Source organism: Paludibacterium yongneupense DSM 18731, assembly GCF_000422925.1.
Classification (GTDB): Bacteria; Pseudomonadota; Gammaproteobacteria; order Burkholderiales; family Chromobacteriaceae; genus Paludibacterium; species Paludibacterium yongneupense.
The window spans coordinates 57,672-114,410 of sequence record NZ_AUGZ01000009.1 but is presented as its reverse complement, the minus strand read 5'-3'; the positions used below and the strand labels follow the sequence as shown (position 1 = coordinate 114,410).

The 56,739-nt window shown below is 63.0% G+C and carries 56 protein-coding genes (2 of these 56 running past the window's edge); 25 read left to right on the top strand and 31 right to left on the bottom strand.

What is annotated here, in order from left to right; genetic code table 11:
• Positions 1-1,328 carry the 5' portion of a SulP family inorganic anion transporter gene (locus G520_RS0105970; protein WP_028534852.1) on the bottom strand. The gene continues 334 nt to the left of window position 1, outside the view, so only the first 1,328 of its 1,662 coding nucleotides appear in the window; its start codon is at positions 1,326-1,328; its stop codon lies beyond the left edge, outside the window.
• A gap of 140 nt (positions 1,329-1,468) precedes the next feature.
• Here G520_RS0105970 and G520_RS0105965 point away from each other — a divergent pair, with 140 nt between their 5' ends.
• The 3 genes from G520_RS0105965 (at position 1,469) to G520_RS0105955 (ending at position 3,359) form a co-directional block, all read left to right on the top strand.
• A complete protein-coding gene (locus G520_RS0105965; RefSeq protein WP_028534851.1) occupies positions 1,469-2,032 on the top strand; it encodes a peptidylprolyl isomerase in 564 nt (187 codons plus the stop codon).
• 36 nt (positions 2,033-2,068) lie between these two features.
• Positions 2,069-2,560 (top strand): peptidylprolyl isomerase, encoded by a 492-nt coding sequence (locus G520_RS0105960; protein ID WP_028534850.1) that lies wholly within the window; start codon positions 2,069-2,071, stop codon positions 2,558-2,560.
• Positions 2,561-2,627: 67 nt separating this feature from the next.
• A complete protein-coding gene (locus G520_RS0105955) occupies positions 2,628-3,359 on the top strand; it encodes a UDP-2,3-diacylglucosamine diphosphatase (protein ID WP_028534849.1) in 732 nt (243 codons plus the stop codon).
• On the opposite strand, the gene G520_RS0105950 is transcribed toward G520_RS0105955, so the two are convergent.
• From G520_RS0105950 to G520_RS0105940, 3 genes are all read right to left on the bottom strand, one after another.
• Positions 3,343-4,806 carry a protein adenylyltransferase SelO gene (locus G520_RS0105950; RefSeq protein ID WP_028534848.1) on the bottom strand — a complete coding sequence of 488 codons (1,464 nt, stop codon included), beginning with the start codon at positions 4,804-4,806 and terminating at the stop codon, positions 3,343-3,345. The two genes, G520_RS0105955 and G520_RS0105950, sit on opposite strands and share 17 nt — an antisense overlap.
• A gap of 71 nt (positions 4,807-4,877) precedes the next feature.
• Positions 4,878-5,339, bottom strand: coding sequence for a hypothetical protein (locus G520_RS0105945; RefSeq protein ID WP_028534847.1), 462 nt, complete (start codon positions 5,337-5,339; stop codon positions 4,878-4,880).
• Between the two features lie 15 nt (positions 5,340-5,354).
• Positions 5,355-6,257 (bottom strand): LysR family transcriptional regulator, encoded by a 903-nt coding sequence (locus tag G520_RS0105940; protein ID WP_028534846.1) that lies wholly within the window; start codon positions 6,255-6,257, stop codon positions 5,355-5,357.
• Between the two features lie 277 nt (positions 6,258-6,534).
• Here G520_RS0105940 and G520_RS0105930 point away from each other — a divergent pair, with 277 nt between their 5' ends.
• The 3 genes from G520_RS0105930 to acs all read left to right on the top strand — a co-directional run bounded on the left by G520_RS0105930 (position 6,535) and on the right by acs (position 10,545).
• Positions 6,535-6,843 carry a DUF485 domain-containing protein gene (locus tag G520_RS0105930; protein WP_028534845.1) on the top strand — a complete coding sequence of 103 codons (309 nt, stop codon included), beginning with the start codon at positions 6,535-6,537 and terminating at the stop codon, positions 6,841-6,843.
• The gene (locus tag G520_RS0105925) at positions 6,843-8,516 is read left to right on the top strand and encodes a cation acetate symporter (RefSeq protein ID WP_028534844.1); all 1,674 of its coding nucleotides are present in this window, start codon (positions 6,843-6,845) and stop codon (positions 8,514-8,516) included. The genes G520_RS0105930 and G520_RS0105925 overlap by 1 nt, the downstream gene beginning before the upstream one ends.
• Positions 8,517-8,577: 61 nt before the next feature.
• Positions 8,578-10,545: an acetate--CoA ligase gene (acs, locus tag G520_RS0105920; RefSeq protein WP_028534843.1), complete on the top strand. Its 1,968-nt coding sequence runs from the start codon at positions 8,578-8,580 to the stop codon at positions 10,543-10,545.
• Positions 10,546-10,599: 54 nt separating this feature from the next.
• On the opposite strand, the gene G520_RS0105915 is transcribed toward acs, so the two are convergent.
• The 5 genes from G520_RS0105915 to G520_RS0105895 all read right to left on the bottom strand — a co-directional run bounded on the left by G520_RS0105915 (position 10,600) and on the right by G520_RS0105895 (position 15,967).
• Positions 10,600-11,583, bottom strand: coding sequence for a 2-hydroxyacid dehydrogenase (locus G520_RS0105915; RefSeq protein WP_028534842.1), 984 nt, complete (start codon positions 11,581-11,583; stop codon positions 10,600-10,602).
• A gap of 58 nt (positions 11,584-11,641) precedes the next feature.
• On the bottom strand, positions 11,642-12,904 hold the full coding sequence (locus G520_RS0105910; RefSeq protein ID WP_028534841.1) for an MFS transporter: 1,263 nt from the start codon (positions 12,902-12,904) through the stop codon (positions 11,642-11,644).
• A 75-nt stretch (positions 12,905-12,979) separates the two neighbouring features.
• Positions 12,980-13,924 carry a sugar kinase gene (locus G520_RS0105905; protein WP_028534840.1) on the bottom strand — a complete coding sequence of 315 codons (945 nt, stop codon included), beginning with the start codon at positions 13,922-13,924 and terminating at the stop codon, positions 12,980-12,982.
• Positions 13,917-14,681: a sugar phosphate isomerase/epimerase family protein gene (locus tag G520_RS0105900; RefSeq protein ID WP_028534839.1), complete on the bottom strand. Its 765-nt coding sequence runs from the start codon at positions 14,679-14,681 to the stop codon at positions 13,917-13,919. Before G520_RS0105900 ends, G520_RS0105905 begins: the two co-directional genes overlap by 8 nt.
• Positions 14,682-14,926: 245 nt before the next feature.
• On the bottom strand, positions 14,927-15,967 hold the full coding sequence (locus G520_RS0105895) for a LacI family DNA-binding transcriptional regulator (protein ID WP_028534838.1): 1,041 nt from the start codon (positions 15,965-15,967) through the stop codon (positions 14,927-14,929).
• Between the two features lie 270 nt (positions 15,968-16,237).
• Here G520_RS0105895 and rsxB point away from each other — a divergent pair, with 270 nt between their 5' ends.
• The 5 genes from rsxB (at position 16,238) to G520_RS21750 (ending at position 21,268) form a co-directional block, all read left to right on the top strand.
• Positions 16,238-17,089: an electron transport complex subunit RsxB gene (gene rsxB / locus G520_RS21760; RefSeq protein WP_246542665.1), complete on the top strand. Its 852-nt coding sequence runs from the start codon at positions 16,238-16,240 to the stop codon at positions 17,087-17,089.
• Between the two features lie 7 nt (positions 17,090-17,096).
• The gene (nth, locus tag G520_RS0105885; protein WP_028534837.1) at positions 17,097-17,729 is read left to right on the top strand and encodes an endonuclease III; all 633 of its coding nucleotides are present in this window, start codon (positions 17,097-17,099) and stop codon (positions 17,727-17,729) included.
• Between the two features lie 106 nt (positions 17,730-17,835).
• Positions 17,836-19,320, top strand: coding sequence for a DegQ family serine endoprotease (locus tag G520_RS0105880; RefSeq protein ID WP_051229107.1), 1,485 nt, complete (start codon positions 17,836-17,838; stop codon positions 19,318-19,320).
• Positions 19,321-19,382: 62 nt separating this feature from the next.
• Positions 19,383-19,844, top strand: a complete 462-nt coding sequence (locus tag G520_RS21755; RefSeq protein ID WP_051229106.1) for a cupredoxin domain-containing protein — start codon at positions 19,383-19,385, stop codon at positions 19,842-19,844.
• 107 nt (positions 19,845-19,951) lie between these two features.
• Positions 19,952-21,268: an HD-GYP domain-containing protein gene (locus G520_RS21750; protein WP_051229104.1), complete on the top strand. Its 1,317-nt coding sequence runs from the start codon at positions 19,952-19,954 to the stop codon at positions 21,266-21,268.
• Positions 21,269-21,274: 6 nt separating this feature from the next.
• Here the strand turns inward: G520_RS21750 and G520_RS0105865 are convergent, their stop codons facing one another.
• The 7 genes from G520_RS0105865 to pcnB form a co-directional block, all read right to left on the bottom strand.
• Positions 21,275-21,691: a GFA family protein gene (locus tag G520_RS0105865; RefSeq protein ID WP_028534835.1), complete on the bottom strand. Its 417-nt coding sequence runs from the start codon at positions 21,689-21,691 to the stop codon at positions 21,275-21,277.
• A 232-nt stretch (positions 21,692-21,923) separates the two neighbouring features.
• The gene (gene panD / locus G520_RS0105860; RefSeq protein ID WP_028534834.1) at positions 21,924-22,304 is read right to left on the bottom strand and encodes an aspartate 1-decarboxylase; all 381 of its coding nucleotides are present in this window, start codon (positions 22,302-22,304) and stop codon (positions 21,924-21,926) included.
• Positions 22,305-22,328: 24 nt separating this feature from the next.
• Positions 22,329-23,162, bottom strand: coding sequence for a pantoate--beta-alanine ligase (gene panC, locus G520_RS0105855; protein ID WP_028534833.1), 834 nt, complete (start codon positions 23,160-23,162; stop codon positions 22,329-22,331).
• A gap of 11 nt (positions 23,163-23,173) precedes the next feature.
• Complete coding sequence (gene panB / locus G520_RS0105850) at positions 23,174-23,965, bottom strand: 3-methyl-2-oxobutanoate hydroxymethyltransferase (protein ID WP_028534832.1); 792 nt, start codon at positions 23,963-23,965, stop codon at positions 23,174-23,176.
• Positions 23,966-24,011: 46 nt separating this feature from the next.
• Complete coding sequence (locus tag G520_RS0105845) at positions 24,012-24,647, bottom strand: deoxynucleoside kinase (RefSeq protein WP_028534831.1); 636 nt, start codon at positions 24,645-24,647, stop codon at positions 24,012-24,014.
• A gap of 16 nt (positions 24,648-24,663) precedes the next feature.
• Entirely contained in the window at positions 24,664-25,146 is a 483-nt protein-coding gene (folK, locus tag G520_RS0105840) for a 2-amino-4-hydroxy-6-hydroxymethyldihydropteridine diphosphokinase (RefSeq protein WP_028534830.1), read from the bottom strand.
• Positions 25,143-26,501: a polynucleotide adenylyltransferase PcnB gene (pcnB, locus tag G520_RS0105835; protein WP_028534829.1), complete on the bottom strand. Its 1,359-nt coding sequence runs from the start codon at positions 26,499-26,501 to the stop codon at positions 25,143-25,145. Before pcnB ends, folK begins: the two co-directional genes overlap by 4 nt.
• 225 nt (positions 26,502-26,726) lie before the next feature.
• Between pcnB and G520_RS21745 the strand changes: the two genes are divergently transcribed.
• From G520_RS21745 to G520_RS23910, 5 genes are all read left to right on the top strand, one after another.
• The gene (locus G520_RS21745) at positions 26,727-27,554 is read left to right on the top strand and encodes a 3'-5' exonuclease (RefSeq protein WP_051229102.1); all 828 of its coding nucleotides are present in this window, start codon (positions 26,727-26,729) and stop codon (positions 27,552-27,554) included.
• A 276-nt stretch (positions 27,555-27,830) separates the two neighbouring features.
• Positions 27,831-28,133 (top strand): hypothetical protein, encoded by a 303-nt coding sequence (locus tag G520_RS0105825; protein ID WP_028534828.1) that lies wholly within the window; start codon positions 27,831-27,833, stop codon positions 28,131-28,133.
• A 63-nt stretch (positions 28,134-28,196) separates the two neighbouring features.
• Positions 28,197-29,603: an MATE family efflux transporter gene (locus G520_RS0105820; protein WP_028534827.1), complete on the top strand. Its 1,407-nt coding sequence runs from the start codon at positions 28,197-28,199 to the stop codon at positions 29,601-29,603.
• A gap of 2 nt (positions 29,604-29,605) precedes the next feature.
• Positions 29,606-30,625, top strand: a complete 1,020-nt coding sequence (murB, locus tag G520_RS0105815) for a UDP-N-acetylmuramate dehydrogenase (protein ID WP_428829236.1) — start codon at positions 29,606-29,608, stop codon at positions 30,623-30,625.
• A gap of 15 nt (positions 30,626-30,640) precedes the next feature.
• Positions 30,641-31,249 (top strand): HAD family hydrolase, encoded by a 609-nt coding sequence (locus tag G520_RS23910; RefSeq protein WP_051229100.1) that lies wholly within the window; start codon positions 30,641-30,643, stop codon positions 31,247-31,249.
• 7 nt (positions 31,250-31,256) lie between these two features.
• Here the strand turns inward: G520_RS23910 and G520_RS0105805 are convergent, their stop codons facing one another.
• On the bottom strand, positions 31,257-31,913 hold the full coding sequence (locus tag G520_RS0105805) for an energy-coupling factor ABC transporter permease (RefSeq protein WP_028534825.1): 657 nt from the start codon (positions 31,911-31,913) through the stop codon (positions 31,257-31,259).
• A 76-nt stretch (positions 31,914-31,989) separates the two neighbouring features.
• On the opposite strand from G520_RS0105805, the gene nadC reads away from it, so the two are divergent.
• Positions 31,990-32,832, top strand: coding sequence for a carboxylating nicotinate-nucleotide diphosphorylase (nadC, locus tag G520_RS0105800; protein ID WP_028534824.1), 843 nt, complete (start codon positions 31,990-31,992; stop codon positions 32,830-32,832).
• On the opposite strand, the gene G520_RS0105795 is transcribed toward nadC, so the two are convergent.
• From G520_RS0105795 to trxA, 4 genes are all read right to left on the bottom strand, one after another.
• The gene (locus tag G520_RS0105795) at positions 32,829-33,440 is read right to left on the bottom strand and encodes a CoA pyrophosphatase (protein ID WP_051229098.1); all 612 of its coding nucleotides are present in this window, start codon (positions 33,438-33,440) and stop codon (positions 32,829-32,831) included. The two genes, nadC and G520_RS0105795, sit on opposite strands and share 4 nt — an antisense overlap.
• Positions 33,437-34,060 carry a trimeric intracellular cation channel family protein gene (locus tag G520_RS0105790; RefSeq protein ID WP_036665543.1) on the bottom strand — a complete coding sequence of 208 codons (624 nt, stop codon included), beginning with the start codon at positions 34,058-34,060 and terminating at the stop codon, positions 33,437-33,439. The genes G520_RS0105795 and G520_RS0105790 overlap by 4 nt, the downstream gene beginning before the upstream one ends.
• A 114-nt stretch (positions 34,061-34,174) precedes the next feature.
• The gene (rho, locus tag G520_RS0105785) at positions 34,175-35,431 is read right to left on the bottom strand and encodes a transcription termination factor Rho (protein ID WP_028534821.1); all 1,257 of its coding nucleotides are present in this window, start codon (positions 35,429-35,431) and stop codon (positions 34,175-34,177) included.
• A gap of 124 nt (positions 35,432-35,555) precedes the next feature.
• Positions 35,556-35,882, bottom strand: coding sequence for a thioredoxin TrxA (gene trxA / locus G520_RS0105780; RefSeq protein ID WP_028534820.1), 327 nt, complete (start codon positions 35,880-35,882; stop codon positions 35,556-35,558).
• A gap of 213 nt (positions 35,883-36,095) precedes the next feature.
• Here trxA and fabI point away from each other — a divergent pair, with 213 nt between their 5' ends.
• From fabI to G520_RS21730, 5 genes are all read left to right on the top strand, one after another.
• On the top strand, positions 36,096-36,887 hold the full coding sequence (gene fabI, locus G520_RS0105775; RefSeq protein WP_028534819.1) for an enoyl-ACP reductase FabI: 792 nt from the start codon (positions 36,096-36,098) through the stop codon (positions 36,885-36,887).
• A 312-nt stretch (positions 36,888-37,199) separates the two neighbouring features.
• Positions 37,200-38,309: a response regulator gene (locus G520_RS0105770; RefSeq protein WP_028534818.1), complete on the top strand. Its 1,110-nt coding sequence runs from the start codon at positions 37,200-37,202 to the stop codon at positions 38,307-38,309.
• Between the two features lie 133 nt (positions 38,310-38,442).
• Positions 38,443-41,523: an ATP-binding protein gene (locus G520_RS23905; protein ID WP_051229096.1), complete on the top strand. Its 3,081-nt coding sequence runs from the start codon at positions 38,443-38,445 to the stop codon at positions 41,521-41,523.
• Positions 41,520-41,960 carry a response regulator gene (locus tag G520_RS0105760; RefSeq protein ID WP_028534817.1) on the top strand — a complete coding sequence of 147 codons (441 nt, stop codon included), beginning with the start codon at positions 41,520-41,522 and terminating at the stop codon, positions 41,958-41,960. Before G520_RS23905 ends, G520_RS0105760 begins: the two co-directional genes overlap by 4 nt.
• A 7-nt stretch (positions 41,961-41,967) precedes the next feature.
• The gene (locus tag G520_RS21730; RefSeq protein ID WP_036665488.1) at positions 41,968-45,375 is read left to right on the top strand and encodes a PAS domain S-box protein; all 3,408 of its coding nucleotides are present in this window, start codon (positions 41,968-41,970) and stop codon (positions 45,373-45,375) included.
• Positions 45,376-45,411: 36 nt separating this feature from the next.
• Here G520_RS21730 and G520_RS21725 read toward each other — a convergent pair whose 3' ends face one another.
• Complete coding sequence (locus G520_RS21725; RefSeq protein ID WP_051229094.1) at positions 45,412-45,813, bottom strand: hypothetical protein; 402 nt, start codon at positions 45,811-45,813, stop codon at positions 45,412-45,414.
• A 183-nt stretch (positions 45,814-45,996) separates the two neighbouring features.
• On the opposite strand from G520_RS21725, the gene G520_RS0105745 reads away from it, so the two are divergent.
• A complete protein-coding gene (locus G520_RS0105745) occupies positions 45,997-47,127 on the top strand; it encodes a succinylglutamate desuccinylase/aspartoacylase family protein (RefSeq protein ID WP_028534816.1) in 1,131 nt (376 codons plus the stop codon).
• A 64-nt stretch (positions 47,128-47,191) separates the two neighbouring features.
• On the opposite strand, the gene G520_RS25665 is transcribed toward G520_RS0105745, so the two are convergent.
• From G520_RS25665 to G520_RS0105715, 6 genes are all read right to left on the bottom strand, one after another.
• Positions 47,192-48,391 (bottom strand): methyl-accepting chemotaxis protein, encoded by a 1,200-nt coding sequence (locus G520_RS25665; RefSeq protein ID WP_084637496.1) that lies wholly within the window; start codon positions 48,389-48,391, stop codon positions 47,192-47,194.
• Between the two features lie 284 nt (positions 48,392-48,675).
• A complete protein-coding gene (locus G520_RS0105735) occupies positions 48,676-49,854 on the bottom strand; it encodes a MalY/PatB family protein (protein ID WP_028534814.1) in 1,179 nt (392 codons plus the stop codon).
• 105 nt (positions 49,855-49,959) lie between these two features.
• A complete protein-coding gene (locus G520_RS0105730; RefSeq protein ID WP_028534813.1) occupies positions 49,960-50,727 on the bottom strand; it encodes an amino acid ABC transporter ATP-binding protein in 768 nt (255 codons plus the stop codon).
• Positions 50,724-51,404, bottom strand: a complete 681-nt coding sequence (locus G520_RS0105725; RefSeq protein ID WP_028534812.1) for an amino acid ABC transporter permease — start codon at positions 51,402-51,404, stop codon at positions 50,724-50,726. Before G520_RS0105725 ends, G520_RS0105730 begins: the two co-directional genes overlap by 4 nt.
• 57 nt (positions 51,405-51,461) lie before the next feature.
• Positions 51,462-52,235 carry an amino acid ABC transporter substrate-binding protein gene (locus G520_RS0105720; RefSeq protein ID WP_028534811.1) on the bottom strand — a complete coding sequence of 258 codons (774 nt, stop codon included), beginning with the start codon at positions 52,233-52,235 and terminating at the stop codon, positions 51,462-51,464.
• A gap of 164 nt (positions 52,236-52,399) precedes the next feature.
• Positions 52,400-53,254, bottom strand: coding sequence for a pirin family protein (locus G520_RS0105715; RefSeq protein WP_036665485.1), 855 nt, complete (start codon positions 53,252-53,254; stop codon positions 52,400-52,402).
• A gap of 103 nt (positions 53,255-53,357) precedes the next feature.
• Here G520_RS0105715 and G520_RS0105710 point away from each other — a divergent pair, with 103 nt between their 5' ends.
• On the top strand, positions 53,358-54,281 hold the full coding sequence (locus G520_RS0105710) for a LysR family transcriptional regulator (protein WP_036665483.1): 924 nt from the start codon (positions 53,358-53,360) through the stop codon (positions 54,279-54,281).
• A 125-nt stretch (positions 54,282-54,406) separates the two neighbouring features.
• Complete coding sequence (locus G520_RS0105705; protein ID WP_028534808.1) at positions 54,407-55,045, top strand: phosphoribosyl-dephospho-CoA transferase MdcG domain-containing protein; 639 nt, start codon at positions 54,407-54,409, stop codon at positions 55,043-55,045.
• Positions 55,046-55,145: 100 nt separating this feature from the next.
• Here G520_RS0105705 and G520_RS0105700 read toward each other — a convergent pair whose 3' ends face one another.
• The 3 genes from G520_RS0105700 to G520_RS21715 all read right to left on the bottom strand — a co-directional run.
• Entirely contained in the window at positions 55,146-55,589 is a 444-nt protein-coding gene (locus G520_RS0105700; RefSeq protein WP_028534807.1) for a universal stress protein, read from the bottom strand.
• Positions 55,590-55,669: 80 nt separating this feature from the next.
• On the bottom strand, positions 55,670-56,110 hold the full coding sequence (locus tag G520_RS21720) for a MarR family transcriptional regulator (protein WP_051229092.1): 441 nt from the start codon (positions 56,108-56,110) through the stop codon (positions 55,670-55,672).
• Between the two features lie 70 nt (positions 56,111-56,180).
• On the bottom strand, positions 56,181-56,739 hold the 3' end of the coding sequence (locus G520_RS21715; RefSeq protein ID WP_051229090.1) for an MFS transporter. 650 nt of this gene lie beyond the right edge of the window; only the last 559 of its 1,209 coding nucleotides appear in the window; its start codon lies beyond the right edge, outside the window — the gene reads right to left on this strand; its stop codon occupies positions 56,181-56,183.

Here is a 56,739-nt window from a genome sequence, read left to right as displayed (position 1 = left end):
GCGCAGCCTTCGGGGACATGCTTGCCGGCGATGGTATGACGTTCGTATAGCTGAACATGCTCCGGCGTCAAGCGATGCACACCGGTATGGCTGGCCATGGACTGGATGAAGAACACGGCGGAAATCAACAGCCCGATCTCGACGGCCACGGTCAGATCGAACACCACGGTCAGGACACAGGTGGCGATCAGAATCGTGGTATCGCGCCTAGGAAACTGCCAGGCCTTGCGAATATCCCAATCCCCCATCTTCAGCGACACCGACACCAGGATCGCCGCCAGTACCGCCAGCGGGATATAGGAAGCCAGCGGCGCGGCGACCAACAGCACGACCAGCAGCAGCAGGGCATGCACGAGCGCCGCCACCGGCGTGCGTCCACCATTGCCTATGCTGGTCGCGGTGCGCACGACGGCGCCAGTGGCGGGAATACCGCCGAAAAAGGGAACGGTCATATTGGCGATGCCCTGCGCGATCAGTTCCTGGTTGGCGTCGTGCTTGTCGCCGGTCATCGAGTCGGCGACCACGGCGCACAGCAACGATTCGACCGCGCCGAGCAGTGCGATGGTAAAGGCCGGAGCCAGCAGGTCGGAGAAATGGGCGAAATCGAAATGCAGGCCATCGAATGCAGGCAAACCTTGCGGAATCCCGCCAAAGCGGCTGCCCAGAGTCGGCACGGGGAGATGCAGCACGCTGACGATCAATGTGCCGCCCACCAGCACGACGAAGGGGGAAGGCAGATACTTGTTGATGCGCTTCGGCCACAGCAGAATCAGAGCCAGGCAGCCCCCCGACACAAGCAGCGTGGCCGGATCGAACCGGAGCAGGTTATGTCGCAGCACATCGAGCACGGCGAAAAAGCCGGACGGCATCGCGTGAATCGGCAGCCCGAAAAAATCCTTCAGCTGAGTCAGGAAAATCAGTACGGCAATGCCGTTGGTAAAGCCGGTGATCAGCGGCATCGGGAAAAAGCGTATGACTTGCCCGAGCCGCGCCAACCCCATCAGCACCAACATGACGCCGGCCATGAAGGTACAGATCAGCAAGTTGCCGACGCCGTACTTGGCCACGATACCGTACAGAATGACAATGAAGGCTCCGGTCGGTCCGGTCACCACCAGACGGGTGCCGCCGAGCGCCGCCGCCAGAAAACCGCCGATCACGGCGGTAAAGATACCGGCTTGGGGCGAAACCCCGGAAGCCATGGCAAACGCCATGGCCAGGGGCAAGGCCACAATGCCGACAGTCAGGCCGGCAAGCACATCGCTTTGAAACTTATAGCGATCGTAGGCCTTCAGCTCCTGGATTAGACGCGGACTAAAGCTAATCATCGCAATATCTGCCTTTATTGTTTACTTTTTATAGCGTACAACAAAAACCCGCTTCGCAGCCAAGGTTTTAGCCCGGTCGCGGCAAACGAGAGCGCCGTGTTAGAATGCCGCGATCCTTCGCAGACGCTACGGCAAACCGCATGAAAAAAATCCTGATCGCCAGTCTGGCCCTGGCCCTGCTGCCGCACCTGGCGGCAGCCGCCCCGGTCGTCGAACTCGTCACCAACCAGGGCACGATCGAAATTACGCTCGACCGCGCGCACGCGCCGAAAACTGTCGATAATTTTGTTGCCTATGTGAAAAGTGGCCACTACAACGGTACGATATTTCATCGTGTCATCGACGGCTTCATGATACAAGGCGGCGGTTATGACGGCAGCTTGCGCGAAAAACCGACGCGCGCGCCCATCGCCAACGAAGCCGCCAACGGCCTGAAAAACAAGGTCGGTACCATTGCCATGGCGCGCACGCAGGACCCTGACTCCGCCAGCGCCCAGTTCTTCATCAACCTGGTCGACAATCCATCGCTCGATTATCGTGCGCCGACCCTCCAGGGCTGGGGCTACGCCGTCTTCGGCAAGGTCACCCGCGGCATGGAGGTGGTGGCGCGCATAGGGAAAACCCCGACCGGCTCCGCCGCCAACGGCATGAGCGACGTTCCGCGGACCCCGGTAGTCATCCGGACAGCGATCGTAAAACCCTGAGCGGACGACTCCCGCCCCATCCACAGAGGACAAACCATGATCAAACTGAGCACCAATTTCGGCGATATCGTTCTTGAACTGTTTCCGAACGAAGCCCCCAAGACGGTCGCCAACTTCGAAGAATACGTCAGCAGCGGACACTTCGACGGCACGATCTTTCATCGCGTCATCAGCAACTTCATGATACAGGGCGGTGGTTTCACTGCCGAGATGGAACAGAAGCCTACGCGCGACCCGATACCCAACGAAGCCAACAACGGTCTGTCCAACGCCTGCTACACCATTGCCATGGCCCGCACCATGGACCCGCACTCGGCTTCGGCGCAGTTCTTCATCAACGTCGCCGACAACGACTTCCTCGACTTCAAGTCGGAGAGCGCGCAGGGATGGGGCTATGCCGTGTTCGGTAAAGTGACCGAGGGCAGCGATGTCGTCGATCGTATCAAGGCGGTACGCACCGGACGCAGCGGCGGCCATCAGGACGTTCCGGTCGACGCCGTCATCATCGAAAAAGCCGAGATCATCTGATCCGGCCCACGGCGGCGCGCCGACGACCCGCAACGGTTGCCGGCAGCCGCCTCTCCACTCTCAGACCATGGCCATCCACTTCATCTCGGACCTGCACCTCGCGGAAGACACGCCGCGGCTCAACGCGCTGTTCGCCGCCACCCTCGACGACTGGCGCGGCCGCATCGAGGCCTTGTACATTCTGGGCGACCTGTTCGAATACTGGGTCGGCGATGACGATACTTCACCCTTCATCGATGCCACGCTGGGCGTGATGCGCGACTTCGCCGCCGACACCCGGCTCTATGTCATGCACGGCAACCGCGATTTTCTGCTCGGCGCCGACTTCGAGGCCCGCAGCGGCGCCCGCCTGATCGCTGACCCGACCCTGCTCGACCATGCCGGGCAGCGCCTGCTGCTGACGCATGGAGACGCGATGTGCACCGCCGACGTCGCCTATCAGGCCTTTCGCCGTCAGAGCCGCGACCCGGTCTGGCAGAGCACCATGCTGGCGCAGCCGCTGGCGCAGCGCCACGCGCTGGCGCGCCATGCGCGCGCGCTGAGCGAGGCCGACAAGACCGCGCACGGCTACACCGCGATCGGCGACGTCACGCCCGACGCGGTCGACGCCCTGCTCGCCGCTTACGGCTGGCCGACGCTGATCCATGGCCACACGCACCGTCCCGCCGTGCACCGCGATGACGCTCATGGCTGCGAACGCTGGGTGATCGCAGACTGGCGTCCTGACGGGGGCGGTTACCTGCGCCTCGACGCTGGCGGCATCGAAGCTCTGCCCCTCCCGCTCAGCTCGAACAGCTGAGCGCCACCGCCGGCATGTCGCGCGGCGGGGGAACGGCGTAGTCGGCAAACTCGGCCGACTCATCGTATGGATGCGCGAGACAACGCGCAAGGCGTTCGATCTCGCCATAGTCGCGCGCGTCGCGGGCCGCCTCGATCGCGCGCTGAGCCAGGTGATTGCGCAGCACATAACAGGGGTTGACGCGCCGCATCGCGCAGGCCCGCCGCATGCATACGCCGCCGTCGAGCTCCAGGCGCTCGCGGTACTGCTCCAGCCAGCCGTAGAAAGCCGTCCCGTCGTCCGGCACGCCATCGAAAACCGCAACCGAGCCCGTCGCCGCGAAATCGCACAAACGCCGAAAAAACACCGTGAAATCGGCGTTGGCGGACTCCAGCGCCGACAGCAGGCGCTCGATCAGGGCGCCATCGTCCTCATGCTCGACGTCCAGCCCCAATTTGGCTCGCATCCGCGCGAGCCAGGCGGTGCGAAAAAGTCCCTCGTACTCGTCAAGTGCACTGCGCAGCGCGGCTTCGTCCTGCAGCGGCAACAACGCCGAGGCCAGGGCGTACAGATTCCACAGCCCGACGCGAGGCTGCTCATTGAAAGCATAGCGGCCAACGTCATCGGAATGATTGCAGACAAAGTCCGAGCGATAGGTGTCGATGAAACCGAACGGTCCGTAATCCAGGGTCAGTCCCAGCAGCGACATATTGTCGGTATTCATCACGCCGTGGCAGAAGCCCACCGACTGCCATTGCGCGATCAGGCGCGCCGTGCGCGCCACCACCTCGCGAAACAAGGCCAGCACCGGTTGCTCCGCCAGGCGGCAGCCGGGAAAAAAATGCCCGGTCGCATGGTCGACCAGTTCCTTGAGCAGATCGTTGCGCCCGCTATGGCAGCACCATTCGAAATGCCCGAAGCGCAGAAAACTGTCAGCCACCCGCGCCACTACCGCCGTGGTCTCCATCGTCTCGCGCGCCACGCGCTCGTCCGATCCGAACAGGCACAAGGCGCGCGTCGTCGGAATGCCGAGTCCATGCATCGCCTCGCTGCACAGATACTCGCGAATGCTGGAACGCAGGACCGCGCGTCCGTCCGCATGCCGCGAGAACGGCGTCGGTCCGGCTCCTTTGAGCTGGATTTCGGCGCGACCTCCGTCCGCCCGCGCCACATCGCCGAGCAACAGGGCGCGGCCATCTCCCAGTTGCGGAACATAGTGCCCGAACTGATGCCCGGCATAGGCGCCGGCGACCGCCATGACTGCCGGTGGCAGACTCGTCCCGGACAGGACGGCGCGCGCGGCATCCGTGTACAGGGAGTCGGGATCGAGGCCGAGCTCGGCGCACAGCGCCGGATTGACGATAATCGGATAAGGGTCGGCCAGCGGCGTCGGTTCGACCTGACGGAACAGGGCGGCGGGCAGCGTCTGGAAACGGCGGCCGAAAACCAGGGTGTGGAATGCATTCATAAGCCGATTCTAGCGGCCGCCGCCGTCAAAAAACACCGTATCGCCAATAGGGGAATCCGCGGGAACGCGATTCAGCAGTGGCGATGACTATGCCACGCGCGCCGCGCGTCCTTCGACGCGCTGACCGCGGCACAGGCGACACGGGTCGCCGCGAAATAGCCGACCTGACGGGTCAAGCGCGACAGGGTGCCATAGGAAACATGCCCGACCTGCAACGCGGTGAACCACGGCGCCAGCGTCGGATGATCACAGCCGGGACGCCACTGTTCGAGCAGGCGATGCCCGTACTCGTCGACAAAACGGTCTGCCACCCGGCGCCAGTCGCGCTGCGCATCCGCCTGTGCCTGCCACAAGGATGCACCGGCCAGCAGGGAGCCGTCGAAGCGGCCATCGCCAAGGTCCACGGCCTCGGACGACCAGGCCGCAAGCCAGGTGCGGCAAGCCTCGCGCCGCGCCCCATGCAGGTTTCGGCTGTGGTAGTGCAGGGTTTCGAGGCAGTCGCCTATCGCCCGGTTGATCAAGGAAAACGGCATGTCAGCACCCCGTGCTCATTCTGCGCCCGGCGCGCTTCGCGCCAGCGGCCACACGCCCCGCAACTCGGTCAGCAGCGCTTCCACAACCGGGTCCCCGACCTTTTCCGAAGAATAGACGAAGTGCAGGCCCAGCAACTTGCGAACGCCAGGAACCAGGATCAGACCGCCGGAGGCCGCATGGCTCTGCGCATCGCTCTCTCGCACCAGCGCCAGTCCGACACCGGCCAGCACCAGCTCCAGCGTCGCCGACATCAGACCGCAATCGGCGCTTTTGCGCGGCGCGATATTCAACTCGCGCCACAGTTCGGCCGTCGGCCGGTACAAACTGGAAAATTGCGACACGCCGACCCATGGCAGACGTCCAAGATCGCGCGGCGTCATGGCGTCGGACCGCAAATCCCAGGAAGCGGGGGCGGCCAGGACGAAAGGCAGGTCATCCAGCCACACCGTATCGACATTGACATAGGGATTCTTGCCGAGAAAGAAACCGCAATCCAGTTCTTTCTTGCGCACCAGATTGAGCACCTCGACGGTAGCGCCATGCTGCAGGCTCAGCTCCAGCATCGGATAGCGTTCGCATAAGGCGGCAACCCAGGGCCCGATGCGCAAAATATCGGGGGACAGCGTAATACCGATCCGCGCCGGCCCCGACAGCTGCCCTTTCAGGGCGCGCGCATGATGCAGCAACTCGCGCGCCGACTCCAGGATTTGCTGGGCGCGCGGAAGCATCTCCTGCCCGGCCCGGGTCAAGGAAACGCCCCCCGCACTGCGCTCGAACAGAGACATGCCGATCTCTTCCTCGAGCGCCTTGATTTGAGCCGTCACCGCGGGTTGCGACAAATGCAGCTGCTCCGCCGCCTGAGTCAGGTGTCCTTGCTGTGCCACGGTGACAAAAGTCCGCAACTGGTAAATTTCCATCGCCCCCCGCTCCCCGCGATGGCATGAGTGCCTTCGCTATTGTCGTCACATCCCATCCGAATATTCAACTTTAATCGGATACACGAAAACCCCGAACCCGCACAAATCGCCATTAGAGTGAAAAACCAACTGCAACATCATGATTATTAAAGAATTTTGCAACGCATCATCGGCCAGACAAATCCGCCACATCAGAAAATGCGATTAGCAAACACGGCCTGCTCTCAATTATGTTTGGCTCAGCGCTCCCCACAAAGCGCAGACAAAGGAGGATGCAATGAACGATGATCTTCTTCTGAAGATACAGACCAATCCCAAATTCAGAGAACTCGTGCACAAGAAAACGGGCCTGGGTTGGCGCCTCACCCTCATCATGCTGGTGATCTACTACGGCTTTATCGTCATGCTGGCCTTCTCGCCAGCCACGCTCGGCACGCCTCTCGCAGCGGGCAGCGTCACGACCGTCGGCATTCCGGTCGGCATTTTCATCATCCTGTCCGCGTTCTGTCTGACCGGAGTCTATGTCTTCCGCGCCAACAACGAGTTCGACCGCCTGAACCGCGAAATCATCGAGGAGAGCCGATAATGCTGCGAACCCGCTATCTGGCCGCACTGGGTCTCATGCCCACGCTGGCTCTGGCTGAAGGAATCGCTGGCGAGGTCAAGCGCCAGCCCCTGAACATCCAGGCCATCGTCATGTTTTTTGCCTTCGTGGCCCTGACGCTGTACATCACCTGGTGGGCCGCACGCCGCACGCGCTCGGCCAGCGACTTCTACGCCGCCGGCGGCAGCATCACCGGTCTGCAGAACGGATTGGCGATCGCAGGCGATTACATGTCCGCCGCCTCCTTTCTCGGCATTTCCGCCATGGTGTTCGAGAAAGGCTATGACGGGCTGATCTACTCGATGGGCTTTCTGGTCGGTTGGCCGATCATTCTGTTCCTCGTCGCCGAACGCCTGCGCAACCTCGGCAAGTACACCTTCGCCGATGTCGCATCCTACCGTCTGAGTCAGACACCGGTACGCTGCTTCGCCGCCACCGGGACGCTGGTGGTCGTTGCCATCTACCTGATCGCACAGATGGTCGGCGCAGGAAAGCTGATCCAGCTTCTGTTCGGCATGCAGTACACCACGGCCGTGGTGATGGTCGGCATACTGATGGTGCTGTATGTCACATTCGGTGGCATGCTGGCCACGACCTGGGTGCAGATCATCAAGGCTGTCATGCTGCTCGCCGGTGCCACTTTCATGGCCGTCATGGTGCTCTACTATTCGGGTTTCAGTGTCGAGACGATGTTCCGTCAGGCCACCGCGCTGCATCCCAAGCACCTGGCCATCATGTCGCCTGGCGGGCTGGTATCCAATCCGATCGACGCGATCTCGCTGGGCCTGGCACTCATGTTCGGTACCGCCGGCCTGCCGCACATCCTGATGCGCTTCTTCACCGTTTCCGACGCCCGCGCCGCGCGTAAATCGGTGTTCTACGCGACGGGATTCATCGGCTATTTCTACATACTGACCTTCATCATCGGGTTCGGGGCCATCATGCTGGTTCTCAACCAGCCCGGTTTCATGGAAACCGTGATCAAGGACGGCAAGCCGGTCACGCAGTTGATCGGCGGCAGCAATATGGCCGCCATCCATCTGGCTCGCGCCATCGGCGGCAACCTGTTCCTCGGCTTCATCTCGGCAGTGGCTTTCGCCACCATCCTGGCCGTGGTCGCCGGCCTGACGCTTTCCGGCGCGTCAGCGGTCTCGCATGATCTGTATGCCTCCGTGATCAAGAAAGGACGCGCCAACGAAGCCGACGAGGTCCGCGTCTCCAAGCTGACCACACTCGCCCTCGGCGTGGTGGCGATCGTGCTCGGCATCGCCTTCGAAAAACAAAACATCGCCTTCATGGTCGGCCTGGCCTTCTCCATCGCCGCATCGGCCAACTTCCCCATCTTGTTCCTGTCGATGTTCTGGCGAGGCCTGAGCACGCGCGGCGCCGTCGTCGGCGGCTTCATCGGGCTGATCACGGCGGTGGGACTGATCGTGATAGGGCCGACGGTCTGGGTCGACGTACTGCATCACAAAGCGGCGATCTTCCCGTACAAGAACCCGGCCCTGTTCTCCATCACGCTGTGCTTTATCAGCACCTGGCTGATCTCGGTACTCGACATGTCCAAGCAGGCGGCGGAAGAACGCGCGCGCTTCGATGGCCAGTTCGTACGAGCCATGACAGGCATAGGCGCCTCGGGTTCGTCCAAGCACTGAACGGCATTCATCCATGATGGCGGCGCCGGGGACGGCGCCGCCGCAAGCAAGGGAAAAAGCGATGTCCACACTCGAATCGATACTGAAGGAAACCCGCAGCTTTCCGCCTTCCGACGATTTCCGCCGCAAAGCTTCCGTCTCCGGGATGGAAGCGTACAACGCCCTGTGCGAACAAGCCGATGACCACTACCTGTCGTTCTGGGGTGAACTGGGGCGCGAGCTGCTGAGCTGGAAAAAGCCTTTTTCGCGCGTGCTGGACGACAGCAAAGCGCCATTTTTCAAGTGGTTCGACGACGGCGTGCTCAATGTCTCGTACAACTGCCTCGATCGGCACCTGCCGCTCAATGCCAATAAAATCGCCCTGATTTTTGAAGCCGACAACGGAGAAGTGACGCGCGTCACCTATGCCGAGTTGCACCGGCGCGTGTGCCAGTTCGCCAACGGCCTCAAAAGCCTGGGCGTCGGGCGCGGCGACCGTGTGGTGATCTATATGCCGATGGTGATCGAGTCCATAGTGGCCATGCAGGCCTGTGCCCGCATCGGTGCGATACACTCGGTGGTATTCGGGGGGTTTTCGGCCGGCGCGCTGCGCGACCGCATCCAGGATGCAGGCGCACGTATGGTCATCACTGCCAACGAAGGCGTGCGCGGCGGCAAGACCGTCCCGCTGAAAAGCACGACCGACGAGGCACTGGCCATCGGCGGCTGCGAATCGGTACAGCATGTCGTGGTCTACCAGCGCACCGACAATGGCGCCGACGCATGGCAGGCAAACCGCGATGTATGGTGGCACAAGCTGATCGAAGGCCAGGCGGAAACCTGCGAACCGGAGTGGATGGGGGCGGAAGATCCGTTATTCATTCTGTATACATCGGGATCGACCGGCAAGCCGAAAGGCATCCAGCACTCATCAGCCGGCTATCTGCTCGGCGCGATCAACAGTTTCCGGTGGATTTTCGACTACAAACCGAACGATGTGTACTGGTGCACGGCCGATGTCGGCTGGATCACCGGCCACTCTTACATCTGCTATGGCCCGCTTGGCATAGGCGCGACGCAGGTGATATTCGAAGGAATTCCGACCTACCCCGATGCCGGGCGCTTCTGGAGCATGATAGAGCGCCACAAGGTATCGCTGTTCTATACCGCCCCGACAGCGATCCGCTCGCTGATCAAGCTCGGCAGCGAGTTGCCGCGCCAGTACGACCTGAGCAGTCTGCGCGTGCTCGGCACGGTCGGCGAGCCGATCAATCCGGAGGCCTGGATCTGGTACCAGGAAGTCGTCGGCGGCTCCCGCTGCCCCATCATCGACACATGGTGGCAGACCGAGACCGGTTCGGCCATGATCTCGCCGCTTCCCGGTGCGATTCCGACCAAGCCCGGTTCTTGCACGCTGCCGCTGCCCGGCATCATCGCCGATATCGTCGACGAATCGGGTGCGCCGGTGGAGCCTGGCAAAGGAGGGTTCCTCGTCATCAAGAAGCCCTTCCCCAGCCTGGTGCGCACCATATGGGGCGACCCGGACCGCTTCCGCAAAACCTACTTCCCGGACGAGTTCGAGGGCCGCTACTATCTGGCAGGGGATTCGGCCCACCGCGACGAGAACGGCTATTTCTGGATCATGGGCCGCATCGATGATGTGCTGAACGTATCCGGGCACCGCCTGGGAACGATGGAGATCGAGTCCGCACTGGTGGCCAACCCCTTGGTAGCCGAGGCTGCCGTGGTCGGCAAACCGCACGAGATCAAGGGCGAGGCCGTCGTCGCCTTCGTTGTCCTCAAAGGCGAGCGCCCGGTCGGCGATGAAGCCAAGAAAATCGCCGACAATCTCAAGCAATGGGTTGCGCACGAAATCGGCAAAATCGCACAGCCGGACGAAATCCGTTTCGGCGAGAACCTGCCCAAGACCCGTTCCGGCAAAATCATGCGCCGACTGCTGCGTTCGCTGGCCCGCGGCGAAGACATCGTGCAGGACGTCTCGACGCTGGAAAATCCGCAGATCCTGGCACAACTGCAAGAATCGATCTGATTCCGACGCGGGGGTCGGACGGGGCGTACGCGCAAGCGTCGCCCCGTTTTTTTTTCAGCGACCTGCGCGCCAGTGCTGCGGATTGGCCAGTGCAGCCGGGCGCCGCCCCTCGAGCGCCGCAATCAGGTTATCCACCGCCATGCGCGCCATCGCACGCCGCGTCTCGTGCGTAGCCGATCCGATATGCGGCAACGCGACCACATTATCCATGCCCGGCAGCGGAGAATCCGCCGCCAGCGGCTCCCGAGCGAAGACATCGAGGCCCGCGCCCCGAATCCGCCCTTGTCGCAGCGCATCGATCAGCGCCTCCTCGTCGACGATGCGTCCCCGCGAACCATTGATGAAGAAAGCCTCCGGTCGCATCAGGGCAAATTCGCGCGCCCCGATCAGCTTTTCGGTCTGCGGCGATAAAGGCAATACCACGCAGACGAAGTCGGCGCAGCCGAGCAAGGCGTCCAGCGGTAATCGCCGCGCATCGAACAGATGCTCCGCCTCCTCTACCGTCTCAAGATTGTGATAGACGATATTCATGTCGAAACCGAGGCGGGCGCGGCGGGCGACGGCCATGCCGATGCGGCCGAGGCCGATCAAGCCGAGCGTCTTGCCGTGCACGTCGGTGCCGAACAAGGCATCGCCTATACTGCTGCGCCAGCGCCCCGCCTTCACGTAGCCGGCCAGCTCGACGATGCGGCGCGCACTGGCCAGGATCAGGGCGAAAACGGTATCGGCCGTGGTTTCCGTCAGTACGCCCGGGGTATGGGCAAGCAGGATGCCGCGCCGGTTCAGGAATTCAAGGTCGATGGAGTCATAGCCGACAGAAATGGTCGACACGACCTCCAGCTCGCTGGCCGGACCCAGTTCCGCCTCGCCCAGCGGCAGGGTCGACCCGATCAGGCCGTTGGCACGCACCGTTGCCGCCATGAACGCGGCCCTGTTTTCGTCCGTGACACGCGGAAAATAACTGACATCGAAACGGGCCTCCAGTTCGGCCAGCAAATCGGGCGGCAAGGCCCGGTAAACGACGACACGCTTTGGCATATGACTCACTCCCGGGCCGGCCTCCACCCCGAGCGGAGGCCGGCAATGATTACGACACTCAGAACTCCACCGCCACCGGCGGTACCATACGTACGCTCAAGGTCAGCAACACCGAAGACAACAGCGCCAGCGCCATGAAGGCGTAGCCGGCGGCAGGCGTACCGGTCGCGCCGTTCAGATAGCCGACGAACCACGAGCCGCAGAACGACCCGAGTGCCCCCATGCCGTTGATCAGCGCCATGGCACCTCCGGCCACATTGCGCGGCAGCAGTTCGGTCACAATGGCGAAGAAAGGCCCGTAGGGCGCGTACATCGCGGCACCGGCAATCACCAGCAGCGCAAACGACAGCCAGAAATGCTGGCTGCCGACCCAGTAGGACGCGACAAAGGCGAGCGCCCCGACCAGCAGGCAAGGCCACACGAAGTGCTTGCGATTCTGCATGCGATCAGATAACCATGACACCGTGATCATGGCCGCCACTGCCGCCAGGTAGGGCGTCGCCGACAGCCAGCCCGTGGCGACGAAACCGAGACCGGAAGCCTTTTTCAGAATCGACGGCAGCCACAACATGAAACCGTAAACGCCGATGCTCCAGCAGAAGTATTGCGCACACAGCCGCAACACTATCGGCGAACTGAATGCCTCGCGATAGTTGCGCACCGGCACGAGACCCTTTTGTTCATCGCGCAGGGTCTGTTCGATGGCATCCTTCTCGACCAGGCTCAACCAGCGGGCATCGGCCGGCCGGTCGCTCACGAGCCACCACCACATCACGGCCCAGATCACAGCCGGAAAACCTTCGATGATGAACATCTGACGCCAGCCCAGGGCGTTGATGACATAGCCGGTAAGCACCGACATCCACAGCACGGTCACCGGATTGCCCAGAATCAGAAAGGTATTCGCGCGTGACCGTTCCGAACGCGTGAACCAGTGGCTGATGTAAATCAGCATGGCCGGCATCACGGCCGCCTCCACGGCGCCGAGCAGAAAACGTATCGCCATAAGTGCCGGGATATTGCTCACCATCCCGGTCGCCGTTGCGCAGACCCCCCACAGCACCAGGCAGCAAAACACCAGCTTTTTTACACTGCGGCGTTCGGCATAGATCGCACCCGGCACCTGGAAAATGAAATAACCCAGAAAAAACAAGGCGCCTATCAGCGAAGCCATGCCATGGCTGATCCCCAGATCGCGCTCTATCCCGGCCGCGGCGGCAAAGCCGTAGTTGGCACGGTCGAGATAGGCCAGGCTATAGGTGATGAAAATGACAGGCATGACATACCACCAGCGTCGGCTGGCCAGTTTACGAACTTCCATCTCTCAACTCCTCGATCGATGTGTGTTGTGCAACGATGTTGCCGACGGCCGTGGCGCCGGCTAAAAACGATGGCCTCAGGTCATCGCAACGGCCAATTGCTCCCGGGTCGGCAAACCATCCATATCCCCGATGACCTGGATGGCAAATGCACCGATCTGGTTGCCGCGCGCCACCGCGGCCTCAGTATCCAACCCCTCCAGCAGCGCACTGACGACACCGGCGGCGAAGCCGTCGCCGGCGCCCACGGTATCGATGACACGCTCGACCTTGACCGCCGCCACGCGCCCCTCGCCCGTACGGTCACGGAAATAGGCCCCCTCTGCCCCGAGCTTGATCACGACCAGACTGGCGCCGAGGTCAAGGTAGAAAGCGGCGATATCGGCCGGCGTCTGATAGCCGGTCAGCAGGCGCCCTTCCTGAATGCCGGGTAAAACCCAGTCGGCCATGGCCGCGAGCGAATTGATTCCCGCGACCATCTCGTCTCGCGATGGCCAGAGCGCAGGCCGCAGATTCGGGTCGAAGGAAACGCTCTTGCCTGCACCGCGCATGAATTGCATCGCATGCTCGCTGAAACGTCGCGTCGTTGCCGACAAGGCTGGCGCAATGCCGGTGCAATGCAGGTGACGAGCGGCAGCGAAGTAGGCCTCGTCGAAATCGGCGAGGTCGAGGTGGCTGGCGGCAGAGCCGCGCCGGAAATATTCGACCGCAGGATCTTCGCCCGCCACAGCCTTGGACTTGAGCTGGAAACCGGTCGGATGCTCGCAGTCGAGCGCGACATGGCGGCTGTCCACCCCCTCGCGGGCCAGAACCGAGCGAATGAAACGGCCGAACGAATCGTCGCCGAGCCGGCTTACCCAGCCGATGCGATGTCCGAGGCGCGCGAGGCCGACGGCAAAATTGGTCTCCGCCCCGGCCATGCGGCGCGTGAAGTGCTCGACCGCGGCCACATCGCCAGCCTCGTCGGCGATGAACATCGCCATGGCCTCGCCGAAAGTGATGACATCGACGGCTTCATTCATGGCTATTCCCCTCGATTCCGAGCATGGATACGTAGTGCCGCGTCAAGCCGGACGCATCCCCCCCCTGCAAGGGGAATTCGAGACCGCGCGGGGCGGAGCAAGGCAGTTGCGCGAGCACGCCCCGCCAGTCGCCGATGCCGGCTTCGGGCACCGTCGCCCTCCAGCCGCGAGGCGAGGGCTGCGCCCCCTTGCAATGGATGTATTCGACATAAGGGGCAAGCGCGGCAGCGGCCTCCAGCGGCGACTGCCCCGACCAGTACCAGTTGCCGATATCGAAGGTCATGCCGACCCCGATGCCGGCGGCGGCGCTGGCATCGAAAAATGCGCGCAGCCGTTCGATGGAGCCACCGTGTGCCGTCTGGTCGTTTTCCACCAGCAGTCGCACCGGGTGGCCGGCCAGTGCGTCCGCCAGCGGCTGCAGCGGCGACTCCGGCGCGTAATGGCCGAGCGAGAATTTAAGATGGCGCGCACCCAGCGTTTCGGCCTCGGACAAGGCCAGCCGCAGTGCCTCGTGCGCCAGCGTCGCATCCGGCAGGAACACGGCCTCGGGTGCGGAATAAACCGCCTGCAAGGCGTGATTGCGCAATTGCTCGCGCAAGAACGTCAGCGGGCGCGACGCCCCATCGAACAGTTCCCGCCGAATTTCGACACCGTCCGCGCCAGCGCCCGCGGCCAGGCCGATGAAGGCGCTCTGCCCGCTCTGGCGCACCCGTTCGGCGCCATAGGCCGACATCACCACATATACCGGAATAGTCACAACTCTCTGCTCCTCGCAAATGGTACCGGTACCATTTTTGCATCAGACGATTGCGCCCCCCGCAAGCCCGATGCAATTCAATACCGATACAATACAAAAGACTACAGCATATAAGCGCTTTCATTTGACATGTCCACGCCATAAAAACAAAATGGTACCGGTACCATTTATGCACAAAAACAAAGCCGCTGCAAACGGCGATGCCTCATATTCGAGCAGGAAGCGCACGCCCGCCTTGTCTAAAATCAAATGGCGGTTGAACCTCGCGCGATCAAATGGCCGGGGAACAGGATTTCACGCGGCGGCTGACGGTCACCCGCGATGCGCTCGAACAAGCAGGACATGGCGGCATGCCCGATGGCATCAGTCGGTTGGGCCAGGGTGCTGATGCCGGGACCGGCCACGCTGGCCCACGGCAATTCGTCGAAACCGAGCAATCCAAGATCATCAGGTAGCGCCAGCCCCAAACGGCGCATGGCCAGCACCAGTTGCAGGGTCACCACGCCGCTCGCAGCCAGCAGGGCCTTGCGCTGACCGGAACCATCGCCGGCAAATGCCCGCAAGGCCGTGTCCAGCGCGACGTTATCTTCCAGATGCGGCAGCTCTATGACTCTGCCCCGCGCCGCCGGCTGGGCCGCGAGCTCGGACAGGAAGGCGGCATGCCTGTCCTCGCGCGAACTGACACCCTGCACGCTCTCGCTGACCCAGGCGATATCGGAGAAGCCGCCTTGCACAAGATGACGGGCGGCCACGGCCGTGGCCGCCGCATTGTCCAGGCCGACCAGATCGGCCTCGATGCCGCGCAGGCGCCGGTCCACCAGCACCACGGGCAAGCCGCCGGCGACGATTTCGGCCAGCAACGGCGACGCCGTGCCCAGGGTGTGCACGATCAGGCCTTCCACGTTGTACGAACGAAGCGCCTGCAGCGACAGGTTTTCGCACGCATCGTCATTGCCGGTATTGCACAAGACCAGGGTATAGCCGCGCGCGCGGCACAGCGCTTCGGCGCCATGCAGCACAGCGACCGAATAGGGATTGAGCACGTCCGCCACCAGCATGCCGATCAGCCGCGTCCGCCCGGCCTTGAGAGCGCGCGCCATCTGGCTGGGACGGTAGCCGAGTCGGGCGATGGACTGCTCGATGCGTTCGCGGGTACGGTCGGACAAGGCGCTCAGCTCGCCGCCGAGGTAGCGCGAGATACTCGTCTTGGACACGCCCGCATCGCATGCGACATCGCGGATGGTGATCTTGCCCGTGCGGGAGGAAGGCGGCTTGGCGGTCGTCATGAATGCGTCTGCGATAGAATGGCGGCGCGCGGCGCGCACCCCTGAACGGGGTCGATGTTACCGCAAACGCCGGCACGCCGCGAGCGGCGATCCGAGCACGGAGCGGGAAGGATTCGGACTATACTTTGCACGAACCGGCCGGGTTTCCGCCAGACCGTCCGCGGCGCACTGCGGCGCGGCGAATCGCCCTCTGCCGCAACATGGTTGTACGGGAGACGACGAAGCCCGATAATTGCCGCTTTCAGACAGCGCAGCCAGGATATGACACATTTGCAGCGTCCCATAGCGTCGACCCAAGCGTCCGCGATGGCCGACCGGCTCGATGCCGTCCTGCCGCAAACTCAATGCCGGCAATGCGGCTTCGCCGGTTGTCGCCCCTATGCCGAGGCGATGGCGGCAGGCGAAGCCGACATCAACCGCTGTCCGCCAGGGGGCGAAGCAGGCATACGACGCCTGGCCCGCATCGCCGGGCGCGACACGATCCCGCTCGCACCGGAGCTGGCGGCGCACAAGCCGCTCGCCGTCGCCGTCATCGATGAAAACGACTGCATCGGCTGTACCCTCTGCATCCAGGCCTGCCCGGTCGATGCCATTCTTGGCGCGGCAAAGCTGATGCACACCATCATCAGCGACGAATGCACGGGGTGCGAACTGTGCGTCGCCCCCTGTCCGGTCGATTGCATCCGGATGGAAAACGTAGCCGAACCGCCTTTCGATCTGGCGGCCGACGATGAGCTCAACGCGGCGGCGTGCGAGCGTGGCGACCACGCACGGCAGCGCCACCGCTTCCACCTGTTCCGGCTGGAACGCGAGCGTAACGAAAAAGCGCGGAGGCTCGCAGAGCGTGCCGCCCGCGCACGTGCCCACCCCGCCGGCAGCGACGAAGAGAACAGGAGACAGGCCTTGACCGAGCCCAGAAAACAAAGCGCGTCCCCGACTGGAACGGACGCGCCCGAAGCGAAGCAAGCGCAGCAGCGCAATGCGCTGATCCAGGCGGCGATGGACCGTGCACGCAAACAGCGCGAGGCGCTGTCGGCAGACCTGACGCCGGAGCAAAGGCACGAAGCCGTCATCAAGGCGGCCATGGCGCTCGCGCGTCAGAAACAGGGCGGCCGGGGTTGATGTCACGATGAATGCCGCGCAACGTCAGGAAATTTTCAGCCGCTTGCGCGCCGACACGCCGCAGCCGCGCACCGAACTGGAGTATCAGTCGCCCTTCGAGTTGCTGATCGCGGTCATGCTATCGGCGCAAGCGACCGATGTCAGCGTGAACAAGGCCACCCGGCTGCTGTTCCAGCTCGCGCCAACGCCGCAAGCCATGCTGCGCCTGGGCGAAGAAGCGGTCATCGAGCATATCAGGACCATCGGCCTGTTCCGCACCAAAGCGAAAAACGTCATGGCCACCTGCCATCTGCTGCTCGAACGACACCATGGCGAGGTGCCGTCTACCCGGGAGGCGCTGGAAGCGCTGCCGGGAGTCGGTAGAAAAACCGCCAATGTCGTACTCAACACCGCTTACGGCCAGCCGACAATCGCCGTCGACACTCATATTTTCCGCGTCGCCAATCGCACGGGAATCGCGCCGGGAAAGGATGTCCTCGCCGTCGAAAAAAAACTGATGCGCGTGGTGCCGCCCGAATTCCGCGTCGACGCCCACCACTGGCTGATCCTGCACGGGCGCTACATCTGCAAGGCGCGCAAACCCGAATGCAGCCGCTGCCTGATCGTCGATCTCTGCGAATATCCCGCAAAACCGGTATGATGTATCCATACCTGACAAGGTAGTCGACGGATGGAGCGCCAGTCTTGAAAAAAACGGGCTCCGCCCCGAGCATCATGCCTGAACCCCGCGGAAAAAGGATTGATCAGTGACTCCCAGCCTGCGCCCACTATTGGCGGCCACCTTTGCCATCTCGGTACTCTCCGGCTGCGACAAGGTGGAAAAACTGCTACGCAAGGATACGGCGCCCCAGACGGTCGCCATTCCCGCCCAGCAGGACGGCAAGGTCGCCATGCTGTTGCCGGACTTCACGCAACTGGTCGAGCGCGAAGGACCGGCTGTGGTCAACATACAGGCCAACCGCCCGGATGGCGCCCAATCCGACAGCGATACGACGCTGCCGGTCCCCGAAGACGACCCCTTCTACGACTTCTTCCGCCGCTTCATGCCCAATCCGCAGCAGCAGACGCCGCAGGAGCAGCCGTCCCCCGATTCCGTATCGTTCGGCTCGGGTTTCATCCTCAGCCAGGATGGCTACATTCTGACCAACGCCCATGTCGTCAGCAGCAGCAGTCAGATCAAAGTCATGCTGACCGACAAACGCGAAATGAACGCGCGCCTGGTCGGCCTGGACAAGCGTACCGACGTCGCCCTGCTCAAGGTCGATGGCGCGAACCTGCCAGTGGTCAAGATCGGCAGTCCGGGCCAGCTCAAAGTCGGCGAATGGGTTGCCGCTATCGGCGCCCCATTCGGCTTCGAGAACTCGGTGACGGCGGGCATTGTCTCGGCCAAGGGCCGCAGCCTGCCCGACGAAAACTACGTCCCCTTCATTCAGACCGACGTCGCGATCAACCCCGGCAACTCGGGCGGTCCGCTGTTCAACCTGAAGGGAGAAGTCGTCGGCATCAATTCGCAGATCTACAGCCGGTCGGGGGGGTTCATGGGCATTTCCTTTGCCATTCCGATCGACCTGGCGATCAACGTGGCGGATCAGATCAAGGCCAAGGGCAAAGTCAGCCGCGGCCAGCTCGGGGTCAACATCCAGGAGCTGACACAGGAGCTTGCGCAGTCCTTCGGCCTCGGAGAAGCACGCGGCGCACTGGTGGTCCGCGTCGAGCCCAACGGTCCGGCAGCCCGCGCCGGCCTCGAACCGGGCGATATCATCCTGCGCCTGAACGACCGCAAGGTCGAAGGATCGAAAGATCTCCCGATGATGGTAGGAGCGCTGCAGCCCGGCACCCGCATCAAGCTGCACGTCTGGCGCAAAGGGAGCGAAAAGACACTGGAAGCCACTCTGGGCGAACTGGCCCAGGAAGCGGCGCCGGCAGCGCCTCAGACCGAACCCTACGCCCCGCAGAGCTACCGTTTCGGCAAACTCGGCCTGGTGGTGGCCGAACTGTCGCAAGAGCAGAGAGCCCAGCTCGGCCTGCGAGGCGGTCTGCTGGTGGAGAAAGCGCAAGGCCTCGCCGCACGTGCCGGCCTGCAGCGCGGCGACGTGATCGCCGGCCTCAATCAGACCGAGATCGTTTCGATCAAGAGCTTCGAAAAAGCATTGACCGAAGCCCGGGGCAGCGTCGCGCTGCTGGTCCGCCGTCAGGACGCGACCCTGTTCGTCCCGCTGAAAGTGAACTGAGCGGGGCACTGGCCCCGTTTCTGCTTGTACGGAGCATGATTTCATCGATACGGAGAGCCACCATGAACAGACTCTTGCCACTCGCCCTGATTGCGCTGGGCGGGTTGCTGCCGCAAGCGAGCGCTTTCGCTCATGCCACCCGCTTCGCGTTCGGCAGTCCGGGTACGCCATCCGAAGTGACCCGCACCATCCATGTCGACGCTAACGATGCGATGAAGCTGGTCTTCGACTCGCGCGACATCCGCCAGGGCGATGTCGTCAAGTTCGTGGTTCACAACTCGGGCCGGATCGCCCATGAATTCGGCATCGACGATGCCGCCGGGCAGCGCGAGCATGCCGCAATGATGCGGCAAATGCCCGGTATGGTGCATGACGATCCCAACGTGATTGCACTCAAGCCGGGCGAAACCCGCCAGTTGATCTGGAAATTCACCAAACTGCGCGAGCGCACCCTGATTTTCGCCTGCAACGTTCCAGGACACTATCAGGCCGGCATGTTTCTGCGGCTGACCATACAGCCATAGCCTGCGCTTGCCGCCGGGCAGCCTTTATCCCGGCGGATCGCAGTACCAACTGCAAGCCACGGGCGAGGCAGCGTTGCCGCCCGGCTCCAGGATCGAGGGATAGCCCATTGATCTCCTACCATTATCTTGATTCACTGCTTAACTCCCATCGCGTATCTATCCATCGCACCGTACTCGTACGCCTGATTCCGGCTTGGCTGTTGTTGTCCCTGATGTTCGGAGGAGCCGCCTACTGGCTCGAATTGCGACAAATGGACCAGTACGTCACGACGCTATCGACGCAGGCCATAAACGATGTCCAGCAGGCCAGCGCCGCCGACTTGTTGACGCAGCCCGAGCGACTGACGGCCCGCCTCGATCTGCTGCTCGAACGCACCGGTTTTGTGGGGGTCCTGTTTTTCGACACCGGACGCCGGCTGCGGGTCGAACGATGGCGCGTGGCAGACCCGGCCCTGCGCGCGGCCACGGAAGACCTGCGCGCGGCCTCGCCTCCGCTCGCGCGGCGCGTGCATCGTGCACTGCATCTTGGGGGGCGCATTTACGTGATTTCGCAACTGCCGTTGAGCGATGCGCACGGCCGGCTCTACGGCTACTTCGAAGGCATATACCCGGTGGCGGCACAGACCGCCGGAGCGATGAGCACCCGCATTCGCGACATCCTGCTTGGCGTGCTTCTGGTCTGCACGCTGAGCAGTCTCGCGCTCTACCCGATCATCGTCGGCCTCAACCGCGACACGCTGCGGCTGACCCATACCCTGCTGTCGAGCAACGTCGAACTGATGCGCGTACTGGGCAATGCCATCGCCAAACGCGATTCCGACACAGACAGTCACAACTACCGGGTCACGCTGTATTGCGTGGCACTGGCCGAGGCCTTGCACCGCCCGGCAAACGATATCATCGCCTTGATGGCGGGGGCTTTTCTGCATGATGTCGGCAAAATCGGCATCAGCGACCGCATCCTTCTGAAACAGGGGCCGCTGGAAGCAGAGGAGTTTGCCATCATGAAGACCCACGTCGGGATAGGGCTGGAAATCATCGCGGAAGTGAAATGGCTGGACATCGCTCGCGACGTGGTCGGCAACCATCACGAGCGCTACGACGGCTCGGGCTACCCGCAGGGACTGGCAGGCGAGCAGATCCCGTTCAACGCGCGCCTGTTCGCCATTGTCGACGTCTTCGATGCGCTGACCTCGCGCCGCCCATATAAAGAGCCGTACAGCCTCGAGCGCTCGCTCGAAATGATGCGTGCGCAGGACGGCCGGCATTTCGACCCCGACATCTTGCATTGCTTCGAGACGCGGGCGGCGGGATGGTATGCACGTTATCACGAAGCCGGCAAAAACGATCTGAAACGCTGGCTCGCGCTCGCGCTCGCAAAATATTTCCGTCACCGCACAGCACAACAGGCGCAGCCGGACTAGCCGCGTTCAGATGGCGTCCAGCGCGTGCGGGTGACACGGCAGTTCGCCCAGGCGCGACGGCTCGGCCCAGGGAAGATGTTCGCTCCACCAGCAATGGCTGGTCGGCGTGAGCGCCGCCGGGTCGTCCAGTGTTGCCACGGTCAGGTCTATCAGTCCGGGGTCCGATGCATGCCGGTAGCTGAGCGTCGAGCCGCAGCGCGGGCAGAATCCGCGCTCGACCGTCGTCGAAGAATGATAGATCGCACGCCCTTCTCCACTCCAGCGCACTTGATCCGCACGAACAGTAAACCAGCTGACGAAGCCTGCTCCGCTCGCACGGCGGCACGAGGCGCAGTGGCAATGCGTGATATCCGACGCCGCGCCATCGGCGCAGTAGCGCACCGCGCCGCACAGGCAATGTCCGTTCAATCGCATCGGGTCCATCGGCCATCCTCCTTCGCAAGGGTCAGGACTACCTTACACCGGGACCGGAAAAACGCAAACAGGCCAAACGAACGGTTGTTTCCGCAGCCCGCAACATGGGCGCGGGACGGTGGCATATGACGAAAACGGCAGGGACGAAACCAGGGGGAACAGCTGCCCGCAAACCGTCAGGCAACGGCTTGCGGGCATCGACCCGCCACAGAGCGGACGGGCTTGCGCGCAGACGGGGCGATCAGAGCGCCTGAACCGGCGTGGCGCCCTTGATATCGGTCGGCTGATTGCGAGCGTCGACAAAAACCAGTTTTGGGGTATGCCCGTTCAGTTCGGCATCCTCGTACTGGGCAAAGGTGGCAATGATCAGCAGGTCGCCCACCGCGGCACGGCGAGAGGCCGAGCCATTGACCGAAATGGTGCCGGAGCCGCGCTCGGCGCGTATCGCGTAGGTGGCAAAACGTTCGCCATTGGTCACATTCCAGATCTGGATTTCTTCGTACTCGCGGATGTCGGCCGCATCCAGCAGATTTTCGTCAATTGCGCAGGAGCCGATGTAGTGCAACTCGGATTGAGTCGTTGTCACGCGGTGCAGCTTCGATTTCAGCATGGTACGTTGCATGATTCTTCCATTCGAACGCGCGTCTCAACGCGCGATTTCCACATTATCGATCAGACGGGTCCGACCGAGGCGCGCCGCAGCCAGCACCACCAGGTGCTTCTCGCCCGCGTGCGCGATTTCCAGGCTGTCCGCCTGGCGCACTTCGACATAGTCGACCACCCAGCCGTGCCTCTCCAGCGTCGCGCGCGCATCGCCTTCCAGCGTTGCGTAGTCCTGCACACCGTCCTGCAAGCGCTCGCGCATCAGCGACAGACAGCGGTAGAGACGGGGCGCTTCCGCGCGTTCGGCCTCGCTCAGATATCCGTTGCGCGACGACAGCGCGAGTCCGTCCCCGGCGCGGCCGGTATCCACCGGGATCAGTGTCACCGGAATATTCAGGTCTTCGGTCATCGCGCGGATGATATGCAGTTGCTGGTAGTCCTTCTTGCCAAAGCAGGCAACGTCGGGCTGGACGATATTGAACAACTTGCACACGACGGTGGCCACACCACGGAAGTGGCCGGGGCGGAACATGCCGCACAGCTCGTCCTGCACATGCGGCGGTTCGACATTGAAATCCTGCTTCACCCGTGGATACAGTTCTTTCTCATCCGGGAAAAACAGGACATCGACACCGGCCTCGATCAGCTTGGCGCAATCCGCGTCGAAGGTACGCGGGTAGGCGCCAAAGTCTTCGCCCTGGCCGAACTGCAGCCGGTTGACGAAGATGCTGACCACAACACGATCCGCGGCCTCGCGCGCCTCGCGCACCAGAGCCAGGTGCCCCTGGTGCAGGTTGCCCATGGTCGGAACCAGGGCCACGCGGCCTGCCTCGCGGCGCCACTGGCGCAGCTCGGCGATCGTACGGATGATTTCCATGATGTTACCTTTCAGAAACAGTGTTCCGCCGCCGGGAAGGACGCATCCTTGACGGCACGGACATAGGCCAGAACCGCCTCCTGTATGCTGCCGCTTCCCGACAGGAAATTGCGCACGAAACGCGCGCGCTTGCCCGGATAGACGCCGAGCATGTCGTGCAGGACCAGCACCTGGCCGTCGACGCCGGCCCCGGCGCCGATACCGATAGTCGGCACCGCCACGCTCTCGGTGATGCGGCGCGCAAGTTCAGACGGAACGCACTCCATCAGCACCATGCTCGCGCCCGCCTCGGCCAGTGCGCAGGCGTCGTTGAGGATGCGTTCGGCGCCATCGGCCGATTTGCCCTGCACTTTGAAACCGCCGAAGGTGTTGACAAACTGCGGCGTCAGACCGATATGCGAGCAGACAGGGATGCCGCGCTCGACCAGAAAGCGCGTCGTTTCCGCCATGAAGGCGCCGCCTTCGAGCTTGACCATATGGGCGCCGGCCTGCATCAGCCGCGCGGCACTGGCAAAGGCCTGGGCCGGGCTTTCCTGATAGCTGCCGAATGGCATGTCGGCCAGCACCAGGGCATTGCGCGCACCGCGGGCAACACAGCGGGTGTGGTAAACCATTTCATCGAGCGAAACCGGGAGGGTCGAATCGAGATTCTGAATCACCATTCCGAGCGAATCGCCGATCAGCAGAATGTCGACCCCGGCAGTATCGAGCAAACTGGCAAAGCTCGCATCGTAGCAGGTCAACATGGTGATTTTGTCACCGTCCAGCACCATCTGCTGCAGGGTGTTGACAGTAATTTTCATGCCTGTCCGTCCTCGTCGCGTAGGAGAAGATTAATGGCGCCTGTCGTCAGGCGCTCTTATTGAAATAGCTGCGTTGTCCCCGCATTTCGCTGATGCAGCGCAGCAACAAATCGAAGTCGTCCTGCCCTTCAACCAGATTGAGGTGATCGGTATTGACGATCAGGAGGGGCGAGGCTTCATACTGATGAAAAAACTCGCTGTACGCCGCATGGACGCGCTTGAGGTAGCCTTCCGGAAAATTGACCTCGTAATCGGCACCGCGCGAAGCAACGCGATTGAGCAGGGTTTCTTCCGATGCCTGCAGGTAGATCACCAGATCGGGAACCGGATACTCGGGCAGCACCTGAGTCGAAATGCGACGATACAACGCCAGCTCGGCCTCGTCCAGATTCAGTCGGGCAAACAGTCCATCCTTCTCGAACAGGAAGTCGCCGACCACCGGGCGGGTCAGCAATTCGCCCTTGAGCATCTGATGCGCGAGATCGGCGCGCTGCATCAAAAAAGCCAGTTGGGTCGACAGGGCATGGTGCTGGAAATTGCGGTAGAACCGCGGCAAGAACGGGTTTCCGTCGGGGTTTTCCGCCACAAGATCGACGCCGCGATGCATCGCCAGACGACGGGCCAGAGAGGATTTTCCGACCCCGATGGGGCCTTCCACCACGATATAACGCAAATTACTCATCGTTGTTCCTTTACGATCACTCTGTCAGCCGCACCACACCCTGATCCTCCAGCCGGGCCAACAAATGATCGACACGGCCGAGTTCGCCTACGGTCAGATCCGGAGCGATTTCGCACAAGGGAGTCAGTACGAAACTACGCAGATGGAGACGCGGGTGAGGAAGGGTCAGCGTCTCGTCGTCGAGACGGATTCCCTCGAACCATAGCAAGTCGAGGTCCAACACGCGCGGGGCGTTGCGAAAAGTGCGCAGCCGGCCAAAATCGGATTCGATCGCCAGCAGACCCTGCAACAGCCGGTGCGGAGTCAGCGCGCAGTCGAGCTCGACCGCGGCGTTGATGAAATCGGCCTGGTCGAGATAGCCGATCGGTGCGGTACGATAAAGCGACGACGTCTTGACGATCCGACATCCCTCCAACGTGGCAAGGGCCGCAAAAGCGGCCCTGATCTGCGCTACGGGTTCATCCAGATTACTTCCCAGCGCGACGAAGGCCCGCGTCACACCGGGTCCTCCGGGGCCGGAGGACGGCGTCGGCCGGCCGGGCGGCGGCGCCGGCGCTTCTTGACGGGCCCTTCGTCGCCACCGGCATCGCGTGCCCGTTCGATCAAGGCTTCGCGTTCATCGGGATCGGCGCGCTGGAAGTCGTCCCACCACTGCACCAGCGAAGGCGGCACTTCGCCCGCTTCCGAGCGCAAGGCCAGGAAGTCGAAAGCGGCGCGGAAACGCGGCTGTTCCATGAAGCGGTAGGGCCGCTGCCCGCTGCGGCTATCGAAGCGGGCCTGCAAAGTCCAGATTTCGCGCATGGTCACGCCAAAGCGGCGCGGAATGGCAAAGTCGTTGTCCTGCTCGGTTTCCACGTCGGCGATGGCGCCTGCCAGCGCCGGCACGGCACGTTCGCCGTCCGCAATACGCGTCTGCCAGTGCCGGTCGACTTGACGCCACAGTAGCGTCGCCAGCAGAAAGCCGACCGAAACCGGCTTGTCGGCGCGAATGCGCTGATCGGTGCTCGCGAGTCCGAGCTGCAGGAAAGCATCGCCTTCGCCTTCGCCCAGCACCGCGTCCAGCAGCGGGAAGACGCCGCGCGACAAGCCTTCATCGCGCAGTTTGAGCAGGCAGGCGTAGGCCTCGCCCGACATCAGCAGCTTGAGCATTTCATCGAACAGGCGCGCAGCCGGCTCTTTTTTCAGCAGGTGGGCATGGCTGCGGATCGGCTTGCGCGTCTCCTCGTCGATGATGAAGCCGAGCTTGGCCGCCAGACGAACCGCGCGCAGCATACGCACCGGATCTTCGTTATAGCGGCGCGACGGCTGACCTATCATCACCAGCCGGCGAGCGTTCAGATCGCGCACGCCATGATGGTAATCGACGATGGACTCGTCGCCCGGATTGTAGAACAGGGCATTGACGGTGAAGTCGCGCCGATGCGCATCTTCTTCCTGACTGCCGTAGTTGTTGTCGGCCATGATGCGGCCGGACTCGTTCATGGTATCGATGCTGCCGCCGCGGAACGTGGTCACCTCTATCGTCTCCGGCCCTACCATCACATGGACGATACGGAACCGGCGACCGATGATGCGCGAACGGCGAAACAAGTGATGCACTTGTTCGGGCGTGGCATTGGTCGCGATATCGAAGTCTTTGGGCGACACCCCGAGCAACAGATCGCGCACCGCACCGCCGACAACATAGGCGGTGTAGCCCTCTTCCTGCAGACGGGTGGTCACTTTGAGCGCGGCATGGCTGAGCTGCTCGCGGCGCACACCGTGCTGCGCAAGCGGGATGACGCGCGGACGCACGCGGCCCCGTCCCATATGGGCGGGAAGGTCGAGAACTTTTCGGATAAGCTTGCGAATCATTGGGAAATTAGGGTCGGGGAGTACGCCGGGAAGGCTTTCAAGGCTGGGATTATAGCCTGATTCAAGCTGAAAAAGACACCCGTCCGACAGCCTGGCGTTGCAGATAGGCCCATTCTCCGCTTACGCGGGCCGGCATTCGCCCCCCGGCACCGCCTGCGGCCTCGTTCGAGCGCCCATCTATCGCTATAATCGCGCTCATATTCATCTCGTCGCAAAGCGGACTCCGTGATCCCCGTTCTCTCTTTCGATATCGAAACCATTCCCGACATCGCCGGCATTCGGACCCTGTACGGCTTCGACGACGAACTGCCCGATGCCGCCGTCGCCGAATTCGCGCTACAGAAACGGCGGGCGCAGAACGGCAGCGACTTCCTGCCCCACCACCTTCACCGCGTCCTGGCGATCTCCTGCGTGCTGCGCTGGAGCGACAAAATCATCATCAAGACCATAGGCCAGGCCGGCGACAGCGAGGCGGCAATGCTGGGCACTTTTTTCGACACCATCGCGCGCTACACGCCGCAGCTGGTATCGTGGAACGGAGGCGGTTTCGACCTGCCCGTCATGCACTACCGGGCGCTGATCAACGGTGTCGCCGCCCCGCGCTACTGGGAAACCGGCGACGGCGACCATGCCGACAGCCGCGACTTCAAGTGGAACAACTACCTTGGCCGTTACCACACCCGCCATCTGGACCTGATGGACATGCTCGCGCTGTATCAGCCGCGCGCGAGCGCCCCGCTCGACGACATGGCCAAGCTGTGCGGTTTTCCCGGCAAACTGGGCATGGATGGCTCCAAGGTATGGAGCGCCTATCAGGATGGGCAGACCGAAGCGATCCGCGACTACTGCGAAACCGATGCCGCCAACACCTATCTGGTCTACCTGCGTTTCCAGCAGATGCGCGGCCATTTATCGACGCGCGAATACGATGCCGAAATCGCCATGGCGCGCGACTGGGTCGCGGCGCAGGACAAAATGCACTGGCGCGAATTTCTCGCCGCCTGGCCGGCGCGCGGCAACGGCGAACAAGGGCTTGACACCCGGTCCGCATAATCCTAGGATGGTTCCGTAATGCGCCGATTTGATTCAGCTTGCGGGCGCTATATAAATGCCAGCTAAAGCGTAGCCGTCACGGCCCGCTTCGCCTCTGGCAAGCGGGTTTTTGTTTTCGTACCCCCCGCGACGGACGTTTACACGGTGTTTCCATCGCACGATGGCAACCCGGCGCCGAGTTAAGAGACAACTTGCAGGGCGCCCAGAAATCCTGCTAAAGCGTCGCCTGACACGAGTCGGGCGCGCAAACCGCGTCCCCTCGACCAGGAGAATAGTATGTACGATTGCCAGAACGATTCTTACACCGAATTTTCATATAGTGCTTTTGATACCGTGAGAAGTTACAACGCTCTCTCGGGAAATCTGACCGCCGCGCCACTTCTCCCGGACAATACGCTGCAATTGAACAATCTGGCCGCCTTTGCCGGTGAGCTCGGCTATCAGACCGAACGTCACGCAGGGCAACTGGTGATCCACGACATCGCCTTTTACGACGCACTGTCGGTCAACGCGCGCTTCGGCCGCGAGCTGATCATCAGTTGCGACCTGCGCCGCGATCCGCCCGCGCTATTCGGCTGAGCCCGGGGCGCGACCGGCGCGGGTGACGTATAATGCCGCTTTGCCTTCGCCAGATACTTATCGATGCCGTTCGACTTTCACCGCGCCGCACCCGGACGCCTCAGCGGCGAGGGCAAGCAGCTGATTTGCCTCGCCCTGCCGATGATGATCGCCCAGATAGCCCAGGTCGCCACCGGTTTTGTCGACACCGTCATGTCCGGCCGCGTCAGCACCGGCGATCTGGCGGCCGTGTCGCTCGGCTCCAGCATTTTTCTCACCGTCTACGTGACGCTGATGGGGGTCGTGACCGCGCTGAACCCCATCCTTGCCCACCATGTCGGCGCCAACGATCACAAACGCGTCGGCGAAACCGCGCGCCAGGGACTGGTCTTCGGTGCCCTGATCGGCCTGTTCGGCATGCTGCTGATGTTCGCGCTCGAACCGCTGCTCGCCAGCGTATTGAACCTGCCGCCCGACGTCGAAGCCAAGATCATGCTGTTCATTTCCGGCAGCGCGCTGGCCATGCCGGCGGCCATGATCCATCGCGCACTGCATGCGCTGGCATCCAGCCTCAACCGTCCGCGCCCCATCATGCTGGTAAGCCTGTGTGCACTGGGGCTCAATATTCCGCTCAACTACATTCTGATACACGGCCTGTTCGGGCTGCCGCGGATGGGCGGGGCCGGTTGCGGCTGGGCGACCGCAGCGGCCTTCTGGTTCAACAGCATCGCCCTGTGGGTCTATATGGCGGCAAGCCCTGCCTTTGCCCGCTACCGCCTGTCAGCACGGCTGCCGCGGCCTGATTTCGCCATGCATCGCACCTTCCTGCGCCTGGGCTTGCCGATCGCCCTGTCCTTTTTCGTCGAAATCAGCCTGTTCTCCTTCATCGCACTGCTGATCGCGCGCCTGGGTACGGTCGTCGTAGCCAGCCATCAGGCCGTGCTGAATTTTTCCAGCCTAATCTATATGGTGCCGCAAAGCATATCGACCGCATTGTCCGTACGCGTCGGGCAGAGTATAGGCGCCGGCGATCCGCAGGGCGCGCGCATGATCTGCGGCGTCGGCCTGTGCCTCGGCCTCGCCACCGCGCTCTGCACCATGCTGGCCATCCTGTTCGGCCGCCATGCGATCATTTCAATGTACACATCGGACCCGCAACTGATCGCCATGGGCAGCACCCTGCTGATTTTCGCCGCCGTCTATCAGCTGACCGACGCCGCGCAGACCATCGCTTCCGGCGCCTTGCGCGGCTACAAGCTGACCCGGATTCCGATGGCGATCCACATCGTTTCTTTCTGGGGTGCCGGCCTCGGCCTGGGCATCGTACTGGGCATGACCGACTGGGTGGTTTCACCCGCACTCGGCATCTACGGCTTCTGGAGCGCACTGGTGATCAGCCTCAGCGCGGCAGCCGCGCTGCTGGTCGCCTACCTGGTGCGGGAAAGCCGCCGCCGCATCCCGCTCGACCTGGCAAAGGGCCAAACAACGTGAGCCTGGAATTTCTAGACGCCGTATCGCTGCGTGAGCGCCACACTTTCGGCATGGACGTGCGTGCGCGCCGCTTCGCCGTACTGTCCACACTCGACGACCTGCCTGCCATCCGCAGCGAAGCCGAGCACAGCGGTCGCGTATTATGGCTGGGGGGAGGCAGCAATCTGCTGTTCACCCGCGACTTCGACGGTCTGGTGGTGCAAATCGCCCTCAAGGGCATCCGCACACTGGCCGACGACGGCAAGGATGTCATCGTCGAAGCCGCCGCCGGCGAAAACTGGCATGACTTTGTACGCCATACCCTCGCCCGCGGCTGGCATGGGCTGGAAAACCTGAGCCTGATCCCCGGCACCGTCGGAGCAAGCCCGGTGCAGAATATCGGCGCCTACGGCGTCGAAGTAAAAGATTGCATCAGCGAAGTCGTCTGCGCCGATCTGGATGATAACGGCCGCCTCCTTGTCCTCGGCAACGCCGACTGCCGCTTCGGCTACCGCGACAGCATTTTCAAACGCCAGGCGGCGGGACGGCTGCTGGTCGTCGCCGTCCGCTTCAAGCTGTCCCGACAGGCGGCCGCGCTGACCGGCTACGGCGACATCCGCGCCGAGCTTGCGCGCATGGGCCGCGCCGGCACCCCCTCGGCGCTCGATATCAGCGACGCCGTCATGCACATCCGCGCGGCCAAGCTGCCCGACCCGGCGCACCTGGGCAACGCCGGCAGTTTTTTCAAGAATCCGGTGCTGCCCGCCGCCGACGCGCGCGCACTGATCGCGCACAACCCGGAACTGCCGCATTATGCGGCGGGCACGGGCAAGACCAAGCTCGCCGCCGGATGGTTGATCGAGCAGGCCGGCTTCAAGGGGCTGCGCGAGGGCGATGCCGGCGTACACGCCAGACAGGCCCTGGTGCTGGTCAACTACGGCCATGCCAGTGGCAAAGAAATTCAGGCGCTTGCGCAACGCATCCAGGAAGCCGTGCACACCCGTTATGGCGTCGCACTGGAGGCGGAGCCCGTCATTCTCTAACCACACGGAGAACTCATGTCGACTATCGACGTATTGCTGTTTGATATGGGAGGCGTTCTGGTGCACTGGGACGGCACCACGCCCTTGGTCGAATTGACCGCCGGCCGCCTGGACCGGGAGCAGGCGCGGCGCTTCTGGCTGACGTCGCCCTGGGTGGCACGACACGATCTGGGCCTGTGCACGCTGCACGAATTTGCCGCCGGTGCGATCGAAGAATTGCAGCTGGATATCGACACCGAGGCTTTCATTGCACGCTACACCGGCTGGGTCAGCGGCGCCTACCCCGGCATACCCGAGTTGCTGGCGACGCTGGGGCGACGTTTTCGCCTCGCTTCGCTCACCAATAACAATGCCGCGCATTACGACCACATTGCCGCCGACTTCGGCATCGTCGAGCACTTCCAGACGATATTCGCCTCGCACCTGATCGGGATGAAGAAACCGGATCGAAACGTCTACCGTCACGTGACCACCGAACTCGGTGTCGAACCGGCGCGCATCGCCTTTTTCGACGACAACCCCGAATGTCTGCAGCCGGCGCGCGAGATAGGCTGGCAGACGTTTCTCACCCGGGGGCCGGACGAGCTGCGCGCCACGCTCATCGCGCAGGGCTGGCTCGACTGAAAACGCATCAGCGACGGTCCAGGTAGCGCCTGTCATCGAAAGTCGAGACCCAGTGCGGCCGGTATACGACCAGAATCGAGAGCACCAGACCGGTGGTAAACGCCTCCGACCACGACAGCAGCAGATAATAGGGCATGACCGAACCGAGCAACTCGTCCCAGGGATAGGCCCCCGCCAGGCCGAGAAACAGCAGCGCGGCGAGGTTGACGGCCAGCAGGCTGAGTCCGCCACCGAGGAAGGCCACCAGAAAGATATACACGAACAGATTGGCAGGCAGGCAGCGCTCGCACGCCAGGCGCAGCACCGTGGTCAGCCCCACCGGCAGCGCCCCGCCGATGAGCAGGTCGAGACCGAAGGCAGGGATCTCGCCCTGCCCTGCCAGTCCCTGCACCAGCAACAGCAATGCGCAAGCGAGCACGGCGTGCCAGGGCCCCATCAGCAGCGAAAACGCAGCGGCGCCCAGCAGGTGAAAACCGAGCCCGGGCCGCAGCGTCAGTTGCAGCGACCATAGCGCGGCAGTCAACGCCACCGCCGCAAGCCAGGCATTGACCCGCTGCGGATCGGGCCGACCGCCACGGACGAAGGCCAGCCCCAGCAACGCCAGCGCCAGCGCGTTGCACAGCCACAGCAACAAAGAGGGGAATAGCGCAGCGGGTAGATTCATGGGCCGGCTTTCATTTCCCGAAATATATGCATCATCTTAGCCGCGCCGCATTGCGGCGCCCAATGGAGAACACACTATGCCACGACTTCCCGCCGCCCATCACATCGCCCAGCAGGTTGCGCAGGCCTTGAGCGAAGACATCGGCCGCTGCGACTGGACTGCCGCCCTGATCGAAGCCGCACATCAGGGACAGGCCACGGTCATCGCACGCGAAGACGCCATTTTATGCGGCCAGTCGTGGTTCGAGGAATGCTTCCGCCAGATCGATGCCTCGGTACGTATCGTCTGGCATGCGGAAGAAGGTCAGGCCGTCGCCGCCAACCAGCTCCTGTGCGAACTGGAGGGTCCGGCGCGCGCGCTGCTGACCGGCGAACGTTCGGCGCTGAATTTTCTGCAACTGCTATCGGCGGTCGCCACCCGGACCCGTCGCTATGTCGACCGGATCGCCGGTACGCGCGCACGCATTCTCGACACCCGCAAGACCTTGCCCGGGCTGCGGCTCGCCCAGAAATACGCGGTCACGTGCGGCGGCGGCGAAAACCAGCGCATCGGCCTCTACGACGGCATTCTGATCAAGGAAAACCACATAATGGCCGCCGGCGGCATCGCCAGCGCGGTCACCCGCGCGCGCGCGATTGCACCGGCCGATGTCGGCGTGCAAGTGGAAGTCGAGACGCTGGCCGAATTGCGCGAGGCGCTGGACGCGGGGGCCGATTCGGTATTACTCGACAATATGGACATCGGCACCTTGCACGAGGCGGTCGCCATCGCCGCCGGCCGCGCCCGGCTGGAAGCCTCGGGCGGCGTCGACATGGATACCGTGCGTGCGATCGCCGAAACCGGCGTCGACCGTATTTCGATCGGCAAGCTGACGAAGGATGTAACCGCAGTCGACCTGTCGATGCGATTCAAACTCTAGGCACACCGGGTCAGTGTCGCCGCCAGCAAGCGCAGCATGGCGGCAGTCGCACCCCATACCGGCGTGCCCGCCAACGCCAGATACTGCCCGCGCACATCGTCGCGTTCGTAATCGTGGCGGGTATAGTTGGCAGGGTCCAGCGCGCGGGCAAGCGGAACTTCGATGATCCCGGCGACCTCGCCCGGTTCCGGCCGCAGCTGCAGCGGTGCGGATAGCAGAGCCACCACCGGCGTGACCACGAAATGGGTGATCGTGACATAAGGCGGCAGCACGCCGACCACGGTGACCCGTTCGCGCGCGAGACCGATCTCTTCTTCGGCTTCGCGCAAGGCGGTATCAACGGCATCGCGATCGCCGGCATCCACTTTGCCGCCGGGAAAGCTCACCTGCCCGGCATGGGTCGGCAGGGTGTCGCTGCGGCGCGTGAGCAGCACAGTCGGAGGTTCGTCGGCATGCCACACCAGCGGAACCAGCACTGCCGCCGGCCGGTCGTCGCTGCTCGCCTTCCTTAGCGGCAAATCGCCGTGCCAGCCGCTGGCCGGCCCGGCTGCAAGCCGTTCGCGCAACCAGGCCTCGGCCTGGAGCGTATCGTCGGGCAACGCCCTCATCGCGGGCCCGTCCCGCCGCCGGCGGCAATTTTTGGCAATTTCATATCTCCCCAGTGGGCGACCAGCCGTATGGTCAGGCCGACAAGAAACAATAGCTGAAGCGTCAACAGATTGACCAGCGCCAATCGGTCGAGCAGGAACAGTGCGCCAGCCACCAGAATGGACACCGTCCCGTAGAAATCCTGGTGCAAAATAAACGGGATGTCGTTCACCATCATATCGCGCACCACGCCACCGCCTACAGCCGTGACGAAGCTCAGAGCCACCACGCCGAAAGCATTCAGGTCGAACATCAGGCCGACCTGGGCACCGGTAATGCTGAAGGCCACCAGCCCCAGCGAGTCTGCGATGATGAACAGACGGTGGAAAGAACCGCTGTCCCGCCGGTGCAGCCGCACGAGCCAAGACAAAAATACCGTGACGGCAATGATGACGATGCTGTCGTAATCGTAGAATACCAGCGGCACACGATGCACCATCATATCGCGGATGATCCCGCCGCCGATGGCCGTCAGCAGCGACACGATCAGGATGCCCAGCAGGTCCAGGCGCTTCTGTACGCCGACCACATAGCCGGAAAAGGCGAAGGCAACGGTTCCGATCGCAGAGAACCATTGCATCAGATCGACTCGGTCCACTTGGATTTCAATCCCGTAAAAAAAACGCCGGACACGAAGTCCGGCGTTTCTGTCTGCGTGCACACGGGCACGCGCGATATCGTTGATGCAGCCCGCTCAGCGACGCATCGAATCGAAGAACGCCAGATTGGACTTGGCGGCCCGGATCTTGTCCTGCAAGAATTCCATCGCGTCCAGATCGTCCATCGGGTAGAGCAGCTTGCGCAGCACCCAGATGCGTTGCAGCTGGTCCTGCGGGATCAGCAACTCTTCGCGACGCGTGCCGGAACGGTTGATGTTCAGCGCCGGGAAAATCCGCTTCTCCGCCATACGGCGGTCGAGGTGGATTTCCATATTGCCGGTACCCTTGAATTCTTCGTAGATCACATCGTCCATGCGCGAGCCGGTCTCGATCAGGGCGGTAGCGATAATCGTCAGCGAGCCGCCTTCTTCGATATTGCGCGCGGCGCCGAAGAAACGCTTCGGGCGCTGCAGCGCATTGGCGTCGACACCGCCGGTCAATACTTTGCCAGATGCCGGTACCACGGTATTGTAGGCTCGGGCCAGACGGGTGATGGAGTCGAGCAGGATCACCACGTCTTTTTTGTGTTCCACCAGGCGCTTGGCCTTTTCGATCACCATTTCGGCGACCTGAACGTGGCGGGTGGCCGGTTCGTCGAAGGTCGACGACACCACTTCGCCGCGCACCGAACGCTGCATTTCGGTCACTTCTTCCGGACGTTCGTCGATCAGCAGCACGATCATTTCGACGTCGGGATGATTGGACGTGATCGCATGCGCGATATGCTGGAGCATCACGGTCTTGCCCGATTTCGGCGGAGCGACCAGCAGGCCGCGCTGGCCTTTGCCGATAGGCGCAATCAGATCGATGATGCGGCCGGTGATGTTTTCCTCGGCGCGGATATCGCGTTCCAGATGCAGCTGTTCGGTCGGGAACAGCGGCGTCAGGTTTTCGAACAGGATCTTGTGCTTGGAGTTTTCCGGCGCGTCGTGGTTGACGCGATCGACCTTGACCAGCGCGAAGTAGCGCTCGCCGTCTTTGGGGGTACGGATTTCGCCTTCGATCGAGTCGCCGGTATGCAGGTTGAAACGGCGGATCTGGCTCGGACTGACGTAGATGTCATCCGGACCGGCCAGGTAGGACGTGTCCGGGCTGCGCAGGAAGCCGAAACCATCCGGCAACACCTCCAGCGTCCCCTCGCCAAATATGCTTTCGCCCTTTTTGGCCTGATTTTTCAGAAGCGCAAAAATGAGATCCTGCTTGCGCAGTCGGTTGGCACCGTCGATCTCATTGGCAATAGCCATTTCAACCAGTTCGGTGACATGAAGATGTTTTAGGTCAGATAAATGCATAGCGGCCGTGGTCGACTCGAATACGATTTAGCGGTAAGAGGCTAATCAGGGGTGTGGAAGCGGGTAACGGAACGGGCGGCTTAAGACTCCGCCCGCTTGAAGAATTGAAGGGAGATTAGACTCTTTAAATGTTCTTGTCAACAAACTCGATGAGCTGGTTTTTGGACAGCGCGCCAACCTTGGTGGCGGCGACCTGGCCGTCCTTGAACAGCATCAGCGTCGGAATGCCGCGGATGCCGTACTTGGGCGCGGTCAGCTCGTTCTGGTCGATATTGAGTTTGGCGATGGTCAGGCGGCCGGCGTAGTCGCGGGCCGCGTCTTCCAGAATCGGAGCGATCATCTTGCACGGGCCGCACCACTCGGCCCAGAAATCGACCAGAACCGGCCCTGCTGCCTTGAGCACGTCCAGTTCGAAAGAGTCGTCGCTAATGTGTTTGATCAGATCGCTCATGGCTACCTCTGCTTGATTTTGTTCGGTGTTCGATGCAGGAATGGTAGCAAGCCCCCGGTGGGGAAGCAACCCGCCACTCGCCGCAGACGCGCCCGGCGGACGGATCATCCTGAGTCTTTGGCACCACAGCGCGACGCTTTGCGCGAACGGGTAATGTGCGAACAGCCCGGCTTCGGTATAATGAGCGGCTGTTTCTACCGAGAAGGACTCAAGATGGGCTTCCTGCATGGCAAAAAAATTCTGATTACCGGCATGATTTCCAACCGTTCCATCGCCTACGGCATCGCCCAGGCCTGTTATCGTGAAGGCGCCGAACTGGCCTTCACCTACGTGATGGATAAACTGGAAGACCGCGTGAGCGAACTGGCCCGCGAGTTCGGCAATGCCAAGGTATATCGCTGCGACGTGCAGAACGATGCGGAAATCGAACAGCTGTTCGTCGAGCTGGGCCGCGACTGGGACGGACTCGACGGGCTCGTGCATGCCATCGCCTTCGCTCCGCGCGAAGCGCTGGCCGGCAGCTTCCTCGACTCGCTGAGCCGGGAAGCGTTCCAGATCGCGCACGACGTATCGGCCTACAGCTTCCCGGCACTGGCCAAGGCAGCCCACCCGATGATGAAAGGGCGCAAGGCCGCCTTGCTGACCCTGTCCTACCTCGGCGCCGTCCGTGCGATTCCGCACTACAATGTGATGGGCATGGCCAAGGCCAGCCTGGAATCCGCCGTTCGCTTCATGGCAAGCGGCCTCGGGCGGGAAGGTATCCGCGTAAACGGCATTTCGGCCGGCCCGATCAAGACACTGGCCGCTTCCGGCATCCGCGACTTCGCCAAGCTGCTGCACCATGTGGCCGAGCACGCGCCGCTGCATCGCAATGTAACCATCGAGGAAGTCGGCAACACTGCCGCCTTCCTGCTGTCCGACCTGGCCTCCGGCATCACCGGCGAGATCACTTATGTCGACGGCGGTTACAACATCAACGCGCTGAGCGTTGGAGAAGACGAGTAAGCCGCGAAGCCCGGCAGGCCGCTCCCCCGGCCTGGTCGACCCCGCGCCGCGCACCCGAAGGATCCGGAGACCCCGGATCCTTTTTTATTGCCGCTGCCGCGCACTCCAATGCATAAAACAGGGCCTGGACGCCTGTTTTAGCTGCTATTGTTCAGCACAAGGGAAGTGGATTGCCCGCCGTTCCCGCCAGGAATGCGGACAGGAGAAAGCCTTGCCGCAAAGACGACCCGAACGACATAATATGGATAAAAAATAATCACTCCCGGTTACGCGCGCCAGCAGCGATGCAACCGGAGTTTATTTGGGGCGGCCATGCCGGGCACCACAGCTCTGACCTTGTTGCTTGTCGACGACTCGCCCGAGAATCTCACCATTCTCGGCGAGTTGCTGCGACCGCACTATCGCGTCCGCGCCGCCACCTCGGGCGAGCGCGCCTTGCGCATCGCCGCAGCCCTCCCCCATCCCGACCTGATCCTGCTCGACGTCATGATGCCCGGTCTGGATGGCTACCAGGTTTTCGAACGATTGCGCGCCAACCCGGCCACCCGCGATATTCCTGTCATCTTCGTCACCGGCATGGACAGCACCGAGGCGGAGATGCACGGCCTCGCCGCCGGAGCGGTCGATTACATCACCAAACCCATCATCCCCCCCATCGTTCTGGCTCGCGTCCATACCCAGCTCGAGCTCAAGCATATCCGGGATCGCCTGCGCGACCAGAACACCTACCTGGAAGCCGAAGTCGCCCGTCGGATGACCGAGAACGAAATAACGCAGGAAGTCAGTATCCGCGCCCTGGCCCATCTGGCCGAAATCCGCGATACGGAGACAGGCAACCACATCCTGCGTACCCAGCGCTATGTACAGCTGCTGGCCAGCGGCCTGAGCCGCCTGCCGCGCTTCGCCGGACAGCTGACCGAACGCTACATCCGTCTGCTCGCACGCTCGGCGCCCTTGCACGACATCGGCAAGGTGGGCATTCCCGACGCCATACTGCGCAAGCCGGGTCCGCTCACGCCGGAAGAATGGGAAATCATGAAAACCCACGCCCGGCTCGGCAGCGATGCCATCGAGCTGGCCGAGCGCGATGCGCCGATGCCGGTCGATTTTCTCGCCATCGCCAAGGAAATCGCGCACTGGCATCATGAACGCTGGGATGGCAGCGGCTACCCCGACGGACTGCAAGGCGAGGCGATCCCGGTTTCGGCCCGCATCATGGCGCTGTCCGACGTGTTCGACGCACTGGTTACACGCCGCGTGTACAAGGCCGCGCTCGACCATGGCGAGGCGCGCGAAATCATCAGCCGGGGCCGCGGGCGCCATTTCGACCCCGACATCGTCGATGCCTTTCTCGCGGCTTTCGACGCCTTTTGCGATGTCGCGACACGCTACGGCGACTCCGTGACGGACACCGTGCGATGACGCCCCGCCCCACGGCGCTGCCGGCCGGAGAGCCTGGCATGCACGCAACGCGGGGCCATCCCCCCCAAGTCGCGGCGCTCGCGGCTTTGCCGCAAGCGGGCCTGGCGCGCGACGACCATCGGGACGGAGTACGATGAAAAAACGGCTCTTGCTGGCGATCCTGCTGCCCATACCGGCTTTGGCCGTGCAGTGGGCGCTCTGGCGCTGGTTGTCGCCCTTCGTCTGGTTTCTGTTCTTTCCCACCGTATTTTTCAGCGCCCGCCTCGGCGGATTAAGAGGCGGACTGTGCAGCGCCATACTGAGCACGCTCCTGGTATGGTTTTTTTTCATCCCGCCGCAGTTGAGCTGGAAATTCGACAACCCCGCCAATATGTATTCGGCCGGCCTGTTTTTGCTCATGGGCTATCTGTTCAGCGATAGCCAGGAACGGTTGCGGCGTGAACGGGACAAGACCCGGTCCGCGTTGGCCGCGACCCGGTCCGCGAACGACAAGATCACCCAGCTTTATGAAAAAACCATGGAACTGGACGAGATCAAAACCCGCTTTTTCGCCAACGTCAGCCACGAACTGCGCACCCCGCTGACGCTGATCATCAGCCCCCTCAGCCGGCGCCTGGCCCGCCCCCCCGCCGCCGGGGAAAACCGGCTCGAAGACGAAATGATGCTGCGCAGTGCGCAGCAGCTGCACCACCAGGTCAGCGACCTGCTCGATATCGCCAAACTCGAAGCCGGCAGCATGGGCATGGAGTACACGCGCACCGATATCGCCGCCCTCACCCGACTGACGGCGATGCAGTTCGACTCGCTGGCGCGCGAGAAGGCCATCGGCTATACGCTCGATCTGCCGCCGCAGCTGGAGGTGGAGATCGACGCCCCCAAATTCGAGCGCATTCTGCTCAATCTGCTGTCCAATGCCTTCAAATTCATTCCGGCCGGCGGCCATATTGTCCTTCGCCTGCAGCAGCAGGACAGTGCGCTGCGGCTGGAGGTCGAGGATGATGGGGACGGCATTCCTGCCGACTTGCAAGAGGCGGTGTTCGAGCGATTTCGCCAGGTCGATGGCGGCAGCGAAAAGCGCTTCGACGGAACCGGGCTCGGACTGGCCATCGTCAAGGAATTCGCCGAGCTGCATGGCGGCAGTGCGCATGTCGAGACCGCCGCCAGCGGCGGGGCCCTGTTCGTGGTCAGCCTGCCGCAGCTCGCGCCGGCCGGCACGCGACTGCAGGACTCCGTCGCCGCCACGCACGCCGTCGCCCCGTGGGCAGGGGCCACGGCCGGCCGCACACAGGCCGCGAAGGCCGCGGATGCGGCCGGCCCTCATGCCCCGCTCATCCTGGTGGTGGAAGACAACCCGGACATGCGCGCCTACATCGTCGACTCGCTGCGCCCGAACTACCGCGTCACCAGTGCGCGCGACGGCGGCGAAGGACTTCGCCTCGCGCAACGGCACGCACCGGACCTGATCGTCAGCGACATCATGATGCCCGAGGTCGGCGGCGAGCGCATGGTGGCTGAACTGCGCCGCATCCCGGACCTGGCCGATGTCCCCATCATCATTCTCAGCGCGAGGATCGACGACGCCCTGCGCATCCGGCTGCTGGAAAACGCAGTACAGGACTATCTGACCAAACCCTTCATGATGGATGAACTGCTGGCCCGCATCGCGACCCTGCTCGCAGCCCGCAAGCGTTTCACCGACAGCGAGACCCGCTTCGAGGCGACCTTCGAACAGGCCGCGATGGGCATTGCCCTGCTCGCGCCCGACGGCCGCTGGCTGCGCGTCAATCCCGCGCTATGCAGTATCGTCGGCTATGCCTGGCACGAGTTGATGGAGTTGACCTTTCAGGATATTACCCTGCCGGACGACCTCGACCTCGACCTGGCCAATGTACGTCAGTTGCTAAGCGGCGCCATCCCGAGCTACACCCTGGAAAAACGCTACCTGCGCAAGCAGGGCGACATCGTCTGGGTCAATCTCACCGTGGCGCTGGTACGGCGCGAGGACGGCAGTCCCGACTATTTCATTTCGATGGTGGAAAACATACAGGCGCGCAAGCAGGCCGAGGCCGCATTGACGCAAAGCGAGGCCGAATTGCGCGCGGCGCAGCGCATGGCCGGCATCGGCCACTGGTCATGGGACGTCACGACCGGTGTTCACGTCTGGTCGGACGAAATCTATCGCATCTATGGCCGCGATCCGGCATGGCCTCCCGCCGCTTACCCCGAAGTCACGCAGTATTTCGCCGCGGATAGCTGGGCACGTCTTGCCGCTGCGGTGGAAAAAGGCCTCGCACTCGGCATCGCCTACGAATGCGATGCCGAGGTCATCCGGCCCGATGGCGAGCGGCGCTGGATCATCGCCCGCGGCGAAGCCACCCGCGCCACGGATGGAACGATCCTCGGTTTGCACGGCACGGTACAGGACATCAGCGAGCGCAAGCGGGCTGAAGAAGAAATTCGCCGCCTCAACACCGATCTGGAACGGCGGGTACAAGAGCGCACGGCCGAATTGAGCGCCGCCAATCTTGAACTCGACAGCTTCGCCTACTCGGTCTCCCACGATCTGCGCGCCCCGCTACGTGCCATGAACGGCTTCGCACAGGCGCTGCACGAAGACTATGGCCCCCTGCTTCCGGACGAAGGCCGGCAGTATCTCGATGAGATCGCCGGCGCGAGCCGCAAAATGGGCGAACTGATCAATGGCATGCTGGTTCTGTCGCGTTGCACGCGCGGCGAACTGAGGCACGACCCGATAGACATCTCCGCACTGGCGACCCACCTGCTGCAAGACCTGGTTCGCGACACCCCCGGGCGTCAGGTCGAGTGGCAGGTCGCGCCGGGCTTGCATGCGAGAGGCGATGTCCGCATGATCGAAGTCGTATTGCGCAACCTGCTCGACAACGCCTGGAAATATACCGCCAAGACCCCGGCGCCTACGATCAGAATGTACGCGGGGACGCTGGGTGGACTCGCCGGGTTTTGCGTGGAAGACAACGGTGCCGGCTTCCGGATGGAGCACGCCGAGCAGCTGTACCAGCCTTTTCGCCGGCTGCACCGGCAGGATGAATTTCCGGGCATAGGCATAGGACTGGCCACCGTCCAGCGCATTTTGCACCGCCACGGCGGCGAGATCCGGGCCGAGGCGGCCGTCGGCGCCGGCGCGACCTTCTGCTTCAGCCTGCCCGGCGTGGGCACGACAGGGGATGCAGCATGACAGCCAGAAGCATTTTGCTGGTCGAGGATAACCGGCAGGACGAAATCCTGATCTTGCGGGCCTTGAACAAGATTCACCTCGCCAACGAGGTCGATGTGGTACGCGATGGGCAGCAGGCGCTCGACTATCTGTTCGGCGAAGGCGAATTCACCAGCCGTGCCGACGCCGTATTGCCTATCGTGGTGCTGCTCGACATCGGACTGCCGCGCCTGTCCGGGCTCGAAGTTCTGGCCCGGCTGCGCGCGGACGCCCGCTGCCATTTGCTGCCGGTGGTCATCCTCACCTCCTCTGACGAAGAAACCGACCGCCTGCGCAGTTACGAGAACGGCGCCAATAGTTTCGTACGTAAACCCCTGGACTTTGCCGAATTCGCCCATACCGTGGCGCAACTCGGCGTTTACTGGCTAGCCACGAACGAGCCGCCGCACAAGCGATGAGACCGCCATGACTCCGCTCAAAATCCTCATCATAGAAGACGAGATCGCCGACTTCAGTCTGCTGCAACGTTCTTTGCGACAAAGCGATCTGAGCGCCGAGTGCCGGCGCGTCGATAGCGACGCGCAACTGGATCAGGCATTGCAAGAACACTGGGATATCGCCTTATCCGACTACAATGTGCCGGGAATGGAATTTCAAGCCACCTTGCGGCAGCTGCAGGCGCGCTGCCCCGGCTTGCCGGTCATCCTGGTCTCCGGCAGCGTGGGAGAAGAAACGGCAGTCGATCTGCTGCGGCTGGGACTCGCCGATTTCGTTCTCAAGGACCATCTGCAACGGCTGCCGACGGCGATTCACCGCGCGCGCGAAGAGGGCAGCGAGCGGCGCGCGCGCCTGAATGCCGAGTACGCGCTGCGCGAAAGCGAGGCGACCTACCGCTCGCTGTTCGAGAACATGATCAACGGCTACGCCCGCTGCCGCATGCTGTTCGAAAACGGCAGGCCAGTCGATTTCATCTATCTGGATGTCAATAAATCCTTCGCCCGCCTGACCGGGCTGGCCGACGTGATCGGGCGCAGGGTCAGCGAGGTCGTGCCCGGCATCCTGGAGGCGGACGCAGAGCTGATCCGCACTTATGGCCGGGTATCGCTCAGCGGCCAGCCTGAGCGTTTCGAGACCTACAGCTCCGCGCTGCGCCTGTGGTTCGCAATCTCGGTCTACAGTCCGCAGCGGGAAATATTCGTCGCCATCTTCGATGTCATCAACGAGCGCAAGGAGGCCGAACTCGCCCTGCGCGCGAGCGAGCGCCGCTTTCATGACATTGTCAAAGCCTCGGCCGACTGGTTCTGGGAGCTGGACGCCGAAGCGCGCTATACCTATGCATCCGAAAGCGTGCAGACGCTGCTCGGTTATACGCCGCAGGACATTCTCGGCAAGACGCCGTTCGACCTGATGCCGCCCGGCGAGAGTGATCGCGCGCGCGAACGGCTGAGAGAGATCGCCACGCGGCGCGAATCGTTTCGCGACCTCGATACCGTCAACCTGCACCGCGATGGCAGTCTGCGTCTGGTGCAGAGCAATGGCATGCCCATCCTGGATACGGACGGCCAGTTGCTCGGCTATCGCGGTCTGGACCGCAACGTTACCGAAAAGAAACAGGCCGAAGCCGAGGTCAGAAAACTGGCACAAGCGGTCGAGCAGAGCCCGGGCAGCGTCGTGATCACCAATCTTCTGGGCGATATCGAATACGTCAACGAGGCCTTCGAACGCAATACCGGTTATGCGCGCCATGAGGTCATCGGCCGCAATCCGCGCTTGCTGAAATCGGGCAACACCTCACCCGAGACCTACGCCCTGCTATGGAGGACGATACTGAGCGGTCAGACCTGGCAGGGCGAACTGTGCAATCTGCGCCGCGACGGCAGCGAGTTCATCGAGTTCGCCATCATCACTCCCATCCGCCAGGCCAACGATCGCATCACCCATTTCGTGGCGATCAAGGAGGACATCACCGAACGCAAACGCACCAGCGAAGAACTGGAACGCTATCGCCACCACCTCGAAGAACTGGTCGAGACACGCACCCACGAACTGGAACAGGCCAAGGCGGCGGCCGAGACGGCCAGCGCAGCCAAGAGCGCCTTCGTCGCCAATATGAGCCACGAGATCCGCACCCCGCTCAACGCCATCGTCGGGCTCACCCACCTGCTGCAACGCGGAGAGGCCAGTCCGTCGCAAAAAACCAAGCTCGCGAAAATCGTGGATGCCTCGCACCATCTGCTGCTGATCATCAACGACATCCTCGACTTTTCCAAGATCGAAGCCGGCAAGCTCGCGCTCAACATCGCCGACTTCGCCGTCGAGCGCATGCTGGATAATGTGATATCGATGATCGGTCCTCGCCTGCGCGACAAGGGCCTGGGCATGGTCGTCGAGCCCTCGCCGCTACCGCCCGTCATGATTGGCGACGCGACCCGTCTGGCGCAAGCACTGCTCAACTACCTGTCCAATGCGGTGAAATTTACGGAAAGCGGTCACATCACCGTCCGTCTCGTACTGGAGGAGGACGGCGTGTGCGATCAGCTGGTCCGCTTCGAGGTGAGCGACAGCGGCATCGGCATCGCGCCGGAAAAAATGCCCGGTCTGTTCGAAGCTTTCGAACAGATCGATGCCACCACCTCGCGCCGTTTCGGCGGTACCGGGCTCGGCCTGGCCATCACCCGCCGCCTCGCGCGACTGATGAATGGCGAGGCCGGCGTGGAGAGCCGCCTGGGCCAGGGCAGCCGTTTCTGGTTTACTGCCCGCCTGGGCAAGAGTGCGCTCACGCTGGCCGAGTTGGCGGAAACGCCGGCAGTCGCCGAGCAGAAGCTGCTGTCGGTGCCTTTCGGGCGGCGCATCCTGCTGGCAGAAGACAACCGGATCAACCAGGAGGTGGCGCTGGAACTGCTGCTCGAGGCCGGTCTGAAAGTCGACGTGGCCAACGATGGCTACGAAGCCCTCGAAAAAGCACGCGACGGCTGTTACGACCTGATACTGATGGACGTGCAGATGCCGCGCATGGACGGATTGGAGGCCACGCGCGCGATCCGTGCGCTGCCGGGCATGGCCACGCTTCCCATCCTGGCGATGACCGCCAACGCTTTCGACGAGGACAGGGAACGCTGCCGTGCCGCCGGCATGAACGATTTCATCGCCAAACCGGTCGATCCGGAGCGCCTGTTCGGGACGCTGCTACGCTGGCTGCCGGCAGGAACGGAAACCGGGCAGCCACGCCGGCCCGAGTCCGGCCCAAACGGGGCGGAGGCGATTCTCGCCCGCTTGTCGGCCATCCCCGAACTCGACGCGGCCCGCTGCCTGAAATTACTCAACGGCCGTGTCGCGCCCTATATACGCCTGTTGCGCCTGTTCGTGCAAAGCCACATCAACGACGTCGCACGTCTGCGCGAGATGCTGGCCCGGGGCGACAGTGAAACAGCCGGAAGACTCGCGCATACCCTGAAAGGCAGTTCCGCCAACCTCGGCGCCAGCGGCATCCAGCGGCTGGCGCAGGAGATCGAAAGTGCGATAGAAAGCGGACTGGCCCCGGAGGCCATGGCCCCCCTCACCGTCGCGCTGGAGTCGGCCATGCAGGCCCTGACTACAGCCATCCTCGCGGCACTTCCGGCCGAAACGGCCGCGCGCAAAGACGAGGCGGTGGACTGGAACACCGTGCGCAAGGTTCTGGCCGAACTGGAGCCGCTGCTCGACAGCAGCGACACGCAGGCCAATCAGATCGTGCAGACGCACGGCGCCTTGCTGAAGAGCGCGCTCGGACCGGCGGGGGCCGAGTTGCAACACCGGGTCGAGCATTTTCTGTACGAGGAGGCGCTGGAGACACTCCGCAGCGCGCACGTCCAACTCGCAGCGCAGAGGCCCTGATCCGCCAGCCTCTTGCGGGCTGGCCGCCCACTGGACTTATCCGCCGGCCTTGCCGCCGCTCTTGAGCACGCGGTAATCGGCCAGTACGCCATCGGCCTGCGCCCGGACCTGCCTGAAGGCGTCGGCCTGCTTCCAATCGACGAACTCCAGGGTTGGATCCAGTGCCTGCAAGGCGCGCAAGGCATGCTGGCACACCGCTACCGCAATATTGAAATCGGCGGGGCCGAGAACCTTTCCATTGCGGATTTTGCGATAGTGGACCGCTGTCATGCCGATATACTGGCGAGCCGTTTCGCGCCGATCGACCCCTCCGTCGCGCTCGAACTGCATCAGTACATCGACCACGCCGCGACACGCGGCTTCGGCGCGCTGCCAGCGCTTTTCATCTTCCGCCCGTACCGGAGCCGGTCCGGATTTAGTGTTTTTCTTTACCGCCATGCTGTCCGCCTGTTCACGATTCAGGCCGTATTCTACCCTGCCCCGCGTCCTGGCCCGACAAAAGGATGCGGGGGCGCACGATCCGCCGCGCAGAGTCGGGCCGAGCCTTAGCCGCGGCAGGCAAATTGAGGCACAATCGTTGCTTGAGCCGCTTATCTACTCCACCTGCTGCGATTGGTCATCATGGAACGTCACGAACACACATTGAAAAGCGGCTGCCTCGGTACGCGCCGCACCGTCTCCAGCTTTCATTTCGGTGCGCCGGACAGTGGCGGCAAAGCCTATATCCAGGCTTCCCTGCATGCCGACGAACTCCCCGGCATGCTGGTGGCGTGGTATCTGAAACGGGAACTGAATCGCCTTGAAGCCGAGGGCTGCGTGACCGGCGAAATCATCGTGGTGCCACAGGCCAATCCGATCGGCCATGCGCAAGCTTTGCTGGGGACTCCTCTGGGCCGTTTCGAACTCGCCAGCGGCAACAATTTCAACCGCCACTACCCGAGATTGAGCGATGCCGTCTACGCACGGGTCAAGGAAAGGCTCGGGGCAGACGCCGCCGGCAATACCCGCTTGATCCGTGCCGCCATTCGCAGCGAACTCGCCTTGCGCGAAGACGAGAGCGAACTGGATAGCCAGCGTACGATACTGATGTCGCTCGCGGCCGATGCTGATATCGTGCTCGACCTGCACTGCGACCTGCACGCGGCCTTGCACGTCTATACCGGCACCCCGCTGTGGGAACAATGCGCCCCCCTCGCGCGCCTGCTCGGTTCCAGCGCCCAGCTGCTGGCCACCGAATCCGGCGACGAGCCGTTCGACGAAGCCTGCAGCCAGACCTGGTGGCATATCCGCGACCGCTGCCTCGCCGACGGCCTCGAGGTCCCCATCGATATGGCCTGCCTGGCCGTCACCGTCGAATTGCGCGGCCAGCGCCAGGTCTCGCACGCACTGGCCTCCCGCGACGCCGCCGCCATCCTCGACTTTCTGCGTCTGCGCGGCCTGATCCACAGTGCGGCCGCGCCCCTGCTGCCCGAGCTGCGCTTCCCGGCGACGCCGCTGGCCGGATCGGAAAATCTGAAGGCGCCCTTCCCCGGTCTCGTCTGCTTCCATGTCGAACCGGGTGACGTCGTCACGGTCGGACAGCCGGTCGCCGATATCATCGATCCGCTGGACGACACCGTCGTCACGCTGTCTTCAGCTTACGGCGGCATGGTCTATGCCGTCAGCAATCACCCCTACGCCATGGCCGGCGCCTCGGTCGCGAAAGTCGCCACCAACAGTGTCATCAAGAGCGGAAAACTGCTTTCCGCGTGACAGCGCGCCCGCTACGGCAGAAGACCGGGCGTCGCGGGCCCCGGTCTTCTGCCCATCCGCCGCTTCACCCCTGTCCGAGCGCCTCGCGCAGATCGAAGGCCACAACCATGGACCATGCCGTTTCGACCTCGCCGATGCGTAGCGGCTGAAACACGCGCGCTTGCCCCTGTTCGTCGACATAACGAAACGCCTTCCCCTCTCGTACCGCGTCCAGCGCGGCGGCAGGCAAGTCACGCGCCCGCTGCCCGAGCTGGGCCGGATCGGGGTGAGTGACATAGATCCCCTGATTGGACACCAGCATGATGGACCCGATGCCGAACGGGCGCTTCTGAGCGAACTCCTGTTGCAGTTGCGACAAACCATAGTCGGCGCCGACAACGCCGATGAAACGTCCGCCGACCAGCAGCGGCGACATCAGCGAGGTCATCAACACCGGCTTGCCGCCGACCGGATACTCGTACGGCTCCATCAAGACATCCCGCCGCGTCTGCCGCGGCAATTCATAAAAATCGTTCTCGCCGGGGCGGTCGTAATTGGCAAGCGCTTCCACGGCGATGGCTCCGTTGCCACGGTGCCAGTACGGCACATAGCGACCACTCGCGTCGTGCCCCGGGGCAGAGACATACTCTGCGTCCAGCCCATCGAACGCTTGTGGCTCGCAACCGCAGGAAAAAGCGAGCAGATCGGGGTTGTTGCGCAGGCACTCGGCCATCATGGCGTCTACCGCCTCGCGCCGTGGTGTCACTCCGCGTTCCTTGATTCCCTGGATCATGAACTTTATGCCGTGCAGCGAAGCCGCCATGCGCGCGAAACGGCGCTCGAGACGTGCGGCATCGCGTTCGGCCAGCAGCGAGGCCATTTGCAGCACGGAATCGCGCTCGGCCTGTTCGACACCGCTGACCGCCAGATTACTCTCGGACTGTATCGATGCGATCATGGCTGAAATATCGGCCGTCGCACTGGACGTCCGCTCGGAAAGACGGCGCACCTCGTCGGCGACAACGGCAAAACCGCGCCCCTGTTCCCCCGCCCGCGCCGCCTCGATCGCGGCATTCAGGGCAAGAAGATTACTGTGTTTGGCCAGGCCGTTGATCGTACCGGTGATGGAACCGATTTCCTGAAAACGCAAGTCCAGCCTGGATACCAGTTGCTTGACCTGATCCAGCGTCCGGTTGATGGAGTCGCCCGCGGCCTCCGGCGCCGGTATTGCTGCAGCGCGTGGGGATGTCGGAGTCGAAAGAAGGGAAGACTGTAAGCGATCCATGCTGAACCTCGTGTCGCGTCGTTAACGATTCGGCTCACGCCGTCCACAAAGGTCCAGCAACATCCGTACCCGCCGGACAAGGAGGATAGGACCGCAACGGCACGACGGATGCACCGAAGCGGAGCAGGGATGACGCGACGTGGTGCAGGGACAATCGGACGGGGCGGCCTGCCGGGCGGTGCGCCCCGTCCGCGATCCCGCCGCCAGCGGTTCTCCCGAGACTATCGCCCCCTCCCCTCCCCGGTCGGGCGGCGACCAGGCCAGGACAAGCCGTCGCGCTCGGGCTATCCCCGTGTCAACGCATCGAGCATGCGCTGCAGTATGTGCTCGAGCAGGGTGGGCGATGTCGCGAAGTTGAGCCGTACGCATGCACTGCCGCCGGGAATGAACGCCTGTCCCGGGCTGAGGGCCACCCCAGCCGCGCGCAGAAAATAGTCTGAAGCCGTCACAGGAAGCTCGAGACCGCTGCAGTCCAGCCAGGCCAGATACGTCGCTTCCGGCGCGCGAATGCGGATAGCGGGAGCCGCCGCACGCAAGACCGTCACGACCCTGTCGCGCGCCGCCTCCAGTTCGGTCAATACCGCAGCCAGCCACGGCTGTCCGTCCTGCCATGCCGCCAGCGTCGCATCCAGCCCGAAAACATTGGGATCGCCGAGCACGCGCGGAGGGATGCGCTGCGAGAAGCGCTGCAGCAATGCGCGGTCGCCGAAAGCCGCAACCGCGCAGCGCAGACCGGGAATATTGAAACTCTTGGTGGCCGAATTCAGCGTCACGCTGCGCACGGCAAAAGCAGGATCGAGCCCGGCGAAGGACAGATGCCGCGCCCCGGTGTAAACCAGATCGGCATGCACTTCGTCGACCAGCACGATCAGATTGTGGCGCTCGGCACACTCTCCGAGCGCACGCAGCTCCGCCCGGCTGAACACGCGTCCGGTCGGGTTATGCGGGTTGCAGATGATCAGAAGCCGCGCGCGATCGGAGGCCAGTGCCTCCAGCTCGGCGGGGTCGAAAGCGAAGCGCTCGCCATCGTCGCGCAAGGTCAGCGCCAGCAAGCGGCGAGCATTGGCGGTCACTGCCTCGCGAATCTTGGGGTAGCTCGGCATCAGAACGATGACGCCGTCGCCGGGGTCGCTGAATGCCAGCACACAGGCGTACAGCCCCTGGACCAGGTCGCCCATCGGGATCACCAGAGCGGGATCCGGACTCCAGTCGAAGCGATCGGCCATGCGCTGCGCAAAGGCCTCGGCCAGCAGGCGCCCGCCGTCGCGGCCCCCGGGCAAAGGATAGCCATAGTCCTGCCGCGATATGCGCCCGGCCAGTGCCGCGCGAATGGGGGCCGCGACGGGGTAATCCATCTCGGCCACATGCGCCGGCAGCACATCGGGGCCAAAACGGCGCCACTTGTCGCTCTGCAGAGCGCGCAGGGCTGCGAGTTCCCGTCCGGGCACGAGTTCATCCGTCATCGCGAGTCTCTTCTATTCTTCTGCTGCCGTTTGTCCGCCGCGCGGCCGAAACCTTGTGCCGCTCCCGTTGGCGCAGCTTAGCATGCCTCCCGGCGGGATGCCGCCTCAGATAGACCAGGACTCAGGCAAGGTCTCGCTGAGACTGGCCACGAAGGCCGCCGTCCGCGCCTGGCGCGGGCGAGTGAAAATATCGCGCGCCGTCCCCGCCTCGACGACGCGGCCGCCATCGAGAAACACCACCTCGTGAGCGATCGCCGCGGCCAGACGAAGATCATGCGTGGCCATCAGCATGGTCATGCCCTCGCGCGCCAGTTGCGCCAGCACGTCGACGACTTCGCCCGCCAGCTCGGGGTCGAGCGCGGAGGTCGGTTCGTCGCACAGCAAAACCCGCGGCGAAGGCGCCAGCGCACGCGCGATCGCGACTCTTTGCTGCTGCCCCCCCGACAAGGTCGCCGGCCATGCATCGGCCTTGTGCCGCATGCCTACCTTATCCAGCAAGGCCAGTGCGCGCTCGCGCGCCGGCTCGCGTTGCCAGCGATGCACGGTCAGCAGGCTTTCCATCACGTTTTCCACGACGGTGCGATGCGGAAACAGCTGGAAATTCTGAAACACCATCCCGCTCGCGAGGCGCATGGCATGTACCCCCGCGCGCGACGGCGCCGTGCCGGGGCGAAACTCCAGCACCTCCTCGCCCAGACGCAAGCTGCCCCGCTGCGGCATTTCCAACAGGTTCACACAGCGCAGCAACGTGCTTTTGCCGCTGCCCGACGGACCGATCAGCGCGGTGACACCGCCCTCGGCAATCTCGATGTCGATATCGGCCAGCACCAACTGGTCGCCAAAACGCTTTTCCAGCTTTCCAAGTCGAATCATCGGCCAGCCTCCAGCGCGGGCACATGCCGCTCCACGCGCCGTTCCAGCCGGGTCTGAGCGGCGGACAGGACAGAACTGAACAACAGATAGATCAAGGCGGTCTCGCAATACAGGATCAGGGGTTCGTAGGTTACGGCGGAAATCCGTTGCGCCACCTGGAACACTTCGGGGACGGTCAGAGCGGCGGCCAGCGAGGTATCCTTGATCAGCGAAATGAAGGAGTTCGACAAGGGCGGCACCGCCACCCGCGTCGCCAGCGGCAATATGGTGCGCCGCATGGTCTGCGACCAGCTCATGCCGATCGAATAAGACGCTTCCCACTGTCCCTTGGGCACCGACTGAATGGCAGCCCGTATCACTTCGGACGTATAGGCGCCGACATTGAGGATGAAACCGATCAGCGCGGCCGGGAAGGCATCCATCACCACCCCGAGGTTCGGCAATCCATAGAAGATGATGAACAACTGCACCATCAGCGGCGTTCCGCGGATCAGCCAGACATAAAACCGCACGAGTTGCACCAGCCAGCGCGGCCCGAACAGGCGGGCGATAGCGGTGAGAAATCCGAGGCTCAACCCTCCGGCGAAGGACAGCAGCGTCAACGGCACCGTAAACATCAAACCGGCCGACAGCAGGGGCCAGAACGAACTCAGCATCAGGGAAAACCAGGACGGCATAAACAGGCACTCGCAGCAAGCCCTCGCCACCCGCTGGCGAGGACCGGTTTCATTGGATCAATGCGATACGTCGGCACCGAAATACTTGTGCGAGATGCGCTGGTAGCTGCCATCGGCCTTGATCTGCAGCAGAGCGCTGTTGATCGCGGCCAGCAGTTCCGGATTTCCCTTCCGGATCAGCACGCCTTCCGCTTCGGCCGCGGCTTCCGTCGCCGCCACTTTCAGGTGTGCATCCGGCTTGTGCTTCTTGAAGTCGAGGAAGGACAGGCTGTCGTTGATGGTCGCCTCGGCGCGCCCGGCCAGCAGCAGATCGACCGACTGGTTGAACCCGTCGGTGCCGACCAGCTCGGCCCCCTGGCTACGCGCCAGTTGACCGAAATTGCTGGTCAGCGACTCGGCCACGCGCCGCCCCTTGAGGTCGGCAAACGATTTGATCGCATTATTATCCGAGCGGACGATAAGCACAGCCTTCGATACGATATACGGCGTCGAAAAATCGTACTTGGCGCGGCGGGCATCGGTGATGCTGACCTCGTTGATCACGGCATCGTAGCGACGGGCATCGAGCCCGGCGATCAGTCCGTCCCACTTGCCTTCGACGAACTCGACTTTGACGCCCAGGCGACGGCCGATCTCGCGCGCAATCTCGACATCGAAGCCGGTCAGCGCACCGCTGGTATCATGAAAAGTGAACGGGGCATAGGTTCCTTCGGTACCGACTTTGATCACGCCTGCGCTGCGGATCTCGTCGAGAGCGGATTGAGCACTGGCCGCACCGGCCAGGGCCAGTTGCATAAAGCCGAGAGAAAGGATTGCACGCAAGGTTTTCATCAAGTGGCTCCTGAAAAGGGATCGGTGGCGCGAAGCGTGTCCGCGCGGTATGGGAACCACTGTAGCAAATTATATTTATATCAATAAATTATAATTAATGTTAAATATATACCTTACGGATATATACAGGCAGACGGGAGGCCCCGTCCGCCCGCATTTCGGCATCAGAAACGGCCATTGCGATAGTCGTCAATCGCCTGCTCGATTTCTTCGCGGCTATTCATCACAAATGGTCCCCACTGTGCGATCGCTTCGTTGAGCGGCCGCCCGGCCAGCAAGATCATCCGCGCCCCGGCCGCGCTTTCCAGCGTCGCCCCCGTCGCCCCCGGCGCATTGCTCAACACCGCCATCGTACCGGCGCCGACCGCCTGGCCGCGTCCGCCAATGCCGGCTTCGCCGGCGTAGACATAGACGAAGGCATTGTGTCCGCCGGAAATCGCCGCCGCATAGGTGGCTCCGGCCTCCAGCACGATATCGAGAAAGAGCACATCGGTGGCATTGCCCTCCACCGCGCCGCGATGCCCATCGACCTCGCCGGAGATGATCTTGAGCGCGACGCCCGGCTGCGGCTTGATCTCCGGAACGCACTCCGGTGCGATATCGCGATAGGCGGCCGGGATCATCTTGCGCGCCGCCGGCAAGTTGACCCAGAGTTGGAAACCCTGCATGCGGCCTTCGATCTGCTCGGGCATTTCCGAATGCACGATACCGCGACCGGCCGTCATCCATTGCACGGCGCCCGGCGTCAACAACCCTTCGTTGCCGACGTTGTCGCGGTGGCGCATACGTCCTGCCAGCATATAGGTCACGGTTTCGAAACCGCGGTGCGGGTGATCGGGAAACCCAGCGATGTAATCGGCGGGATCGTCGGTGCCGAATTCATCGAGCATCAGAAACGGGTCAAGCCGCCGCTGCAGCTCTCCGCCAAGAACTCGCTTGAGTCTGACACCCGCACCATCGGAAGCCGCCATGCCTTCGACCAGACGTTCGACTTCGCGGCTGAGTGTTGTTTGTTGCATTGTGACTCTCCTGATTGAATGCGTCGGAACGATGCCTATAGTATCCTCACAAACAATTGGACTAAAAAGCGCATTTTTTCACGCAAAAACATCAGGAATTCAGATGAAACCGGGCAGAATGCCGCGCAGCCAGGCCGAGCACTGGCGTGTATTGCAAGTCGTGGTCGAAAGTGGCGGCTACGCCCAGGCGGCTGCGGCACTGCACCGCAGTCAGTCGGCCGTCAGCTACGCACTGGCGCGCTTGCAGCAGCAACTGGGAGTCGAACTACTCGAAGCCGACGGGCGTCGCATGCGGCTGACGGCGGCAGGCGAAACCCTGCTGCGCGAGGCGGTGCCCCTTGTGGACGGGCTCGCGCGTCTGGATGAGCGCGCAGTCGCCCTGCAGCAGGGCTGGGAGGCAGAAGTGCGGCTCGCCGTCGACACCGCGTTTCCCACTGCGCCGCTGCTGCGGGCCTTGCACCGCTTTGCCGGGCAATGCGTCAACACTCGCTTGCAGTTGCACGAAGTCGTTCTCTCCGGTGCAGACCAGGCGCTTTATGGCGGTCAGGTGGATCTGGCTGTCGGCGCCCGGGTCCCGCCCGGCTTTCTCGGCGACGCCTTGATCGATGTCGAATTTGTCGCCGTCGCCGCGCCCGACCACCCGCTGCATCAGCTCGGACGCACGCTCGTGGCGGACGACCTGGTCGAACACACGCAGGCAGTCGTCCGCGACTCCGGCACCCAGGATCCGCGCGATGCAGGCTGGCTGGGCGCAAAACAGCGCTGGACCGTCAGCCGGGTACAGACATCGATTGCGATGGTCGCTTCCGGCCTGGCTTTTGCCTGGCTGCCGCGACATCTGATCGCAGAAGAGCTGGCAGGCGGCCGCCTGCTGGAACTGCCGCTGGGTCAGGGAAGAAGCCGGGCGGCCTGCATTTTTCTGACCCTGGCCGATCCTGGCGGCGCCGGACCCGCGACTCGGGCTCTTGCCGCCTTGTTACAGGAAGAAGCGAAAATCTGGACCCTGGACGGGAACCTGCCACGTTGACAACGCTCTTAGGAGCAAGCAGGCATAGATATCCTTTATACTTTACTATAATCAATACTGATATTATTGCCCCCCCACACACCGTCGCCACGCCGCCATCGCTGCGTTCATCAGGCCAGAGCTTTATGTCCGTCACCAAAAACATACTGACGCGTACGCATGACATGCTATTCGTTTCGTCCGACCCCAAGCTGACGGCGACCGCCCCCTTGCCGGCGTGGGCCACGCGCGCCTGGCTCGGCCGGATTCCGCTGGCCGTGCGACGCGAGCCGCTGATTGTTCCGAGTTTCATCCCCATCCGCCTGCTGTCGCCCGGCGGCGAGGAGCATGTCGACGCCTACGTGCCGCGCGATCAGGTCGTGACCGTCGTCACTCCGGAGAGCCTCTGGTGGGCCAAGACCTGGCGTTTGTACACGGCATGGGCTCACTTTCCCGCCATGACCGCCCTGGAAAAACTGTCGGCCATGCTCGACCGCATGGACTGGAATTGGGGACTGATAGGCAAGGCCGGCATGTCGGTTGCCAGCGGCAACCTGCTGATGAATGAAGCGAGTCCGCTGCAGCTGCTGCTGCGCGCGGACATACCGTTCAGCCGCGAGCAGGCGGCCGCGATCTATCACGCGGCCGACACCGATCTATTGCAGATCGAAGTCGAATCGCCGCAGGGCGTGTTTGCTCTCGAATCCTGGCTGCGCGACGGTCATGTCGCACTCGAAACCCGGCAAGGTTCCCGACTTACCGATTCCCCGTGGCAAGCGGCCTGAGCGGCCTTTCTCAACCGGCGGAAACCCGCCCGCTTGTCGACGGCCCGGCCAGGACGGCAGCAGCGCGGCACCGAGCGGACAGACTCGCGCCCGGCACGGCTCAGGGCTTCGGGTCGGGTTGCAAGACCACCAGCACGCTGCACGGCGCCTGCGCCACCAGATCCCAGCCAACCGAATGGCTGACCAGACGGTCGAGCCACCCCAGATAACGATGGCCTATCATCACCAGGCCGACGCCAAGCAACTGCGCCTGGCGCGCGATTTCTTCGGACGCCACGCCGCGTGCGCTATGCACGGTGCAGGCCAGCCCGCGATCGAAGAGCACCTTGCGCGCATGTGCAAGCACATCGCGCGCATTGCGCTCGATGTCGTCGAAGTACTCACCCACAGGTTCAACCAGCGCCAGACCGTTGCGCGAAACAGGATCGGTCACGGAGATGACGTGGACTTCGGCCTTGCAACGCAGGGCGAGCTGCGCCCCCTGCTCCAGAACATAGTCGCGTTGTGGCGAGGCATCGATGGCAATCAGGATTTTGTCGAACATGGTGCCCTCCTTTTGTCCCCGGGGAAGCGTTGCTTAAAGTCTGCCCAGGCTGTTACTGCCTAGTCAATATGCCAATTAAATCACAAATTGAGCATCGCCTGTTCCAGCAAACGGCTGAAAGTGGCGACGTCATCCGTCGAGAATCCGGCGGACAAGCGCGACTCGACCCGCTGCAAAGCGGCGACGACGAGTGGGTAGATCTGCTGCCCGCGTTCGGTGAGCGTCAGCACCACCATGCGCCGGTCGCAGGAATCGGGCGCACGCGCGACGAAGCCTTTTTTTTCCAGTCGATCGAGCAGGCGCGTCATCGCACCCGCATCGTAGCTGAGCTTGCGGGCAAACTGCGCCGGCGAAGCGGCACGGCCCGGAGCATCCCCCAGTCCAACGATGACCATCCACTGCGCCGCGGTCAGACCGAGCGGCGACAGCTCCTGCTCTATCGCGTCGACCAGCAGCGAGCGCAGCTGGTTGACGCGATAGCCGAGGCCAAGTTGCAATGTTTCCGAATGCGCGGTGTCCATATATGCCACTCTGATGACTGCAGCCAGACTAGGGTTCCGTCTGCGGACTGTCAAGGACGCGACCGCCCTGTCACGCGGCGATCGCACCGCGCGCGCGCGACGACAGCCACACGGACAGCAACAAGGCGAATACAACGCCGCCGCACGACGAAAGGAACATCGCGCGGTAGCCGAAACCGTTGATGATGGCACCGGCAAGCGGTCCCGTCATCCCGAGCGAAAAATCGACAAACACCGAGTAGGCTCCCAACGCCGTACCGCGGTTTTGCGAAGGGACGCCGCGTACCGCCTCGACCGCCAGCGCGGGAAACACGAGCGAGAAACCGATGCCAGTCAGCGCCGCTCCGACAAAGGCCAGCGCCGAACCGCCGGCCAGCCACAACAGGGCAAGACCGATGGCCTCGACCAGGAACGAGACGATGGCGACGCGAAAGCCGCCGAAGCGATTGATGGCGCCGGCACAACTCAAACGCACGCCGATGAAGCCGGCACCAAACAGGGACAGAGTCATCGCCGCGCCCGACCAGTGCTCGTGCGCGAAATACAGGGTGATGAAAGTCGCGATCACCCCGAAGCCGGTGCCGCCCAGCGCCAGGCCGAGACCGTAGGGCGATACGCGGCGCAATAAC

Excerpts from the sequence above, each read along its gene's own strand:
- G520_RS21730 (WP_036665488.1), top strand. The coding sequence starts at position 41,968 with ATGACTCCGCTCAAAATCCTCATCATAGAAGACGAGATCGCCGACTTC.
- G520_RS0105760 (WP_028534817.1), top strand. The coding sequence starts at position 41,520 with ATGACAGCCAGAAGCATTTTGCTGGTCGAGGATAACCGGCAGGACGAA.
- nadC (WP_028534824.1), top strand. The coding sequence starts at position 31,990 with ATGCCACGACTTCCCGCCGCCCATCACATCGCCCAGCAGGTTGCGCAG.
- G520_RS0105895 (WP_028534838.1), bottom strand. The coding sequence starts at position 15,967 with ATGACGACCGCCAAGCCGCCTTCCTCCCGCACGGGCAAGATCACCATC.
- G520_RS0105705 (WP_028534808.1), top strand. The coding sequence starts at position 54,407 with ATGTCCGTCACCAAAAACATACTGACGCGTACGCATGACATGCTATTC.
- G520_RS0105955 (WP_028534849.1), top strand. The coding sequence starts at position 2,628 with ATGGCCATCCACTTCATCTCGGACCTGCACCTCGCGGAAGACACGCCG.
- G520_RS21720 (WP_051229092.1), bottom strand. The coding sequence starts at position 56,110 with ATGGACACCGCGCATTCGGAAACATTGCAACTTGGCCTCGGCTATCGC.
- G520_RS0105730 (WP_028534813.1), bottom strand. The coding sequence starts at position 50,727 with ATGATTCGACTTGGAAAGCTGGAAAAGCGTTTTGGCGACCAGTTGGTG.
- G520_RS0105905 (WP_028534840.1), bottom strand. The coding sequence starts at position 13,924 with ATGAATGAAGCCGTCGATGTCATCACTTTCGGCGAGGCCATGGCGATG.
- G520_RS23910 (WP_051229100.1), top strand. The coding sequence starts at position 30,641 with ATGTCGACTATCGACGTATTGCTGTTTGATATGGGAGGCGTTCTGGTG.
- G520_RS0105845 (WP_028534831.1), bottom strand. The coding sequence starts at position 24,647 with ATGAGTAATTTGCGTTATATCGTGGTGGAAGGCCCCATCGGGGTCGGA.
- nth (WP_028534837.1), top strand. The coding sequence starts at position 17,097 with ATGAATGCCGCGCAACGTCAGGAAATTTTCAGCCGCTTGCGCGCCGAC.
- G520_RS0105725 (WP_028534812.1), bottom strand. The coding sequence starts at position 51,404 with ATGCCGTCCTGGTTTTCCCTGATGCTGAGTTCGTTCTGGCCCCTGCTG.
- G520_RS0105715 (WP_036665485.1), bottom strand. The coding sequence starts at position 53,254 with ATGCAACAAACAACACTCAGCCGCGAAGTCGAACGTCTGGTCGAAGGC.
- G520_RS23905 (WP_051229096.1), top strand. The coding sequence starts at position 38,443 with ATGAAAAAACGGCTCTTGCTGGCGATCCTGCTGCCCATACCGGCTTTG.
- G520_RS21755 (WP_051229106.1), top strand. The coding sequence starts at position 19,383 with ATGAACAGACTCTTGCCACTCGCCCTGATTGCGCTGGGCGGGTTGCTG.
- G520_RS0105865 (WP_028534835.1), bottom strand. The coding sequence starts at position 21,691 with ATGGACCCGATGCGATTGAACGGACATTGCCTGTGCGGCGCGGTGCGC.
- G520_RS0105925 (WP_028534844.1), top strand. The coding sequence starts at position 6,843 with ATGCTGCGAACCCGCTATCTGGCCGCACTGGGTCTCATGCCCACGCTG.
- G520_RS0105945 (WP_028534847.1), bottom strand. The coding sequence starts at position 5,339 with ATGCCGTTTTCCTTGATCAACCGGGCGATAGGCGACTGCCTCGAAACC.
- G520_RS0105930 (WP_028534845.1), top strand. The coding sequence starts at position 6,535 with ATGAACGATGATCTTCTTCTGAAGATACAGACCAATCCCAAATTCAGA.
- G520_RS0105825 (WP_028534828.1), top strand. The coding sequence starts at position 27,831 with ATGTACGATTGCCAGAACGATTCTTACACCGAATTTTCATATAGTGCT.
- G520_RS0105915 (WP_028534842.1), bottom strand. The coding sequence starts at position 11,583 with ATGCCAAAGCGTGTCGTCGTTTACCGGGCCTTGCCGCCCGATTTGCTG.
- G520_RS0105940 (WP_028534846.1), bottom strand. The coding sequence starts at position 6,257 with ATGGAAATTTACCAGTTGCGGACTTTTGTCACCGTGGCACAGCAAGGA.
- G520_RS0105770 (WP_028534818.1), top strand. The coding sequence starts at position 37,200 with ATGCCGGGCACCACAGCTCTGACCTTGTTGCTTGTCGACGACTCGCCC.
- trxA (WP_028534820.1), bottom strand. The coding sequence starts at position 35,882 with ATGAGCGATCTGATCAAACACATTAGCGACGACTCTTTCGAACTGGAC.
- acs (WP_028534843.1), top strand. The coding sequence starts at position 8,578 with ATGTCCACACTCGAATCGATACTGAAGGAAACCCGCAGCTTTCCGCCT.
- panD (WP_028534834.1), bottom strand. The coding sequence starts at position 22,304 with ATGCAACGTACCATGCTGAAATCGAAGCTGCACCGCGTGACAACGACT.
- G520_RS0105965 (WP_028534851.1), top strand. The coding sequence starts at position 1,469 with ATGAAAAAAATCCTGATCGCCAGTCTGGCCCTGGCCCTGCTGCCGCAC.
- G520_RS0105950 (WP_028534848.1), bottom strand. The coding sequence starts at position 4,806 with ATGAATGCATTCCACACCCTGGTTTTCGGCCGCCGTTTCCAGACGCTG.
- G520_RS0105720 (WP_028534811.1), bottom strand. The coding sequence starts at position 52,235 with ATGAAAACCTTGCGTGCAATCCTTTCTCTCGGCTTTATGCAACTGGCC.
- rho (WP_028534821.1), bottom strand. The coding sequence starts at position 35,431 with ATGCATTTATCTGACCTAAAACATCTTCATGTCACCGAACTGGTTGAA.
- panB (WP_028534832.1), bottom strand. The coding sequence starts at position 23,965 with ATGAAAATTACTGTCAACACCCTGCAGCAGATGGTGCTGGACGGTGAC.
- G520_RS0105700 (WP_028534807.1), bottom strand. The coding sequence starts at position 55,589 with ATGTTCGACAAAATCCTGATTGCCATCGATGCCTCGCCACAACGCGAC.
- G520_RS0105805 (WP_028534825.1), bottom strand. The coding sequence starts at position 31,913 with ATGAATCTACCCGCTGCGCTATTCCCCTCTTTGTTGCTGTGGCTGTGC.
- G520_RS0105710 (WP_036665483.1), top strand. The coding sequence starts at position 53,358 with ATGAAACCGGGCAGAATGCCGCGCAGCCAGGCCGAGCACTGGCGTGTA.
- G520_RS0105735 (WP_028534814.1), bottom strand. The coding sequence starts at position 49,854 with ATGACGGATGAACTCGTGCCCGGACGGGAACTCGCAGCCCTGCGCGCT.
- G520_RS0105910 (WP_028534841.1), bottom strand. The coding sequence starts at position 12,904 with ATGGAAGTTCGTAAACTGGCCAGCCGACGCTGGTGGTATGTCATGCCT.
- G520_RS0105795 (WP_051229098.1), bottom strand. The coding sequence starts at position 33,440 with ATGAGGGCGTTGCCCGACGATACGCTCCAGGCCGAGGCCTGGTTGCGC.
- G520_RS0105790 (WP_036665543.1), bottom strand. The coding sequence starts at position 34,060 with ATGCAATGGTTCTCTGCGATCGGAACCGTTGCCTTCGCCTTTTCCGGC.
- G520_RS25665 (WP_084637496.1), bottom strand. The coding sequence starts at position 48,391 with ATGGATCGCTTACAGTCTTCCCTTCTTTCGACTCCGACATCCCCACGC.
- G520_RS0105820 (WP_028534827.1), top strand. The coding sequence starts at position 28,197 with ATGCCGTTCGACTTTCACCGCGCCGCACCCGGACGCCTCAGCGGCGAG.
- G520_RS0105745 (WP_028534816.1), top strand. The coding sequence starts at position 45,997 with ATGGAACGTCACGAACACACATTGAAAAGCGGCTGCCTCGGTACGCGC.
- G520_RS0105960 (WP_028534850.1), top strand. The coding sequence starts at position 2,069 with ATGATCAAACTGAGCACCAATTTCGGCGATATCGTTCTTGAACTGTTT.
- fabI (WP_028534819.1), top strand. The coding sequence starts at position 36,096 with ATGGGCTTCCTGCATGGCAAAAAAATTCTGATTACCGGCATGATTTCC.
- panC (WP_028534833.1), bottom strand. The coding sequence starts at position 23,162 with ATGGAAATCATCCGTACGATCGCCGAGCTGCGCCAGTGGCGCCGCGAG.
- pcnB (WP_028534829.1), bottom strand. The coding sequence starts at position 26,501 with ATGATTCGCAAGCTTATCCGAAAAGTTCTCGACCTTCCCGCCCATATG.
- G520_RS21725 (WP_051229094.1), bottom strand. The coding sequence starts at position 45,813 with ATGGCGGTAAAGAAAAACACTAAATCCGGACCGGCTCCGGTACGGGCG.